The sequence below is a fragment of the Limimaricola variabilis genome (assembly GCF_014195545.1).
Lineage (GTDB): Bacteria > Pseudomonadota > Alphaproteobacteria > Rhodobacterales > Rhodobacteraceae > Limimaricola > Limimaricola variabilis.
Genome location: NZ_JACIBX010000005.1, coordinates 111174 through 164392, shown reverse-complemented (window position 1 = coordinate 164392; position 53219 = coordinate 111174). Strand labels below are relative to the sequence as shown.

Sequence of the window (53219 nt, the reverse complement as noted above, 5' to 3'; positions counted from 1 at the left end):
GCGCCGGCTCGGCGTCGCCGTCTACGCCTCGCTGTTGTTCGGCCATCACGCCTCGGCCCATCCGCTGGTCCATCACGTTCGGGTGGCGACCCGCGAGGACCCCGCCACCGCCAGGCGCGGTGAGGGGTTCTGGCGCTACGCGCTGAGGGCCTGGCGCGGCGGTTTTCGCGAGGGTTTCATGGCCGAGCGCGTGCGGCGGAAGGGACAAGGCCTCCATCCCTACGCCGCCTATGCAGGTGGCACCGCGCTGGCGCTGGCAGTATCGGCGTTGATCGGGGGTGGGCGCGGGATCGCCGCGCATCTGGCCCTGGCGAGCTTCGCGCAGGTCCAGCTTCTGCTGTCCGATTACGTGCAGCATTACGGGCTGGAGCGCGTCCGGCGCCCCGACGGTAGACTCGAACCGGTGGGCGCGCGCCATAGCTGGAACAGTCCGCATCCGGTTTCGTCCTGGATGATGCTGAACGCGCCGCGCCACTCGGACCACCACGCGCGGCCGATGCGGCCCTACCCGGCGCTCGAACTGCCCGAGGCGGCGCCCATGCTGCCGCGGTCGCTGCCGGTAATGGCCTGCCTGGCACTCTGGCCACGGATGTGGCGACGCGTCATGGACCCGCGCGTGGCGGAATGGCGCGCAGGGCGCATGGAAGGGCTGGCGGGACAGGCTGCGGAATGAAAGGCTGGGACATGGTTTTGCTCCGCCTCGCCCTCACGCTGCTGATCGCCCTGCCCGCCGCCGCGCAGGAGCGCGTGCCGCTCGACGCCGAGGCATTCGCGGAGCGGGTGACCGGCCGCACGCTCACCTACCGCAGCGGCGGCGCCCCCTATGGCATGGAGCATTACGGTCCAGACCGGCAGGTGACTTGGTCGTTCCTCGACGGGCGTTGTCTCGACGGCGAATGGTATCCCAATGCCGGGGCGATCTGCTTTGCCTACGAGGATGGCACCGGCCCGGAATGCTGGCGCTTCTACGACGAGGCAGGGCGGATCGTGGCCGAGTTCCTCAACGATCCCGCGCAGCCGCAGATCTACGAGACCGGCGACAGCGAGACGCCGCTTTCCTGCCAGCCCGAGGTCGGCGTCTAGAGCAACGTCCCCTGTTCGGGTGGGGTGGTCACCGTGGCGCGGCGCGGCTTGGCAGAGGCCGGGCCGACCTGCATCCGCCCGTCTCTGAACTCGATCTCCAGCGAGGTCGCGGCCTGCGCCGAAGCGCGGTCGGTCACGACATGGCCGTCGCCGCGCACCACCGCATATCCACGCGCCAGCGTCGCCTCGTAGCCCAGCGTGCCGCGCAGCCGCTCCAGCGCGGCGAGCCGCTCGCGCAGCCGGCCCACCCGGTCGAGCACCAGCTCCGGGCGCAGCCGCGCCGCCAACCGGTCGAAATCGCGCCGCTCCCGCTTCAATGCTGCGTCGAGTGCGCCCGGATTGAGCCGCAGCCCGGTCAGCCGCAGCCGTTTCTGCGCGAGGCCCGATTGATGCGCGCCGGGCAGCCGCGCTGCCACAGCGGCCAGACGGTCGCGGCTCCGCTCCAAGGGCCGCATGACGAGACCGGGGCGCAGCGGGTGCTCGGAGAGTTCGATCCGCTTGGCCGAGATCGCGCCGCGAAGCGCGCCCGGCAACCGGGTTTCGACCGCGTCGAACCGCTGCTGATACGGCGCGAGCAGCGCATCCATGCGCGGCAGCCCGCGGGCAAGATCGCGCAGCCGTTCCGCGCGCCGGTCGAGCCCCGCACGCGAGCACTGGCCCAGCCGCGCGCCGAACTGGGCGACCGTGGCCTGAAGCTCGGAACGCACCGGAACCGCCATCTCGGCGGCGGCGGTGGGGGTCGGCGCGCGCCGGTCGCTCGCATGGTCGATCAGCGTGGTATCGGTTTCGTGCCCCACCGCCGAGATCAGAGGGATCGCGCTTTCGGCGGCGGCGCGGACCACGATCTCCTCGTTGAAGCCCCACAGATCCTCGATCGAACCGCCGCCACGCGCGACGATCAGCAGGTCGGGGCGCGGCAGCGCGCCGCCCGGGGTCATCGCGTTGAAGCCGCGGATGGCGGCGGCCACCTCGGCCGCCGAGGATTTGCCCTGCACCGCCACCGGCCAGACCAGCACCTTGCGCGGAAAGCGGTCGCGCAGCCGGTGCAGGATATCGCGGATCACCGCGCCGGTGGGCGAGGTCACGACACCGATGATCTCCGGCAGGTAGGGAATGGGCTGCTTGCGCCCCGCGTCGAAGAGCCCCTCGGCGGCGAGCGCCTGCCGCCGCTTTTCCAGCATCGCCATCAACGCGCCGGCCCCCGCCGGCACCACGTCCTCAACATTGAGCTGATATCGTGACTGCGGTCCGAAGGTCGTCATCCGGCCGGTGGCGATGACCTCCATGCCCTCCTCGGGGCGGTGGGTGAGCTTGGCGACCTGGCCCTTCCAGCTCACGCTGGCGAGCACCGAACGGTCATCCTTGAGGTCGAAATACATGTGGCCGGTGCGTGCCACGGTGACGCGACCGACCTCACCGCGCACGCGGACATGGCCGAACTCGCCCTCGATGGTCTTCTTCACCGCCCCCGAGATCTCGGAGACGGTGAACTCATGCGCGTTGCCGCCCCGCTCGGGCGCGTCGTCTTCGAAGAGGTCCATGCCCCCTAACTGCACCACGCCGCGCGACGGGGCAACGGGGTCAGAGGCCGGTGTCGTTCTCCTCGCCCTCACCATAGAGCCAGGCGGAATACTCCTTGCGGGCCAGGCCGGTCATGAAGCGCTGCGCCCCGGCGACGCTGCTCAGATCGGGCTGGATGCGGCCGCGCGAATTCTGCGGCAGGAACTGCGCGGCCTCGATCGCGCCGCGGCGCGTGCCCGGCCCCCAGGCGGCGTCGAGCGCCCCCTCGTAGAAGCCACCCCAGCTCAGCTCCTCCTGCAGGTCGCGGCGGATCTGGGCGGGCAGCTGCATGAAGATCGCACCGAGCGGGTCGTCCTGCGCCAGCGCGCCCTTGGCACCGAAGCCCAGGGCGAACGGAATTGCGGCGAGAAAATGACGTCGTTGCATAATGTTAACTCCAATTAAACCTCGGGTTGCATGACATGTGAGATCTCACCCGGCCAGTGGGTTCGGGGCAATCGGGCCAAGGAGACGCCGCCGGCCATGGCAGATGGGCCACATCATTGCCCCCCGGGGCGCGCCCGCTTAGAAGCGGCCGCAACGGCAAGCTCTGCGGGAGACGCGACATGAACATCCTCATCCTCGGGTCCGGCGGACGCGAACATGCCATCGCCTGGGCGGTGATGCAGAACCCGAAATGCGACCGACTGATCGTGGCCCCGGGCAATGCCGGCATCGCGTCCATCGCGGAATGCGCCGATCTCGACATTCTCGACGGCGACGCCGTGGCGGGTTTCGCGGCCGAGCAAGCGATCGACCTGATCATCATCGGCCCCGAGGCGCCGCTGGCCGCCGGTGTCGCCGATACCTGCCGCGCCGCCGGGCTGACCGTGTTCGGCCCCTCCGCCGAGGCCGCCCGGCTCGAAAGCTCCAAAAGCTTCACCAAGGCGATCTGCGACGCCGCCGGAGCGCCCACTGCCGGCTACGCCCATTTCACCGATCTGGAGGCGGCGCGGGCCTATCTCGCCCGCCAGCCGATGCCGATCGTGATCAAGGCCGACGGCTTGGCCGCGGGCAAGGGCGTTGTGGTGGCGACCGAGCGCGACGAGGCGGTGCGCGCGCTCGAGCACATGTTCGGCGGCGAGTTCGGGGCCGCCGGCTCCGAGGTGGTGATCGAGGAGTTCATGGAGGGCGAGGAAGCCAGCTACTTCGTGCTCGTGGATGGCGAGGAAGTGCTGCCGATCGGCACCGCGCAAGACCACAAGCGCGTCGGCGACGGCGACACCGGCCCCAATACCGGCGGCATGGGCGCCTACTCCCCGGCGCCGATCCTCGATTCGCAGGTGGCGCGGAAGGCGCTCGACGAGATCATCCGCCCCACCATGCGCGAGATGGCGAAGCGCGGCACTCCCTATCGCGGCGTGCTCTATGCCGGGCTGATGATCCATCACGGCCAGCCGCGCCTCGTGGAATACAACGTCCGCTTCGGCGATCCGGAGTGCCAGGTGCTGATGATGCGGCTTGGCGGCCAGGCGCTCGACCTGATCCAGGCCTGCGCCGAGGGGCGACTTGGCGCGGTCGAGGCGCAATGGGCCGATGACCACGCGCTGACCGTGGTGATGGCGGCCAAGGGCTATCCGGGCAGCTACGAGAAGGGGTCGGAGATTCGCGGGCTCGACGCGCTCGAGGCAAGCTCTTCGGCGATGGTGTTCCATGCTGGCACGAAGGCCAGGGAAGGCGGCATCGTCGCCAATGGCGGCCGGGTTCTCAACTTCACCACGCGCGGCGCGACATTGGCCGAGGCCCGCGATGCCGCCTACGCGATGGTCGAGGCGATCGATTGGCCGGAAGGGTTCTGCCGCAGCGACATCGGCTGGCGAGCCCTGCCTCAGAAGGGCTGAACACGGCGTCTGTGGTGGCGTCAGCAAGGGAATGGCGACGGCGGACCCTCGGCGTCGCCATTTCGAAGAACCGGAGGCCGCATCGACGAGCGCAAACAGCAAGGGCCGCGCCTTTCGGCGCGGCCCTTCTACATTCGCTGTAGCGCGATCAGGCGGCGGCGGCGCGGCCGACCAGAACGCCGTCGATCTCGCGCGCGGCGGCGGCTTCGTCATTGCCGGACACGGCGGCGATCTCGCGGATCAGCCGCTCGAGCGCGGCCTCGTAGAGCTGACGCTCGGAATAGGACTGCTCGCGCTGGTCGTCGGCACGGTGCAGGTCGCGCACCACCTCGGCGATGGCGATCAGGTCGCCGGAATTGATCTTCTGCTCGTATTCCTGAGCCCGGCGTGACCACATCGCCTTCTTGACCTTGGCCTTGCCCTTCAGGGTCTTGAGGGCATGTGCCACCACGTCGGGCGAGGACAGCGAGCGCAGCCCGGCCTCGGTCGCCTTGTGGGTCGGCACCCGCAGGGTCATCTTGTCCTTCTCGAAGGAGATCACGAAGAGTTCGAGCGACATGCCCGCCACTTCCTGCTCCTCGATCGAGACGATCTTGCCGACGCCATGCGCCGGGTAGACGACGAAATCATCGGGACGGAATTCGTTCTTCTTCTTGCTCATGATGTCCTTCCTGGAGATCGAGTCCGGTGGGGATGACACGAAAAGAACCCGGCGAACCGCATGGTTCGTCAGGTGCAATAACGACCGGACAGGATCAGGTTTTCAGCAGCATTACCGAGACAGCATACCACAAAAACGCCCCCGACGGAAGCGGGGACGCGAAATCTGCCTACGAATGCCGCGCAGCGGCGTCAGCCGCCCTCGCCGGGCTTCTCCGAGAACAGTTCCATCTTGCCCGGCTTGCCGTCCATTTCGGCGGCCCCCGGCAGCGGATCCTTCTTGGTGACGATCACCGGCCAGATCTCGGAATATTTCCGGTTGAACTCGACCCATTTCTCGACATCCGGCTCGGTGTCGGGACGGATCGCGTCGGCCGGGCATTCGGGCTCGCACACGCCGCAATCGATGCATTCGTCCGGATGGATGACGAGCATGTTCTCGCCCTCGTAGAAGCAGTCGACGGGGCAGACCTCGACGCAATCCGTGTACTTGCAGGCGATGCAGTTGTCCTTGACGACATAGGTCATTGGCGGGCCCTCGATGCTTGTTGCGGCCTAGCTAGAGCAGAGCGCGAGGTCATTCAAGCGTCGGCGACCCCTCGCCGGACCCGGCCTGCGCCGGCGGATCAAGATCGTCATAGAGGCCGTGCGCTTCGGGCGCCGGGCCCCGCCGATCCCCCAAGGCCACGATCCGGACCACGCGAATCGCATTGCCCTGCGGAAAGGTCAGCACGTCCCCGGCCCCTACCCCGCGCGAGGCGCGCGCGGCGGGCTGGCCGTTGACCCGGACCCGGCCCTTGGTGACCAGCGCGGCGGCGAGGCCGCGGGTCTTGAAGAACCTGGCCTGCCAGAGCCACTTGTCGAGGCGCAGCGTCTCGCGCGGCGCCTCGGCAGGGTTCGTCCCGCCCCGGCTCAATCGCGCTTGAAGCCCGCGAGCGCGGCGGCGAAGGGGTTGTCGGGGTCGATCTTCTTCTCGCGCGGCGGCTGCGAGGAGAAGTTGCGCGGCCGATCGTCCCGCTCGGGCTTGGGACCGCGGCGCTTGTCGCCCCGGCCCTCGCCCTTGCCGCCCGGCTTGCCCTTGGCACCGCGCGGCGCGTCGCCACGGGCATTATCGGGCTTGCCGCCCTGACGCCGGCCCTTCGCACCCTCACCGCCCCGGCGCTGACCGCGCCCGGCCCAGGTGAAGGTATAGTAGGTCTCCATCTCGGCGCCGGCATCCTCATGCGCGGCCTGCGGCGCGGTCTCGCCCACGGCGATGGTGCCCGGCGGGATCTCGGTCGGATTGCCGGCCGGAATGCCGACCGGCGGATCGCTGTCGGGCATCTCGTCGGGCTGCGGCGCGGGGCCACGATCGGGCGACTCGCCCGGAAGCTCCGAGGGCGGCAGATCCGGCTCGGTGCCCGGCACGTCGGTGGGGCTGGCGGGCGCGTTGTCGGGACGCTCCGGCGCATCCGGGGTCTCGTTCGGCAGGTCCGGCTGCTCGGGCGCGTCGGGCGGGGTGATGCCCGGCGCGTTGGGCTGGTCGGGGGCCTCCTGCGGCGTGTTGCCCGGGACGTCCGGCCCTTCGGGGGCCGGCGGCGTGGTATCGGGGGTTTCGCCGGGCACTTCCTGCGGACCGGCGGCCTTCACAGGCTTGGCCTTGGGCCGCTCGCCCTTCTCCGCCTTGTAACCCAGACCGGTCATCAGCTCGGCGAACTGCTCGAGCGTCAGGCCGGTGATCGACAGCATGTCGGGCACCGCCTCGAAGCCGCGCTTGCTGTCGCGATCGCGCAGCATGTCGGCCAGCCGCTCGAGCATGTCGATGCGGATCGCCCGCTCGCCGGCGGCCCGGTAGCCTGCCATGGCATAGTAGCCCGGCGCGGCACCGCGCGTCGCGGGCACGGTCACGAGGCCCGGAGGCGGCGTCTCGGGGAATTCCTGCAAACCCTTGGACAGGGCCCAGAGCACGAGGCGGATGCGAGTCGGCGCGGGCTTCAGCAGCGCCGGCATGAAGACCGTGAACTGCCCGAAGCGGATGCCGTGCTTGCGCAGCGCGCCGCGCGCTTCCTGATCCAGACCGCGCACCTCGTCGGCGATCTCGCCGCGCGGGATGATGCCGAAATTCTCGACCATGCGATAGGCGAAGCCCTTGGCCTGACCGGTCAGCGTCTCGTCATTGCCCAGCGCCAGCAGCGGCTCCTGGGTGGCGGCGATCTTGCGGTCGATGAAATGCTGCAGCCGCCGCTTCACCTTCTCGGCGATCTCGAGACCGGCTTCGTCATCGACATAGGCCACGACTTGCGGCTTGAACGGGTCGGCGCCGGAGACCAGCTTGCCCACCGCCGAGGAGCCCCACATCAGGCCGCCCTGCTCGGTCACGTCGATTTCGGTATCGGGCGCGTTGTAGAACCGGTCGGCGCGCAGATGGAACTGGGGCGCGAGCGCCTTGTCCGCCGCCTGGCGCAGCGTTCTCGCCTCGTCGGGGCTGCCCGACTTGTCGGCGCGGAACCGGAACCCTTCCAGCCGCCCGACGAATTCACCCTCGACCGTCACGTCGCCGCTGTCTTTCACTTCGGCCACCATGACCTCCTTCTGCTTGAGCCGCCGGGCCAGAACACTGGTCCGCCGGTCCACGAATCTTTGAGTCAGCGCGCCATGCAGCGCATCCGACAGGCGATCTTCTACAGCGCGCGTCACCCCGCGCCAATGGCTTTCGTCCCCGACCCAGCCGCTGCGCTGGGCCACGTAGGTCCAGGTGCGGATATAGGCCAACCGCTTGGACAATGCATCGATGTCCCCCTCGGGCCGGTCGATCCGTTCGATGCGCTTGGCGAACCAGTCGTCGGGGATGCGGCCGCGGTCCTGCAGATGGGCGAAAATCTGCCCGACCATCTCGGCATGCTCGCCTCGGCCGATGCCGCGGAAATCCGGCAGGCGGCAAACCTCCCACAGCAGCCTCACCGCCGTGCCGTCGCGGGTCCGGGCCTGGATCAGCGGGTCGGCGGCGAGGGATTTCAGCGCAGCGAGGTCGTCGCTCTCGCGCACCCGACCGAGCCATGGGTTGTTGGTGCGGCTCTCCAGCGTCTGGATCAACCGCTTGAGCGAGCCGAACTGCAGGTCCGAGTTGCGCCAGAACAGCCGCGTGACGGGCCGGAACTGGTGGTTTTCGATGGCCTCGACCACATCGTCGTCCAATGGCGGCGCCTCGCCGGTGACGCCGAAGCTGCCATTGGTGCGGTGCCGCCCGGCACGTCCGGCGATCTGCGCCAGCTCGTCGGGGGCGAGGTGGCGCATCTTATGGCCGTCGAACTTGATCAACGACGAGAAGGCGACATGGCCGATATCGAGGTTGAGCCCCATGCCGATCGCATCGGTGGCGACGAGGTAGTCGACATCGCCGTTCTGGTACATCTCGACCTGCGCATTGCGGGTGCGCGGCGACAGCGCCCCCATCACCACCGCCGCCCCGCCCTTCTGGCGGCGGATCAGTTCGGCGATGGCATAGACGCTGTCGACCGAGAAGCCGACGATGGCCGACCTCTCGGGCATGCGGCTGAGCTTCTTGGAGCCCGAATAGCTCAGCGTCGAGAGCCGGTCGCGCCGCATCATGTCGGCCTCGGGCACCAGCGCCCGGATCGCCGGCGCCATGGTCTCGGAGCCGAGGAACAGCGTCTCGTGCCGGCCGCGTGCGCGCAGCAGCCGGTCGGTGAAGACATGGCCGCGTTCGGGATCGGCACAGAGCTGGATCTCGTCCACCGCGAGGAAATCGGCATCCAGTTCGGGCATCGCCTCGACGGTGCAGACCCAGTAGGCGGCACGCGGCGGCACGATCCGTTCCTCGCCGGTGACCAGCGCCACCACCGAGGGGCCGCGCGCCTTGACGATGCGGTCATAGACCTCGCGCGCGAGCAGCCTGAGCGGCAGGCCGATCACGCCCGTCCGGTAGGCCAGCATCCGCTCGATCGCGTAATGCGTCTTGCCGGTGTTTGTAGGGCCGAGCACGGCCGCGATGCGGGAGGGGGTCATGGAAGGTCCTGTGGTCGCGCCGAGGCGGCGGAAAGATCAGAGCGTGCGGCCGCCGAGCATGATGTCGAGGCGATGGGCGGCCTCGCCGGCCTGCGCATCCTGCGGCTTGAGCGCGAGCACCCGACCCCAGACCTCGCGCGCGGCTTCGGGGCGGCCCATCTCCTCGAGCAGCGCGGCGAAGCCTTCAAGCGCGCCGAAATGGCGCGGCTCGATCGCCAGCGCCACGCGCAAATCGTCGATCGCCGGGCCGGTCAGCCCGTCGAGGTAATAGGCGTTGGCGCGCAGCACATGCGCCTCGGCGAGGCCGGGCGTATGATCGATCGCGGCGGTCAGATGCTCGACCGCCGCCTCGACATCGCCCATGCCCAGCGCCTCGCGACCGCGAGTCAGCAGCAGGTCGATCGCCGGCGAGCCACTGCGCGACCAGGCCTCGCGGATCTCCGCCGAAAGACCGTCGGTCTGCGCCGGCCCCGCCGCCTGCAGCTCCTCGAACAGGCGCGCAACCCGCTCGTCGTCCTGCGCGATGGCCGGGGTGGCCGCGAGCCCGAGCAGCAATGCCGCGAGGACAGGTTTGATGGAAGGAAATCTTGCGCCCATAGTCCCCAGTGTAGGTGCGCGGCATGGCCGAGACCAGAGGCGCCCCATCACAAGGACCAGATCGGTGGCCATCCCGGCTTCCGCGAACGCGAAGGACGACATGATGAGTGAACTGGTGAGCCACGCGGTGACCGCGCTCAACGCCAAGATGAACGGGCAAGGCCTCGAGGGTGGCCCGGCCAAGTTCGTGATCGCGGATGAGGGCGCGGTGATGATCGACGAGACCGGCGCGCGCGCCGGCGACGAGCCGGCCGAGGTCACGCTCAGCGCCGATGCCGACACGTTCCAGGCGATCCTCGAGGGCGATCTCGATCCGACCGCCGCCTTCATGCAGGGAAAGCTGTCGGTCGATGGCGACATGGGGCTCGCCATGAAGCTGGCGGCGGTTCTTGGCTGACGGCACCGGGGCACCGGCCGCGCCGTTCTTCGCGGAGGTGGCGGACGGCCCGGCATGCGCGCATTGGATCAGCGCGCGTGACGGCGTCAGGCTCAGGGCCGTGCATTGGCCCGGCCCGGCGCCACGCGGCACGGTGCTGATCCTTACCGGTCGCACCGAATACGCCGAGAAGTACGGCCGCGTCGCGACCGAGCTGGCGGCGCGCGGCTTCGGCTGCGCGACGCTCGACTGGCGCGGCCAGGGGCTGTCGGCGCGCGGGCATCGCGATGCGGCCCGGGGCCATGTCGACAGCTTCGCCGAATACCAGACCGATCTCGACGCGCTGCGCGAGCACATCGCAGCGTCGGATCTACCAGGCCCCTACTTCATGCTGGCGCATTCGATGGGTGGCTGCATCGGGCTGCGGGCGCTGACGCGCGGCGTGCCGTTCGCGCGGGTCTGCTTCACCGCGCCGATGTGGGGGGTCCTGATGCGCCCGACGCTGCGGTTCGCGGCCTGGGGGCTGAGCAGCGCCTCGCGCCTGGTCGGTCTGAGCCACCTGCCCTCGCCCGGCCGCTCGGCAACGCTCGAGGACGCGGCCGAAGCCGCGGAGGCCAACATGCTGACCCGCGATCAGGAGAGCTTCGACTGGGTTCGGGCGCAGGTCACCGCGCATCCCGAGCTGGGCCTCGCCGCGCCGTCGCTGCACTGGCTCAACGAGGCGCTGCGCGAGACCCGGGCGCTGGCCCGCCTGCCCTCACCCGACGCGCCCTGCTTGACGCTTCTGGGGGACGAGGAATGGGTCGTGGATTCGGCCCGGATCCATGACCGGATGGCGCGTTGGCCGGATGCCGATTTCGAGGTGATCAAAGGCGGCCGCCACGAGCTGCTGATTGAGGATGCGGCCACGCGCGGCGCACGCATCGACCGGATCGCCGCGCATTTCGCGGGCTGATCACTCCGCCGCGCCGAGATGACCGATCCGGGGCGGCGTCTCGCCCGGGGCGGGCAGCCGCGCCCGCGCCGGATGCCCCCCCGCCACGGTCTCGTGCAGCCGCTCCGACGGGTCGCGGCCGACGATGCGGCGGCTGCGTGACAGGAACAGCTTGTTCCAGCCGCGCCATGTGCTGACCGAAGGGGCCTCGGGGTCGCAGTCGAACTTGGCGCGCCAGCCATCGGGCAGCGCGAGCCCGCGCCCTTCCAGCTGCTCCAGCATCCAGACCAGAGGAATATTGGCCAGTGGGCGGCTTTCCAGCGCGCCGCCGAGCTGACCGCCTATGTCGCCATGGGTGCCCCGGAACCAGACCTGCTCCACCCGTCCCTGAAACCCCTCGGGCGTCACCCACAACACCGGCGCATAGGCGTTGCGGGTCTCATCCAGTGCCAGAGCATGATAGCCGTGCCGCACATGCGCGCCGAGCCGGTGATCGTGGAACATGTGGTTCGGCGCCGACCAGCGCCGGGCGACCGGCAGCCGCAAGCCGAGCGAGGCCACCGTGTCCCAGACGGCGACCGCCTCGATCTCCACATGGTCGTGGCAATGCAGCCGCGAAAAAGCCTGCGCCGCCGGGCTCGGTCCGGCCCCGCGATGACGGTAGTGGCGATAGGCGTCGCGCACGTTGCGCTCGGTCGCCTCGTCGGCGCGCAGCAGGCCGACCCGGCTGATCACCCCCGCCAGCGAACGCACCGCGTAGGCGCCGCGCGAATAGCCGACGAGGATGATCGTGTCGCCGGGCCGAAACCGCGAGGCGAGCACCCCATAGGCGCGCTGAATGAGCCGGTTGATGCCGCGCCCCATGAGCACGTCGAGCGTCTCGCGCCACGAGGTCCACTGGATCCCGGCTTCGTAATGCACGGTCAGGTTGGCGTGCCGACCGCTTTCGCGCAGCAGCTTGTAGGTCAGCCCGGCATTGGTCTCGAAGCCGCGCTTCAGGGTCGACATCGTGCCGTCGAGGATGATGACATGGGTGGCCGGACCACGGGCCCGGGGCTGGCCTTCCGCCTGACGCGGTCGCCGCCCGACGAGACCCAGCAGCCAGTCACGGACGCTCATCGGGGCCCCTGTTTCCTGCCTGCGCTGTGACCGCCCGCCGCATCCCGCTCCTTCCGCAGTTAACCTTTACCCTAGAGGCCGGGACGGGTCTGTCCAGAGCCGAGCCAACTCAGCCCGTTCATATGTGCCATATCCGTTAAAACAGGTCGTTACCCCGACGAGATAGGCGCCCATCGAGCGGAAGAGCAGCCAGTCGCCCTCGCTGGCGCAGCCCGGCAGCGCGGTCTCTCCGGGCAGCCGATCGAGGCTGTCGCAGGTGGGCCCCCACAGCGCGAAGGGGAGCGTTGGCGCCGGCGCCCTGCCATCGCCCGGCAGCAGTTCGACGCGGGACACACCGATCGAGGGGCATTCAGACAATCCGCCATAAATTCCATCGGCGAGGTAGAGCGCGTCGCCGCGCCGGGCCTTGATCGGGACCGCATAGGCCATCGCGTCCGCGATCAGACCGCGCCCCGGCTCGCAGACCAGCGGCGGCGGCGTGTCGAAGGCGGCGCAGGCCTCGACGATGGCCGCGAAGATCGGCTCCAGCGGGGGGTCGATGCCATCGCGGCCCGAGGGGAACCCGCCACCGACATTGAGCCGGGCGAGCGTCACGCCCGCCTCGCGCGCCAGTTCGGCGCAGGCGGTGATGTAGCGCGTCCAAGCGCGCGGGTCGGCGCATTGCGTGCCGACATGGAAGGTCATCGACACCAGATAGCCCTGCTCGGCCGCGCGCCGCAGCAGCGCCAGCGCTAGTTCGGGCGAGGCGCCGAACTTGGCCCCGAAATCATAGGCGGCGCCCTGCACCGGAAGCTTGATCCGCACCGCGATCTCGGCGCCGCGCCCCACCCCCTCGGCGGCCAGCTTGTCGAGTTCGCCCATCTCGTCCACCGACCAGGACACCACCCCGGCCTCGATCCCGGCGCGGATCTCCGCGCGCGAGCGCACCGGGTTGTGGTAATGCAGCCGTGCCTCGGGGCAGACGCCGCGCACCAGCGCCATCTCGGCCGGCGAGGCGACGTCGAAGCCGCGCATCCCACCCGCTACGAGTCGTGCGATCACGCCGGGGTCGGGATTGGCCTTCACCGCATAGGTGACCTCGCCCGCGAATCCCGCCCGGAACCGCGCATGCCGCGCGTCGAGCGCCGCCGGGCAATGGAACAATACCGGCGCCTCGCCGGCATGACGGGCGAGCCAGGTCGCAGGCGTGTCGGCGGTATCGGCCACTATCGGGGTTTGCAGCATTCGGGGCCCTCCTGCTGCGATGTTGCGGCCATGCGCCGCCGGATCGAAGCGGCATTCCGCGCGAAATGCCTCGACGGATCGGCGAATCGCCGACAGGATCGCCGATATGACCGATGCCACCGATGCCCGCCTGCTCGCCCTGTTGACCGAAAACGCCCGCGCGCCAGTGGCACAGCTGGCGCAGCAGCTCGGCCTCGCGCGTTCCACGGTGCAGGCCCGGCTCGACCGGCTCGAACGCGCGGGCCTGATCGCCGGCTACACCGTCCGGCTGGCGGAGCGGGCGCGCGGCGGGATCTGCGCCACGGTGCTTGTGCAGATGGTGCCGGTGCGGCAGGCCGCCGTGCTGGCCGGGCTCAAGCGCCTGCCCGAGGTCGAGACCGTGCACACCACCTCCGGGCGCTTCGACCTCGCCTGTCGGCTGCGCGCGGCGACGACGGAGGCGCTCGACGCGGCGCTCGACCGGATCGGCGCCCTGGACGGGGTGAAGGCGACCGAGGCGCTGATCCATCTTTCCACCCGGATCGACCGGGGCTGATCCCTTTTCCTCCCCTCCCCCGCGCGCTACAGACAAGGCCGATCTGCACGAGGAGCCCGGGACATGGCGATGGAAAAGACATTCGACGCGGCCGAGGCCGAGGCCCGGCTCTACGCGGCGTGGGAAAAGGCGGGCGCGTTCCGCGCCGGCGCCGGCGCGCGCCGCAGCGAGACCTTCTCGATGATGATCCCGCCGCCGAACGTCACCGGCTCTCTGCACATGGGCCATGCCTTCAACAACACGCTGCAGGACATCCTCGCGCGCTGGCACCGGATGCGCGGCTTCGACACGCTCTGGCAGCCCGGGCAGGACCATGCGGGCATCGCCACGCAGATGGTCGTGGAGCGCGAGATGGCCAAGGCGGGCAATGAGAGCCGCCGCGAGATGGGCCGCGAGAAGTTCCTCGAAAAGGTCTGGGAGTGGAAGGCGCAGTCCGGCGGCACCATCATCGACCAGCTCAAGCGTCTCGGCGCCTCCTGCGACTGGGAGCGCAACGCCTTCACCATGTCCGGCGCGCCCGGCGCGCCCGAGGGCGAGCAGGGCAACTTCCACGACGCGGTGATCAAGGTCTTCGTCGACATGTACGACAAGGGGCTGATCTATCGCGGCAAGCGGCTGGTGAACTGGGACCCGCATTTCGAGACGGCGATCTCGGATCTTGAGGTCGAGAACATCGAGCAGCCCGGCAACATGTGGCACTTCAAGTACCCGTTGGCCGGCGGCGAAACCTACACCTATGTGGAGCGCGACGAGGACGGCAACGTCGTCTTCGAGGAGGAGCGCGACTACATCGCCATCGCCACCACGCGTCCCGAGACGATGCTCGGCGACGGCGCGGTGGCCGTTCACCCCGATGACGCGCGCTACGCCCCGATCGTCGGCAAGCTCTGCGAGATCCCGGTCGGGCCCAAGGAACATCGCCGCCTGATCCCGATCATCACCGACGAATATCCGGAGATGGATTTCGGCTCGGGCGCGGTGAAGATCACCGGTGCACACGACTTCAACGACTACGAGGTCGCAAAGCGCGGCGGCATCCCGATGTACCGCCTGATGGACACCAAGGGCGCGATGCGCTCCGACGGCGCCCCCTATGCCGAGGCCGCCGCCCGGGCGCAGGAAGTGGCCCGCGGCGCCGAGATTTCCGTGATGGAGGTCGACGCCCTCAACCTCGTGCCGGACGAGTATCGCGGCCTCGACCGCTTGGAGGCGCGCGAGCGGGTGATCGCCGACATCACCGAGCAGGGCCTCGCCGTGATGGTGCCCGAATGGGACCCGCGCCTCGGGCCCAAGGCCGCCAAGCGCGAAGCCGCGGAGGAAGGCGGCACCCCGCCCGAGACCCGGCTGGTGCCGCTGGTCGAGCACAAGCCGATCATGCAGCCCTTCGGCGACCGCTCCAAGGTGGTGATCGAGCCGATGCTGACCGACCAGTGGTTCGTCGATACCTCGAAGATCGTCGGCCCGGCGCTCGACGCGGTGCGGTCGGGCGAGACGAAGATCCTGCCCGAGCGCGACGCCAAGGTCTATTTCCACTGGCTTGAGAACATCGAACCCTGGTGCATCTCGCGCCAGCTTTGGTGGGGCCACCAGATCCCGGTCTGGTACGGGCCGACCCTGACCGACGGCCATGTCGATCTCGAGGCCGAGTGGACGCCGTTCTGCGCCGCCACCCGCGAGGAGGCGCTCGCCAAGATGGCCGCCTATTACGGCCATGACGAGATCCGCTTCGTCGAGGATCGCCAAGAGGCGATGGCGCTGTTCGAGGCGGCGGTGGGCAACACCACCGACGAGGGCGCGATCCGCAGCCCCCAAGCCCCGACCGCGATCCCGGTCTGGCGCGATCCCGACGTCCTCGACACCTGGTTCTCCTCCGGCCTCTGGCCGATCGGCACGCTGGGCTGGCCCGAGCAAACGCCGGAGTTGGAGAAGTACTTCCCGACCAACACGCTGGTGACCGGCTTCGACATCATCTTCTTCTGGGTCGCCCGGATGATGATGATGCAATACGCCGTGGTCGGCCAGAAGCCCTTCGACACCGTCTATGTCCACGCCCTCGTCCGCGACGAGAAGGGCAAGAAGATGTCGAAGTCGCTGGGCAACGTCATGGACCCGCTCGACCTGATCGACGAGTTCGGCGCCGACGCGGTGCGCTTCACCCTCACCGCGATGGCGGCGATGGGCCGCGACCTGAAGCTCTCGACGCAGCGCATCCAGGGCTACCGCAACTTCACCACCAAGCTGTGGAACGCCTGCCGCTTCGCGGAGATGAACGGCGCGCTGGCGCCCGAGCGCCACGCCGCGCCGGCGGTACCGCCCAAGGCGACCGCAACCGTCAACCGCTGGATCGTCGCCGAAACCGCGAAGATCCGCGAAGAGACCGACGCGGCGCTCGCGGCCTATCGCTTCAACGACGCCGCGAACGGGCTCTATGCCTTCGTCTGGGGCAAGGTCTGCGACTGGTATGTCGAGTTCTCCAAGCCGCTGCTGCAGGGCGATGACAACGCGGCCAAGGCCGAGACGCAGGCGGTGATGGCTTGGGTGCTGGACCAGTGCATGATCCTGCTGCACCCGATCATGCCCTTCATCACCGAAGAGCTGTGGGGCAACACCGCCAAGCGCGACACCATGCTGGTCCATGCCGAATGGCCCGAATACGGCACCGCCGAGCTCGCGGACCCCGAGGCCGAGGCCGAAATGAGCATCGCCATCGCCATGGTCGAGGGCGTGCGCTCGGCCCGGGCGCAGATGAACGTGCCGGCCGGGCTGCAGGTGCCGGTGGTGCTGGTGAACGCCGACGAGGCCGTTCGCAAGGCGTGGGACCGCAACGCCGCGATGATCTCGCGGCTTGCGCGAATCGACAGCCTGACCGAGGCGACCGAGGCCCCCAAGGGCGCGATCAGCGTTCCCCTGAGCGGCGCGACGCTGGCACTGCCGCTGGCCGACATCATCGACGTCGCGGCCGAGAAGGCACGGCTCGAGAAGGTGGCGGGCAAGCTGGCCAAGGAGATCGGCGGGCTGAAGGGCCGTCTGAACAACCCGAAATTCGCCGCCAGTGCCCCGGAGGACGTGGTCGAGGAGACCCGCGACAACCTCGCCGCGCGCGAGGCCGAGGCGGCGCAGCTCGCCGCCGCGCTGGAGCGGTTGGCCGAAATCGCGTGAATAAGGAGCGGCGGTCCGGTAGCCGGGCCGCCGCCCGTCAGAACGAGTCCATGAACAGGATACGGAACAGCAGGGCGACGACGACGAAGCTGCCCGTCCCCAAAAGGATCAGCCAGACATAGTCGAAGGCTGAGCGTTCGTCGCTCCCCGGGGCATCGAGCCCGGCGCGAAAGGCTTTAAGCATTCGTCTCATAAAAAATAAAAATCGCCTTAAAGTTGTCACTGCACGCTAGGCGAGCCGAACCCACCATGCAAGTGTTTGATGCTTGTGATGGTTATCGCCGCGCGGCATGCTTCCCGACATGACCGATCCACGCCTCACCCCGCTCGCCGCAGCCCTTCCCGACGTCGTTCCCTTCGTCGGCCCGGAAACGCAGGAACGCCGCCGCGGCCGTGCCTTCCGCGCCCGTCTCGGCGCCAACGAGAACGTCTTCGGCCCCAGCCCGCGCGTGCTCGAAGCGATCCGCAAGGCGGCGCCGGACGTCTGGATGTATGGCGACCCCGAGGCGCATGAGCTGCGGCAGGCGATCGCCGCGCATCATGGCGTCGACCCGAAACATGTCCGCGTCGGCGAGGGCATCGATGGCCTTCTCGGGCTGCTGGTGCGGTTGACCGTCGGCCCCGGCGACTGGGTCGTGACCTCCGAGGGCGGCTACCCGACCTTCGACTTCCACGTCGAAGGCTTCGGCGGTCGGATCGAACGGGTGCCCTATGCCGATGACCGGGTCGACGCGCGCGGCCTGATCGATCGGGCCGACTGGACCGGCGCGAAGCTGGTCTACATCGCTAACCCGGACAACCCGATGGGCGGGATGCACGGCGCGGAGGCGATCCGCCAGATGATCGAGGCCCTGCCTGCCGACGCGTTGCTGGTGCTCGACGAGGCTTATGCCGAGTTCGCGCCAGCGGAGGAGTTGCCCGAGATCGCCCCCGCCGATTCTCGGGTGATCCGGCTGCGCACCTTTTCCAAGGCCTATGGCCTTGCGGGCGCGCGGGTGGGGTACGCGATCGGCCCCGCGCCGCTGATCGCGGCCTTCGACCGGGTGCGCAACCATTTCGGCTTGGGCCGCCTGTCGCAGGTTGCGGCGGTCGCGGCCTTGGGCGATGGCGATCACCTGACGCATGTGGTGACCCAGGTCGCCGCCGCGCGGGCCCGGATCGCCGCCATCGCGCATGATGCCGGTCTGGTACCGCTGCCCTCCTCGACCAATTTCGTGGCGATCGATTGCGGCGGCGACGGCGCGTTGGCGCGCCGGGTCATGCAGGAGCTGGCGGCCCGCGACGTCTTCGTACGGATGCCTGGCGTCGCACCGCTTGACCGCTGCATCCGCATCAGCGCCGGCAGCGAGGCCGATCTCGACGCCCTCGCGCAGGCGTTACCGGCCGCGCTGGAAGCGGCACGCGCCGCGAACTAGGTCTCGCCGGGCAAAGGAGGTCGCCATGCGCCCACCCGCCCCGGACTACACCTCTGCCTTTCTCGCCACCCTGGGCGTGCTGCTGTTCATGGGCTTGCTGACCGTGGCCGCGCTCTGGGGCTGGGTCGGCGTGCTGTTGGGCGCGCTGGGCTTCGACAAGCTCGCCCGCCCCATCGCCCGCCGCGCCCGCCACGTGCGGCGTTAGGGCCGGGCCGACACCTCCGCGACGCTGGTTTCGATCAGCTTGAGGCAATCGGGCGTCGAGAAACGGTGATCGGCCCCGTCGACCAGCGTCAGCCGCATGTCCGGCCCTTCCGCATGTTCCAAAAGCCGCAGCGCAGTGGAAACCGACACGTCCTCATCCGCCGTGCCCTGCAGGAAGCGCACCGGGAAGGGCAGTTTCAGCGGCGTGCGCAGTACCAGCTGCTTGCGCCCCTCCTCGATCAGACGACGGGTGATCCGCAGCGGCTCGCCATAATCGGACGGGTAATCGAGATGGCCCTCGGCCGCGAGAGCAGCGCGCATCTCCTCCGTCATCTCCACCCAGAACCCGTCCTCGGTGAAATCGGGGGCGGCGGCGATGGTCACGAGACCCGCCACCTTGGCGGGCATGGCGCGCGCCAGCAGCAGCGAGATCCAGCCCCCCATCGACGAGCCGACGAGGATCTGCGGCCCGTCGGTCAGCTCCAGCGCCGCCGCCGCGTCCTCCGCCCAGTCGCCGATCGCGCCCTCCTCGAAGCGGCCGCCGCTGCTGCCATGGCCGGAATAGTCGAAACGCAGGAAGGCGCGGCCTTCCCGCTTTGCCCAGTCCTCGAGATGCAGCGCCTTGGTCCCCTCCCTATCGGAGCGAAAGCCCCCCAGGAATACCACGCCCGGCCCCGTCCCTGGGGTGAGATCATAGGCGATGCGGCGGCCCTGCGGGCTGGTGAAATCGGGCATGATCCTCTCCGTTCTTGGTCGGCGCGCAGCATCGAAGCGCTGGGCCGCGATGGCAAGCCCCGCGCTTGACAGCCCGGCCCCACCCGATCATCAAGCCCCGACACACATAACCCGCAACCGGGCGTTCCGTGGGCGCCAAACCGACGAGGAGGCCGACATGGCCCAGATCTCCCTCACCTTTCCCGATGGCAACAGCCGCGAGTATCCCGCCGGGGTGACCGCCGCCGAAGTGGCGCAGTCGATCTCGCCGAGCCTCGCCAAGAAGGCCATCTCCGCCGACGTGAACGGCAACCACTGGGATCTCAGCTGGCCGATCCAGCATGACAGCAAGATCGCGATCCACTCGACCAAGGACGCCGAGCCGTCGCTGGAGCTGATCCGCCACGCCTTTGCCCATGTGATGGCCCGCGCGGTGCAGGAAATCTGGCCCGACGTGAAGGTCACCATCGGCCCGGTGACCGAGAACGGCTGGTTCTACGACTTCGACCGCTCGGAGCCCTTCACCCCCGAGGATCTCGGCGCGATCGAGAAGAAGATGAAGGAAATCATCGCCAAGTCCGAGCCGATCCGCAACGAGGTGTGGGACCGGGCGCAGGCGCGCGCCTATTACCAGGAGCGCGGCGAGACCTTCAAGATCGAGCTTCTCGACCGCATCCCCGAGGACGCGCCGATCCGCATGTACTGGCACGGCGACTGGCAGGATCTCTGCCGCGGCCCGCATCTGCAGCATCTGGGCCAGCTCCCGGCCGACGCCTTCAAGCTGATGGGCGTCTCCGGCGCCTACTGGTTCGGCGACGTGAGCCGCCCGCAGCTGCAGCGGATCTCGGGCGTGGGCTTCCGCAACCGCGACGAGCTCAAGGCGCATCTGACCATGCTGGAGGAGGCCGCCAAGCGCGACCACCGCAAGCTTGGCCGCGAGATGGACCTGTATCACCTGCAGGAGGAAGCGCCGGGCATGGTGTTCTGGCACCCCAATGGCTGGACCGTCTACCGCGCGCTCGAAGACTACATGCGCCGCCGCCAGAACGCTGCCGGCTACCGCGAGATCCGCACCCCGCAGGTCGTCGACCGCGTGCTGTGGGAGCGTTCGGGCCACTGGGAGGCCTATCGCGAGAACATGTTCATCGTCGAGGTGGACGAGGAAGGCGCCAAGGAAAAGCGCACGAACGCGCTCAAGCCGATGAACTGCCCCTGCCACGTGCAGGTGTATAACCAGGGCCTCAAATCATACCGCGACCTGCCGCTGCGGCTCGCGGAGTTCGGCTCCTGCCATCGCTACGAATCCTCGGGCTCCATGCATGGTCTGATGCGGGTGCGCGGCTTCGTGCAGGACGACGCGCATATCTTCTGCACCGAGGACCAGCTCGAGCAGGAATGCGCGGACTTCATCGCGCTGCTCGCCTCGGTCTACCACGACCTCGGCTTCGAGAAGTTCGACATCAAGCTCTCGACCCGGCCCGAGACCCGCGTCGGATCGGACGAGATCTGGGACAAGGCCGAAACCGCTCTGGAAAAGGCGATCCAGAAGGCCGGGGCCGACTACACCATCGATCCGGGCGAAGGCGCGTTCTACGGGCCCAAGCTCGACTTCAAACTGACGGACGCGATCGGACGCGAGTGGCAGTGCGGCACCTTCCAGGCCGACTTCAACCTGCCCGACCGGCTCGATGCGGAGTTCGTCAACGAGAAGGGCGACAAGGCCCGCCCCGTGATGCTGCACCGCGCGATCCTCGGCTCGTTCGAGCGGTTCCTGGGCATTCTCATCGAGAACCACGCCGGCCGCCTGCCGCTCTGGCTGGCGCCGCGTCAGGTCGTGGTGGCCTCGATCGTCTCGGATGCCGACGACTACGTCCACGAGGTGGTCGCCGCGCTGAAGAAGGCGGGCATCCGCGCCGAGGCCGACACCCGCAACGAGAAGATTAACTACAAGGTGCGCGAGCACTCGGTCGGCAAGGTGCCGGTGATCCTCGCCATCGGCGGCCGCGAGGTCGAGGAGCGCACCGTGAGCCTGCGCCGCCTCGGCGAGAACCGCTCCGAGGTGCTCAGCTTGGACGAGGTGCTGGCGCGGCTCAAGGACGAGGCGACGCCCCCGGACCTGCGCCGCGACGCCTGAGGCTAGAGCCCCTGGCGGTAGCTGCCGCCCACTTCGATCACCGGGCGCTTCAACAGCGCCGGGTGATCCTGCAGAAGCCCGGCCACTGGCCGGGCTTTTTCGTCATCCGAGAGCCCGCGCCACGTGGTCGAGGACCGGTTGACCGCCTTGTCGCCAAAGGCCGCGAGGATCGCCGCGCGCTCGTCGGCGCCCAGCGGCTCGGCCCGGATATCGACCAGAACGGGGTCGTGCCCCCGCTCTTTCAGCGCCTTCATCGCGGCGCGCGTCTTGTCGCAATTCTTCAGCCCCAAAACCCGCATCTTTGCCTCCAGTTGTGATTTGCCTTTCAGTGGCGCGCCCTAATGTCCTTGGCAACCGCAAGGCGTGCGGTGTGTGATCAAGATACGGGAGAGCGTGCCATGCCGAAGGGCACCGTGAAATGGTTCAACACCACCAAGGGATACGGCTTCATCGCGCCGGAGGATGGCGGCAAGGACATCTTCGTCCACATCTCGGCGGTGGAGCGCTCCGGCCTCACCGGCCTCGCCGATGACGAGCCGGTGGAGTTCGAGCTGATCGAAGGCCGGGATGGACGCGAGATGGCGGGGAATTTGCGGAAGGTTTGATTGTCTGCCGCTAACAGATGCAAGGCATCGAACCTATCAGACAGCTATTGCCAATGCTGGCTGACGAAAGGTGCTTTGCGATAACCTTTGTAGCTCTTTTTCGCCACATCCTCAGGGTCCGGCTTTCCGTGAAAGACCACCACGGACACCTCTTTCGGAAGAACGGTTTCCATAGCTGGCAGGGGCGCAATGCGCGGCAATCCGCGCCTTATCTTCTCAGGAAGCGCTGTGCCCCAGAATGTAGACCCCAGATCGAATTTGTAAGAAACCACCTTATCACTCTGAAACCAGTCAATCTCTTTAACAAGATCCGAGATATAATCCTGATCCCCGGGATATCTTTCGACGATGCTTCCGTCGACTTTCAATCCATCATACAGATATCTATAGGGCCCGGAGGGAAAGCACAGGATCGAGCTGTTGCAGCGAACATTCTGCTTTCCAGAAAAAGGCCTACAGGCGGAAAACGACAGCTCCTCATCGAGTAGAAAATCGATGCTCCCTGTAATGACGACATCAAGGTCCAAGTATAGTATCCGCGCGCCCTCAGGGAACAAATCAGGATTGAACAAACAAATTTTGTTCCACCAGCCGGTCCAGTTTTCCGTAAGCGGCACGACGTGGACGTCATCGGGCAAATTCGTTCCATCATCGGTCAGGCAAAAAAATTCATGCGGAACGTTTAGGTTCCGCCTGACCATATTCCGCAACCTTGTTACATAGGACGAAGGGTACTTGTTGCCCCATTTAACGCAAGCAACGACAACCTTAGACACGGCGCTTCCTCAATTTCAACGGCATTACTCCCTGAATGGCCTAGGCTCATCAGCGTGGAGCTCCGTGACCCTATTTTCGGACAATGTCCGAGAACTCCCGCCACTCGCGCGCACTCATCCCCGACGTCGCTTGGGTCACTTCCTCCCCAGCGAGCATTCGACGCAGGCACTCTACACCCGAGGCTGAAAGCGTCACCCCCCCGAGGCGATACTCCTCGAAGGCGCGGTAGGCGGCAGGCACCCAGTCCCTGACCATCTCGCAGATCGCGTCCGCATAGACCCGGATCTCGTATTGCGCGTGGCTGTCGGCGCGTAGCCGCAGGAAGTGGAACAGGTTGTGCAGGTCCACCTTCCAGTACCACTGCGTGTAGATGTTGGCGGGCAGGTTCATCCGCGCCAGTTCGCGGGCGAGGCCCTGCTGGCCGTCATCCGAGATCATCTGCTCGTAATGGTCATAGGCGCGGTGCGCGTCCTCGCGCAGCCAGTCGAGCACGCGGGCCGATTCCTCCGGTCCCAGTACGTCGCCCCGGCCCTGGTTGTTCTGCGCCGACTGCGCGGCGAGGTCTTCGGCGCGGGGTATGTAGAACTCCCGGTCGAGGATCGAGTAGCGGGCGGAGTATTCGTTGACGTTGGCGGTGCGGTGGCGGATCCACTGGCGCGCGACGAAGACCGGCAGCTTCACGTGCAGCTTCAGCTCGCACATCTCGAACGGCGTCGAGTGCCAGTGCCGCATCAGGTAGCGGATCAGCCCCTCGTCGTTCTGCACCGACTTGGTGCCGCGCCCGTAGCTCACCCTAGCGGCCTGGCAGATCGCCGCGTCGTCGCCCATGTAGTCGATCATCCGCACGAAGCCGTGGTCGAGCACCGGGTGGGCCTTGTAGAGATGCTTCTCGGCGCCTTCGGAGACGGCGCGCAGCGTCTGTCGGGGGGTGGCGCGAAGATCCTCGATCTCGGCTTCCTGCTCGGGCGTCAGCGGCATGGGTTGGTCTCCTTGATCCGGGTCTGGGGCCTGCATAGCCGCGTGGCCGGATTGGAACAATCGCCCGGTGCCGTTCCACCCCGCGTTGACACCCGCCACCCCGCCCGGGAATGGTCGCGTCATCCCCCGAGGCCGAGGCCCCCGATGTTCCTACCCCTTTCCGCCGCAGCCCTGCTCCTTCTGGCCGCCTGTGGCGACGGCCAGCCCTTCGTGTTCCCCGAAGAGGAGGAGACGACGGAAGAGGACAGCGGGGAAGGCCCGGGCGACTCGATCCGGCGCAGCGAGGAGCGCGACGCGGATGAGGGCGGCTTTGTCACGGCCGTGCAATACGACGCCGCCAGCGACAGCTTCAGCGTCGACAACATCCCCTTCGATGGGGACCGCCCCTATGAGCGGCAAGCGCGCTTCGACAGCCTGAACGGCTTTGCGCTCTATGACAGCGTCGGCAGCTTCGGCGACGATTCGGTGGTGCTCGACCCCGAGACCGGGGCCCGGATCCGGCAGTTCGACTACCGCGCCATCTATGGCGAGAGCCGCGACACCACCCGTGTCGACGGTCAACTGCAGCCGCGCTCGCGCTTTGCCATCATCCGCACCGGCGATTATCGCAGCTACGGCTTCGGCGGGTTCCTCTACGAGCGCAACGGCGGCGTCGAGATCCCCAAGGACGGCCAGGCCGTGTTCAGCGGCGACTATGCCGGGATCCGGGTCTTCGACGGCGGGACCGGGCTGGAATACAGCTCCGGCGACGTGGAGATCGCCGTGGATTTCGAGGATTTCACCGAGGATGACGGGCTGCGCGGGGTGGTCTACAACCGCCGGATCTTTAGTTCCGGCGGCCGCGAGCTTGCGGTGCTCGGGCCGAACGACCCGCTCAACGACGAGGCGCTGGTCGCGCCGCCGCTGACCTTCGACGTCGGCCCCGGCGTGGTGCAGAGCAATGGCGAGATCTCCGGCACGGCATCGAGCACGCGTGAACTCGAGGATGGCGGGACCGAGGTCTTCGAGGAAGGCACGTTCATGGGGATCATCGGCGGCGAGGCGCAGGAGATCGTCGGCATCGTCGTGATCGACAGCACCGATCCGCGCTACGAGGGCCGGATCAAGGTGCGCGAGACCGGCGGCTTCATCGTCTACCGATGATCCGACGCCTGGCTTTCGGGCTTGCCCTTGCGCTTGGCCTGGCCATGGGCGCGGCGGCCGCGCCGGTCGAGATCGGCCCCGACGCGATGCGCCGCCTCGCGGCCGGCGCGCTGGCCGCCGAAAATGCACCGGCCGCGCTCGAGCTGAGCCGCGCTTTGCTGCTGCGCGATCCGAACGATCCGACCGCATTGATGCTGGCGGCCGAGGCCGCGACGCTGACCGGCGACTGGCCGGGGGTCGCCGATTATGCCGGGCGGGCGCATCGGCTGGTCGAGGGACCGGCCCGGTTCCGCGCGGCCCGGCTCGCCGCCCATGCGCGGATGCGCCAAGGCCGCTTCACCCAGGCGCAGTTCTGGCTGCGCCGCGCCAGCCCCGACGCGCCGGACGCGGCCGCCCTGGAGGGCCTTGCCCGCGACTACCGCGCCGTTGCGGCGCGCAACCCGCTGGCGTTCCGGCTGGGTTTCGGCGTCGCGCCTTCCTCCAACGTCAATGGCGGCAGCCGCGCCGAGGAGCTGCGCCTGCCCGGCCTGCCCTTCGTGTTCGAACTGACCGGCGACGCGAAGGCGCTCTCCGGCACCGTGTTCGACGCCCGCTTCGGCGTCCGTCGGTCGATCGCGAACCCCGCCCTGCCCGGCCCGGCCTGGATCGACCTTGCCGCCGAGGCGCGCCTGCCCCGGCTGAGCGCCTCGGCACGGCGACAGGCACCGGAGGCGAAGGGCGCGGATTACGCGCGGGCTACGGTAAGAGCGGCGGCCAATCAACGGATCGCCGCCGAGGCGCCGATCGACCTCTCGGCCGAGGTTGCGCGGCACTGGTATGGCGGCGATCCCCTGGTCGACACCCTGCGCCTCGGCGTCGCCCGGCCGCTTGCGCAGACGCAAAGGGCCATCGTGGAGGTCAGCCTTGCGGGGGAATACAGCTATCGCCACGACCTCGACGCGGGCTGGTGGGCGCCGGTGGGGCAACTCGGCTTTTCGAGGGAGCTGGCCGGGGGCGACCGGCTCCGGATGTTGCTCGGGCTGCGGCACGTGTCGGGGGAGCGTCCGGATCTGTCGCATGATGCCGTGACACTGAACCTCGACCATGATCTGGCGCGCCCGGTGGGACCGGCACGGATCGGCATGGGAATCGAGGCGCAATGGCGTGACTATGCCGCCACGCGCTACGATATGGGTGGCCGTCAGGATCGGGAGTTGCAGGCCGAGCTTCGCGTCGGCCTGCCCCAGACCGCGCGCTGGAGCTTCTACCCCGAGCTTGGGCTTACTGCCCGGCGCAGCTGGTCGAGCGTGCCGCTTTTCGAGGAGCAGGCACTGACGCTCGAGCTGGGCCTGCGCTCCTCCTTCTGATCCGGGCACTGGCCCCCGGCTCCCAGCCTGCTAGGTTCAGCCGCGCAACCAGACAGCGGAGAGCCGGAATGGCGTTGAAATACCTGCACACCATGGTCCGGGTGAAGGATCTCGAGAAGAGCATGGCCTTCTATGAACTGCTCGGCCTGCGCGAAACCCGCCGCAAGGAGAGCGAGGGCGGGCGCTTCACGCTGGTCTTCATGGCCCCCCCGGGGCAGGAGGACTGCCCGGTCGAGCTGACCTGGAACTGGGATGGCGACGAGGGCCTGCCCTCGGACAGCCGGCATTTCGGCCATCTCGCCTACGAGGTCGACGACATCTACGCGACCTGCGCGCATCTGCAGGCCAACGGCGTCACCATCAACCGGCCGCCGCGCGATGGGCACATGGCCTTCGTCCGCTCGCCCGACAATATCTCGATCGAGCTGCTGCAAGCGGGCCAGGCTCTGCCCGCCAAGGAGCCTTGGGCCAGCATGGAAAACACCGGCCACTGGTGAGGCCCCGCCCCCGTGGGGGTCAGTAGATGTAGCGGATCTGATCGCTCCAGTAGCGCTCGATCCGCCGCAGCGACATGGTGATGTCATCGATGCCCGACTGGTCGAGCACGCCGCGTGACAGCATGCCCGCCGCGTGGCTCGCGAACAGCTTGTCGACGATATCGCGGATGCGGCTGCCCTTTTCGGTCAGGCGCACCCGGACCGAGCGGCGATCGACGTGGCAGCGCTGGTGGTGCATGTAGCCCGCCTCGACCAATTTCTTGAGATTGTAGCTGACGTTGCTGCCCTGGTAGTAGCCGCGCGACTTCAGTTCGCCGGCCGTCACCTCGTTGTCGCCCACATTGAACAGCAGGAGCGCCTGAACCGCGTTGATCTCGATCACGCCGACGCGCTCGAACTCGTCCTTGATGACGTCGAGCAGCAGCCGGTGCAGCCGTTCCACCAAGGTCAGGCTGTCGAGATAGCTCGCCATGAAAGCCGTGTCGCGGGCACCGCGCAGCGTCGGCTCGAGGGTGGAATGCACGCTCATCGTCACTTCTCCATTCTGCCCGCCCGTAGGCAGAAATGCAGAAGAATGACGAATAAACGGTTAAACGGCGGGACGCTTCATCGCGGCCGGGTCACGCCGCGCGCGCCCTGGGCGATCTCGGCAACCAATGCCGCGTAGGTCTCGGGCACCGGCTGCGTGCCGGCGATCCAAGCATAGATGTCGTGGTCGTTCTCGGACAGAAGCCGGTCGTAGAGGGCCAGTTCCGCGTCGCTCATCGCCGCCAGCCGACGCGTGGCAAAGTCCTGCAGGATCAGGTCCATCTCCTTGATCCCCCGCCGCATCGAACGCATCGCGAGCCGCCGCTCGCGCGTGTCGCGCGGCTCGTCGATGGGCGCCGCGGGCTCGATCGGCAGCCCACTCACGAGGCCGCCTCCGCGGTCCGCTTCAGCCGCTTCTCCAGGGTCGCCATGCGTTCGGCCGCCTGCAGCATCTCGGCGCGCAGCACCCGCATCTCGGACAGGATCTCGCCCAGCGCCGGGGGTGTGCCTTCGGCCGGTGCCTCCGGGCCGTCGCCACGCCCGGTAAGCAGCCAGCTCAGCGACACGTTGAGCATCCCCGCCAGCATCTGCAGCCGGTTGGCGCGCGGCTCGTCCATGTCGTCTTCCCAGGCCTGAAGTGTCGCGGTCTCGACGCCGATCCGCGTCGCCAGCGCCGTCTGGCTCAGCCCCGCCGCTTCGCGCGCACCCGCGAGCCTGTCACCGAAGGTGGCGGCCGCCTCGCTGTAATAGCCTTCGTCCTGCATCGCATCCCTCCTGCCCGGCGGCCGCTTGATGGCGGCCCGTCCCAGCCATATGACATGGGCGGGGCGCCGTTGAAAGAACGGGCGCGACCCGTCCCGCGCAGCCAGCGACATCCCGGAGACCGTCATGCCGTTTCTTTCCGACACCCTCTCGCGGGTGAAGCCCTCGCCCACCATCGCCATGACCAACAAGGCGGCCGAACTGAAGGCGCAGGGCCGCGACATCATCGGTCTCTCGGCGGGCGAGCCGGATTTCGACACCCCGGCCAACATCGCCGAGGCCGGGCGCCGCGCCATCGCGGCGGGCAAGACCCGCTACACCGCGGTCGACGGCATCCCCGAATTGAAGCGCGCGATCTGCGCCAAGTTCGAGCGCGACAACGGTCTCGCCTACAGCCCCGCACAGGTCAGCGTCGGGACGGGCGGCAAGCAGGTACTCTACAATGCGCTGATGGCGACGCTGAATCCGGGCGATGAGGTGATCATCCCCGCCCCCTACTGGGTGAGCTATCCGGACATGGTGCTGCTCGCGGGCGGCACGCCCGTCACCGTGGCCTGCGGCATCGAGGACGGCTTCAAGCTGACGCCTGAGGCGCTGGAGGCCGCGATCACCCCTGCCACCAAGTGGCTGATGTTCAACTCGCCCTCGAACCCCACCGGGGCGGGCTATTCGCGCGACGAACTGAAGGCCCTCACCGAGGTGCTGATGCGCCACGACCATGTCTGGGTGATGACCGATGACATGTACGAGCACCTCGCCTTCGGCGATTTCCGCTTCTGCACGCCCGCCCAGGTCGAGCCGGGCCTCAAGGACCGGACGCTCACGGTCAACGGCGTTTCCAAGGCCTATGCGATGACCGGCTGGCGCATCGGCTATGCGGCAGGGCCCGAGCCGCTGATCCGCGCCATGGCCAAGCTGCAGTCGCAATCGACCTCGAACCCCTGTGCGATCAGCCAGTGGGCCGCGGTCGAGGCGCTGGAAGGCCCTCAGGACTTCATCGCCGCCAACAATGCCGTGTTCGAACGCCGCCGCGATCTCGTCGTGACGGCGCTGAACGCCTGCCCGGGCGTGACCTGCCCGGTGCCGGACGGTGCCTTCTACGTCTATCCCGACATCGCGGGCTGCATCGGCAAGACCAGCGCCGGCGGCACCGTGATCGCCGATGACGAGGCCTTTGCCACGGCACTGCTCGAGGAAGAGGGCGTGGCCGTCGTCTTCGGCGCGGCCTTCGGACTGTCGCCCAACTTCCGCGTCAGCTATGCCACGTCGGATGCGGCGCTGGAGGAGGCCTGCGCCCGCATCCGTCGCTTTTGCGACAGGCTGCGCTAGGAGGAGAGACGCGATGACCGACCTGTCGGGCTATTATTTCAGGGTGCGCGAGACCGGCGGCACCATGTACCGCATCGGCGATGAGACCCGGCACCGCCGGGTCGACCTTGAGCAGATCGCGGTGATCAACACCCGCAACGGCGAGATCCGCGCCCCCGGCAACCGCGAGATGGCTCCCGAGGACCGGGCCGCGGCCGAAGCTTGGCTGGAACAGCGTCGTGCGATCCTCGCGGCCCGGCAGATCGACGATATCCATCGCGCCATCGACCACATGAACCTCACCGCGCAATGGGTGCAGAGCCAGGCCAGCGAGGCCGATCTGGAGGCCGTGACCGAGCCGCTGCTGCTGGCCATGCACGACCTGCGGACGATCCTAGTGCGCAAGAAGGCCGATCGGGTCGAGGCGGCGCGGCGGCAGGACTAGCAGTCGCGCCGACCCTTGCCGCGGATCACCCGCCACAGATAGAGCGCGACGATCACCATGATGATGCCGTTGGTCACCGGATTGAGCCAGCCCTGCACCCGCTCGTACTGGCTCTCGAGCAGGTAGCCCGCGCCGAACAGGGCGCCGACCCAGACCAGCGATCCGGCGGTCGTGTAGAGTAGGAATCGGATCCGCCCCATGCGCTGCAGCCCGGCCGGCACCGAGATCAACGTCCGCACAGTGGGGATCATCCGGCCGAAGAAGATCGCGGCCGTCCCGTGCCGGTCGAACCAACCCAGCGCCCGCTCCACGTCTTCGCGCGTCAGGGTCAGCCAGCGCCCGTGCCGATCGATCCAGCGCATCAGCCGCTCGCGGCCGAGCCTGCGGCCCAGCTCGTACCAGAGCCACGCTCCCGCAACCGTCCCGATCAGGCCACCCAGAAGCGTCAGGATCGGGTTCGTCTCGCCGGTGGCGGCGTTGTAGCCGGCGAGCGGCATCACCAGCTCCGAGGGGATCGGAGGAAAGACGTTCTCGAGGAACATCAGGAACGCGACGGCGAAAGCGCCGCCGGCGGCGATCCAACTGGTGATGAAATCGAACATGGCCGGTCAACCAGCGGGCGGCGTCAGGGTTCCTGATCCGTGATCCGCGCCGAGCGAGACCAGAACCGCCACAGCAGCAGCGCCGCCGCCAGCCCCAGCCCGGTCACCAGCCCGAGCCAGACCCCCGCCGCGCCGAGACCGAGCGGAAAGCCCAGCAGATAGCCCACCGGCATGCCGATCACCCAGTAGCTGATCGCCGCCATCACCATCGGCACGCCGGTATCCTGCACGCCCCTCAGCAGCCCTAGCGCCATCACCTGCAGTGCATCGACCACTTGGAAAAGCGCCGCCAGCATCAACAGCGTCACACCGGTCGCGACCACCGCGTCGCGCGCCGGGTCGCCCGGATCGACGAAAGCCGCGACGAAGATTTCGGGGATCAGGACGAAGACCAGGCCGACCAGCCCCGCCGAGACGGTCGACAGCACCATGCCGGACTGGCCGATTAGCCGCAGCGCCGTTTCGTCGCGCCGGCCCAGCGCCCGGCCCGCGCGCACGGTGGCGGACTGGCTCAGGCCGACCTGGACCATGAAGGCGACCGAAGTGATCTGCAGCGCGATGCCATGCGCCGCGAGCGGCACCGCTCCGATCCAGCCGATCATGATGCCGGTGGCGACGAAGAGTCCGCCCTCGGCGAGGCTGGTCAGGCCGATCGGCACGCCGAGCCGGACCACCCGGCCCAGCACCTCGAGATCGGGCCGCCAGATCCGCCGCATTAGGTCGTATTGCGGCAGCCGCCGCAGCGCGTAGACCACGAGGATGACCGCCTGCAGGATCGCCATCGACAGCGAGGCGATCGCCGCGCCCTGGATGCCCAGCTCAGGCGCGCCCCAATTGCCGAAGATCAGGGCGTAGTTCAGCACCGCGTTGCAGACCGCCATCAAGAGCGTCGACCACAGCAGCACCGAGGTGTGTTCGAGCGCCGACAGGAAGGACCGCATGACCATCGCCACTAGGCCCGGCACCATCGCCCAGGCCGCGATCCGCAGATAGGCCTCGCCAGCCCGTGCCACCTCGGGCTCCTGGCCCAGCGCAAGCAGCATCGTCTCGGCCCACATTAACGGCGGCACCAAGATCGCGGCATAGATCAGGCCGATCCAGATCCCCATGCGGGTCACACGCCGCACCAGCACGCTGTCGCCGGCCTCGGCCGCCGCGGCGACCACCGGCATCACCGCCCAGGCGAAGCCGGAGCCGACGATATAGAGCAGGAAATAGAGCGAGGTCGCGATCGTCGCCGCCGCCAGGGCCGTCACGTCGTACCAGCCCAGCATCACCGTGTCGGTGACGTTCATCGCCATCTGCGCGAGGTTCGAGCCGATCAGCGGCAGCGCCAGCGTGAACAGCTTGCGCGCATGCTGGCCGCGGGTCCGCGCCTCGAAGGGCTGCTCGGGAGAAATAACTGCCTGCGTCATGCAAATTTCCTACGCCGCCCGTCGCGCCCGCGTCCAGTTCGCGATTGTACCCCTGACGTCGGGGCGGGCTCAGCCCCCGAGCGTCCCGCGCCAGCCATGCACGGGTGCAAAACCCAGCATCCGCTTGGCCTTCTCGTTGGAATAGAAGCTCTCCTGCAGCCCCATCTCGCGCCGCAGCTCGACCCCTTCGTAGAATTGCGCGCGGACCTCCGCGTTGCTCAACCCGACCGACAGATCGTCATTCGCGACGTTGAACACCTCGTAGCCGAGCCCGTCGGTGGCGAGGCAGCGATCCACCATCTGCCCGAGATCGCGCGCGTCGATATAGGCGAAGATGTTGCGTCGCCTGAGCGCGGGGTTGGCCATGTAGGCCGGGAACTGCTCTGCGTATTCATGCGGCTCGATCACGTTGTTGATCCGCAGCCCGTAGATGTCGAAGCCGGTGCGCGCCTGGAAGCTCTTCGCCGTCGCCTCGTTGACGACCTTGGACATGGCGTAGCTGTCCTGCGGCACGGTCGGGTGCTCCTCGTCGACCGGCAGGTAGGCGGGCTTGACCTCGCCATCGTGGAAACAGACGCCGTAGGTCGTCTCGGAGGAGGCGAAGATCACCTTGCGGATGCCGAGCTTCGCCGCCGCGTCCAGCACGTTGTAGGTGCTCATCACGTTGACGCGGTAGGTCTCGTTGTCGGGTTTGAGCAAGATCCGCGGCACGGCGGCGAAATGCACGATCGCGTCGTAGCGCGGCACGCCCGTCCCCGGCTCGAGCTCGTCGAAGCCGGCATAGGCATGGGCCGCGTTGAAGACCTGCCCGGCATCGGTGAGGTCGCAGATCAGGTTGTCGACGCCCGGATGATCGAGCGGCACGAGATCCAGATTAGTGACGCGGTGGCCGCGCTCCAGCAGATAGGGGATCGCATGGCGGCCGGCCTTGCCCGCGCCGCCGGTGAACAGGATGCGCATGGTGTCCTCCCTCGCGTCTTGTACCGCTTGTCATAGTGTGGCCCCATCCCGGCGCAACCCGGAGGAGAGAGAATGACCAAGTTCCTGCTGGCCGCTTCGGCGGCGCTGCTGGCCGCGCCTGCGATGGCGGAAAACCGGATCGACCGCATCCGCCCCGACGCGCCCGAGTTGGCCGCGCATGGCGCGCATGTTGTCGGCGTCACCACCATGACCTTTACCCGCGAAAGCGTGCCGGACGTGGCCCGTGCCACCGAGGATGGCGTCGAAGACTACGACCGCGAGATCACCGTCGAGGTCTGGTACCCGGCCGCCGAGGGCACCGAGCCGGTCGGCAGCTACACGGCGCTGCTGCGCGACGGCGTGACGGAGGTACAGCTTGCGGGCCGTGCTGCGCGCGACGCCGCCCCCGCCGCCGAGGGCGAATATCCGCTCGTCCTCGTCTCGCACGGCTATCCCGGCAACCGGTTCCTGATGAGCCATCTTGCCGAGAACATCGCCACCAAGGGCTATGTCGTGGCCTCGGTCGACCACCCGGATTCGACCTATGACGACATGGGGGCCTTCGGCTCGACGCTGGTTAACCGCCCCCGCGATCAGGCCTTCGTGCTGGAGCGCATGGCCGAGCTGGAGGACGGCATCGGCGCGATCACCGACGGCGACACGGCGGCGGTCATCGGCTACTCGATGGGCGGCTACGGCGCGCTGATCTTCTCCGGCGCCGGGCTGACCGAAGATTTCCGCACCTCGCGCTACGCGCCGCCGCAGGATCTTCTGGAGATCAACGCGCATGGCGCCGAGACCATGGCCGATCTGCCCGACGCGCGGGTCAAGGCGGTGGTGGCGATCGGGCCCTGGGGCCGCAACCGCGACGCCTGGGATGCCGAAGGGCTGTCGGCCATCGACAAGCCCCTGATGCTGATCGCAGGCGGGGTGGATGACGTGTCCGGTTACGACGCGATCCGTTCGATCTTCGAGGAGACCACCGGCACCGAGCGGCACCTGCTGACCTTCGACGACGCCAACCACAACGCCGCCGCGCCGATGCCCGCGCCGGAGGAAAGCTGGACCGTTTCCGAGAGCCTGGGCTACGCCCCCTTCGACCATTACGCCGATCCGGTCTGGGATACGGTGCGGATGAACAACGTCACCCAGCACTTCGTCACCGCCTTCCTCGACCTGCACCTCAAAGGCGACGCGGCCAAGGCCGACTATCTCGACCTCGTGCCGGACAGCGCCGATGCGGTCTGGGACCGGGCCGAGGACGGCACGCCGAACTCGGCGGACAACTACTGGGCCGGCTTCCCGAACCGCACCGCCAAGGGCCTGCGCTTCGAGACCCGCGTGGCGGGCGAGTGACCCGCGCCGGGGCCGCCCGCGCGGCCCCGGACCCCGCACCCGGCACAAAATAAGAACGTCCGCATCAAGCATGGCGTTGCCCCTGCCCCCACCTCCGGGTTATATGGCCGGCACCCCAGAACAAGAGCAGTGCCCATGCCCGACGATCTTCTCTCCGGCGCCGAGCCCGCCTACGACGCCTCCTCCATCGAAGTCCTCGAGGGGCTGGAGCCGGTCCGCAAGCGGCCCGGCATGTATATCGGCGGCACGGATGAGCGCGCGCTGCACCACCTCGTCGCCGAGGTGCTCGACAACTCCATGGACGAGGCCGTCGCGGGCCACGCCAACCGGATCGAGGTCGAGCTTCTGGCCGACTACTCCGTGGTGATCCGCGACAACGGCCGCGGAATCCCGATCGACCCGCACCCCAAGTTTCCCGGCAAATCCGCGCTGGAGGTCATCCTCTGCACGCTGCACGCGGGCGGCAAGTTCTCGGGCAAGGCCTACCAGACCTCCGGCGGTCTGCATGGCGTCGGCGCGTCGGTCGTGAACGCGCTGTCGGATTCGATGGTCGTGCAGGTCGCGCGCAACCGCGAGCTCTACGAGCAGAGCTTCTCGCGTGGCGTGCCGCAGGGGCCGGTCGCCAAGATCGGCGCCGCCCCGAACCGGCGCGGCACCACCGTCACCTTCCATGCCGACGAGGAGATCTTCGGCCACCACCGTTTCAAGCCGGCGCGGCTGCTGAAGATGGTGCGGTCCAAGGCCTATCTCTTTTCGGGTGTCGAGATCCGCTGGAAGACCGAGATCGACGACGGCGAGACGCCGCGCGAGGCGACCTTCCACTTCCCCGGCGGCCTTGCCGACTACCTCGCCGAGACGCTCGGCAAATCCTCGACCTATGCCGACAAGCCCTTCGCCGGCACGGTCGAGTTCCGCGAGAAGTTCAACGTGCCCGGCAAGGTCGAATGGGCGGTGAACTGGACGCCCTCGCGAGACGGCTTCACCCAGTCCTACTGCAACACGGTGCCCACGCCCGAGGGCGGCACGCATGAGGCGGGCTTCTGGGCCGCGATCCTCAAGGGCATCCGGGCCTATGGCGAGCTGGTCAACAACAAGAAAGCCAGCCAGATCACCCGCGAGGACCTGACGACGGGCGGCTGCGCGCTGGTCTCTTGCTTCATCCGCGAGCCGGAATTCGTGGGCCAGACTAAGGACCGCCTCGCCACCACCGAGGCGCAGCGCCTCGTCGAGAACTCGGTGCGCGACCACTTCGACAACTGGCTGGCCTCCGACACCAAATCGGCGGGCGCGATCCTCGATTTCCTCGTGCTGCGCGCCGAGGAACGGCTCCGGCGCAAGCAGGAGAAGGAGACGGCCCGCAAATCCGCCACCAAGAAGCTGCGGCTTCCCGGCAAGCTGGTCGACTGCTCGACCAACGCGCGCGAGGGGACCGAGCTCTTCATCGTCGAGGGCGACTCGGCGGGCGGTTCGGCCAAGATGGCGCGCGATCGCAAGACGCAGGCGCTGTTGCCGCTGCGAGGCAAGATCCTCAACGTGCTGGGCGCGGCCTCGTCGAAGCTCGGCTCGAACCAGGAAATCAACGATCTGACGCAGGCGCTTGGCGTGGGCCTGGGCACCAAGTTCAACGTCGACGATCTGCGTTACGAGAAGGTCATCATCATGACCGACGCCGACGTCGACGGCGCGCATATCGCGGCGCTGCTGATGACCTTCTTCTTCAGCCAGATGCGGCCGATGATCGACCACGGCCACCTCTACCTCGCCTGCCCGCCGCTCTACCGGCTGACCCAAGGCGCCAGGCGTCTCTACGTCTCCGACGACGCGGAGAAGGAGCGGATGATGGCCAAGGGCCTCGGCGGCAAAGGCAAGATCGACGTGCAGCGCTTCAAGGGTCTGGGCGAGATGGACGCCAAGGACCTCAAGGAGACGACCATGGATCCCGCCTCGCGCAAGCTGATCCGGGTATCGATCAACGACGAGGAGCCGGGCGAGACGGCGGATCTGGTCGAGCGGCTGATGGGCAAGAAGCCGGAGCTGCGGTTTCAGTACATTCAGGAGAATGCACGTTTTGTTGAGGAATTGGATGTCTGATCGGAGGCTATGGCCGATGATCCTGATGATTTCATAGACGAAACAGGTGCCTATCCGTTCCACGACCTGACGCGGGACGGGTATTTTCGAGCAAGCGAGCCCTGGAGCAAGGCCGAGGAGCAGGTGCTTTTGCAACTGCACCGCGAACAGCGCCTATCGGACGAGGGCATCTCACGGCATCTTGCCCGTCCCCCCGGTTCGATCCGCTACCGTCTAAGGCAGTTGCTTGACCCCGACGGTCATGGGCGGGCGGCCGAACGGTCGAGAACCGAGCACCCGCTACGCCGTGTGCTGATGGGCCGACATCCGGTTACCGGCAAACCGCTATCTCCGGATTCCGCCTGGCGTCACCCGGCGATCCTGAACGATCTCCCTGTCATCCTCAGGGCGTGCGACCTCGCCGATACCGCTCCGCGCGTTCAAACCCCACCAAGGGATTCGATTGACCGCAATCCGCCCCGGCGTCGACGACCTCGGAGCTCCTTTACCAAACCCAGCGGCACCGCCTCGGACGATGACGTCATAGAAAGGGACTGATCCAGCCGTTCAGGCCACCACCCCGTGATCCATCCGCACGACCCGATCCATCCGGCTCGCCAGCTCAAGGTTGTGCGTTGCGATCAGCGCCGACAAACCCGTTCCCCGCACCAGCGCCATCAGCGCGTCGAACACCCTGTCGGACGTGTCGGGATCGAGGTTGCCGGTGGGCTCGTCGGCCAGCAGGAGCCGCGGTGCGTTGGCCAGCGCCCGGCAGAAGGCCACGCGCTGCTGCTCGCCGCCAGACAGCGCCGCCGGGCGGTGATCGGCGCGCTGCTCGACCCCGACCTGTGCCAGCAACCCACGCGCCCGCTCCTCGGCCTCTCGGCGGGAGACCCCGGCAGCCAGCTGCGGCAGCACGACGTTCTCGAGCGCCGTGAACTCGGGCAGCAAGTGGTGGAACTGGTAAATGAAGCCGACATCGGCGCGGCGGGCCTGGGTGCGGCGGCGATCTGAGAGCGCGGTCATCTCCTGGCCTGCAATCTCGACATGACCCGCATCGGGCGTGTCCAGCAGCCCGGCGATATGCAGCAGCGTCGACTTGCCCGCGCCCGAGGGCGCGACGAGGGCCACGACCTCGCCGGGATGCAGCGACAGCTCCGCGCCGCGCAGCACCTGCACCTCCGAGGGCTTGCCCTTGTTGTAGGTCTTGGTCAGGCCGGTGAGTTTCAGGATCGGGTCATTCATAGCGCAGCGCCTCGACCGGGTTCATCCGCGCCGCGCGGCGGGCGGGAAAGAGGGTGACAACCCAGGACAGGGTCAGCGACAGGGCCACGGCCGACAGCACGTCGCCCAGCTCAAGTTTGGCGGGCAGCGCGTAGATGCCGCGGATCGACGGGTCCCAGACGCCGCCGCCGGAGAAGTAGTTCACCGCCGAGAAGATCGGGTCGATCCAAATCGCGAAGGCGCAGCCGAGGACCACGCCGAGGATCGTGCCCAACGTGCCGATCCCGGCACCGCAGATGAAGAACACCCGCAGCACCGAGCCCTCGGTGAGCCCCATCGTGCGCAGGATGCCGATGTCGCGGCCCTTGTTCTTCACCAGCATGATCAGCCCCGAGATGATGTTCATGCTCGCGATCAGCACCAGGATCGAGAGGATCACGAACATCACGTTGTCCTCGACGGTGAGCGCGCGCAGGAAGGCGCCCGCGCTGTCGCGCCAGGTCCACAGGAAAGCTGTCGGCCCCGCCGCCTCGAGGATCTCGGGCAGCAACTCCTGCACGTTGTCGGGGTCCTCGACCATTACCTCGATCTCGTCGACCACGTTGTCGCGGTTGAAGAACAGCTGGGCCTCGGCCAGCGGCAGATAGGCCCGGGTGCGATCGATGTCGTAGCGCCCGGCGGTGAAGATGTAGGTGACCTCATAGGCCGAAACGCGCGGGCTCTGCCCCATCGGGGTCTGCGCGCCGTTAGGCGAGATCAGCCGGACCTTGTCGCCGATCCCGACCCCCAGCTCGCGCGCCACGCCCGAGCCCAGCGCGATCCCCTCCCCGTAGCGGGCGATGTCGCCAACGCCGGTTTCGGGATCGGCGATGCGCGGCAGGCTCGACAGGTCCTCCGCCGAGAGGCCGTAGACCTCGACACCGGCATTGCCGTTGCCGAAGCTCGCCATCACCTGCCCGCGCACCACCGGCGCGGCGCGGGTGACGCCGTCGATCTGCATCAGCCGCTCGGACAGGCCGTCGTAATCCTCGATCACCCGGCGGGTGATGTCGGTATTGGGGATGACGCTGTCCTGGTAGACGGTGACATGGGCATTGGCGCCGAGGATCGTGTCGATGAACTCCTCGCGGAAGCCCGCCCGCACCGCCAGTGTCGCGATCAGCGCGAAGACGGCGAGCGTCACCCCGACCAGGCTGATCCAGGTCATGACGCTGACCCCGCCCTCGGCGCGGCGGGCGCGGATGTAGCGCCAGGCGATCATCCACTCGAAGGCGGAAAACGGTGCGGTGCGGTTGGCCATGCGAAGTCCTGTCAAATGCGCGCGGACCTTGGGGGGGCGCGCGGTCATGGTCAAGCCGCAGCCACGCCCGCTCACGCCACGGTGTCGGCGCTTGACGCAGGCGTCGCGCGCGGGCCAGCTAGTTGCGGGGATGTCATGCGCGCCGGGCGCGCCCATGGCCGCAGTTGGAGGAGAAGCGCCGATGCGCGCCGTGATCTGCCGCGCCTATGGCGGGACCGAGCATCTCGAGATCGTCGAACGCCCCCTGCCCGAGCCGGGGCCGGGCGAGATCCGCGTCGGGCTTTGCGCCAGCACGGTGAGCGCCGGCGACTGGCGCATCCGCTCGCTGACCGTGCCGGCGGGCTACGGGCTGGTTCTGCGCGCCGCGATGGGCTGGACCGGGCCGCGCCAGCCGGTGCTGGGCTCCGCCTTCTCCGGGGTCGTGGAGGCGGTGGGCGAGGACGTCACCCGTTTCGGGCCGGGCGACGAGGTGTTCGGCTCGACCGGGATGAAGCTGGGTGCCCATGCCGAGGCGGTGGTGATCGCCGCGGAGGGTGCGGTGGTCCACAAGCCACATGTGCTGATCCACAGCCAGGCCGCCGCGCTGCCCTTCGGCGCGACCACGGCGCTGCAGTTCCTGCGCGACAAGGGGCGGCTCAAGGCCAAGCACCGCCTCTGCGTGGTCGGCGCTTCGGGCGAGGTCGGCGCGGCGGCGGTACAGATCGGCCGGGCCATGGGCGCGCATGTGACCGCGGTCTGTTCGGCCGCCAATTCGGATCTGGTGCGCGATCTGGGGGCGCGCGAGGTGATCGCGCATGACGAGGAGGACCCCTTCGCCGATGAGAACCGCTTCGACGTGATCTTCGACACGGTCGGCGCCGCGCCGCTCAAGCGGCGGATGCGGGCCCTGCGGCGGCGTGGGCGGCTGCTGCTGGTCTATGCCGGTCTCGGCACCGAGATCGCCGCCCGTTTCGCGGGTCGGGGCGGCCGCCGCGCCCGGAGCGGCATGGCGAATGAAAGCCGCGCCGACATGGAAGAGATCGCCCGTCTCGTCGAGGCGGGCGACCTGCGCGCGGTGATCGACAGCCGCTACCGGCTGTCGGAGATCGCCGCCGCCTATGATCGGGTCGCCACGCGCCGCAAGCGCGGCGCCGTGGTGCTGCTGCCCGACGAGGCCTAGGCCTCAGAGATAGGCGTAGATCCGGGCGATCTTCTCGACCGCCTGCTCGGGCGGCAGCTCCTCGCTCTCACCGGTACGGCGCGAAACCAGCTCCACAACCCCGTTCTTGAGCCCCTTGGGTCCGACGGTGATCCGCCAGGGCAGGCCGATCAGGTCCATGGTGGCGAACTTCGCGCCCGCCCGCTCGTCGCGGTCGTCGTAGAGCGGATCGAGACCCAGCGTCCGCAGGCCCGCATAGATGCCGGCACAGGCGGCGTCGGTCTCGGCGTCGCCCTGACGCAGGTTGACGATGCCGACATGGAACGGCGTCACGCCCTCGGGCCAGATGATGCCCTTCTCGTCGTGGCTCGCCTCGATGATCGCGCCAACGAGACGGCTGACGCCGATGCCGTGGCTGCCCATCTCCACCGGCACGCGCTTGCCCTCGGCATTGGTCACGGTCGCGCCCATCGCCTCGGAATACTTGGTGCCGAAATAGAAGATCTGACCAACCTCGATGCCGCGCGAGGAACGGCGACGCTCCTCGGGGACCTCGTTGAACAGCGCCGGGTCGTGGGTCTCGTCGGTCCGCGCATAGGGCGTGGTCCACTCGGAGACGATCTCCTTGAGCTGGGCGGGATCTTCGTAATTGACCATGCGGTCGGCCAGCTCGAGATCAAGAATCGCGCTGTCGTAGAACACCTCGCTCTCGCCGGTCTCGGCCAGCACGAGGAACTCGTGGGTGTTCTCGCCGCCGATCGGGCCGGAATCGGCGCGCATCGGGATCGCCTTGAGACCCATCCGCTCATAGGTGCGCAGGTAGCTCACCATGTGGCGGTCATAGGCTTCAAGCGCGCTCTCGCGGTCGACGTCGAAATTGTAGCCGTCCTTCATCAGGAACTCGCGGCCGCGCATCACGCCGAAACGGGGACGCATCTCGTCGCGGAATTTCCACTGGATGTGGTAGAGCGTCTTGGGCAGGTCGCGGTAGGACGAGACATAGCTGCGGAAGATGTCGGTGATCATCTCCTCGTTGGTCGGGCCGTAGAGCATCTCGCGGCCTTGACGGTCCTTGATGCGCAGCATCTCCTCGCCATAGGCCTCGTAGCGCCCGCTTTCGCGCCACAGATCGGCCTGCTGCAGCGTCGGCATCAAGAGCGGGATGTGCCCGGCCTTCTGCTGCTCCTCGTCGACGATCCGCTCGATGTTGCGCAGCACCCGCAGCCCCAGCGGCAGCCAGGAATAGATGCCGGCGCCAGCCTGCTTGATCAGCCCCGCGCGCAGCATGTAGCGGTGACTGACGATCTGCGCCTCGGCCGGGGTTTCCTTGAGCACGGGCAGGAAATAGCGGGTCAGGCGCATCGAGGAATTCCTATGTCTAGAGAGCCGGGCGGACGAATCCCCCTCTAGGGCAGAGCCGGGCACCTGACAAGCGCAGTCCCGCCCCTGCCCCGGCGTTCCGGCACGGTCCAAAAGGCTTGCGCGCCCGCCCCCCGGCGGCGAGATAGGTGGGACACTACCCCAAGGAGCCCCCACCGTGGCACTTCCGATCCAGCAACAGGCACGCATCTGGGCGGTGATCGCCGCCGTCACCTTCGTGCTGCTGTGGCTCTTGGGCGACGTGATCCTACCCTTCCTCTTGGGCGGGGCGCTGGCCTATCTGCTCGATCCGGTGGCCGATAGGCTGGAACGGCTGGGGCTGAGCCGGAGCTGGGCGGTGGCCGTGATCGCGCTGGGCGCAGTGTTGGTCTTCGCCGCGGCCGTGCTGTTGCTGATACCCACGTTGATCCGCCAGACCAGCCAGCTGGTGCAGACCGCGCCCGAGCTGTTCTCGGGGCTGCGCGATTGGCTGGCGCTGCGCTTTCCCGACCTGATGGACGAAAGCTCGACCATCCGCGGCCAGCTCGACGCGATCGGTGCGGCGGTGCAGGCACGCGGCGGCGAGATCATCAACGGCCTGCTCTCCTCTGCCATGGGGGTCATCAACCTGCTGGTGCTGTTCGTGGTGGTGCCAGTGGTGGCGGTCTACCTGCTGGTCGACTGGGACCGGATGGTGGCGCGGATCGACGAGCTGCTGCCGCGCGAGCACGCGCCGACCATCCGCCAGCTCGCGCGCGAGGTCGATCGCACGCTGGCCTCCTTCGTGCGCGGCCAGGGCCTCGTCTGCCTGATCCTCGGCACCTACTACGCGGTGGCGCTGGCGCTGGTGGGGCTGAATTTCGGCCTCGTCATCGGCGCGCTGGCAGGTCTCGTCACCTTCATCCCCTATGTCGGCGCGCTGGTTGGCGGTGTGCTGGCGATCGGACTCGCGCTGTTCCAGTTCTGGGGCGACTGGATCTGGATCGGCGCGGTGGCGGGGATCTTCGTCACCGGCCAGATGATCGAGGGCAACATCCTGACGCCGCGGCTCGTCGGTTCCTCGGTAGGCCTGCACCCGGTCTGGCTGCTGTTCGCGCTGGCAGTGTTCGGAGCCTTGTTCGGCTTCGTCGGCATGCTGGCGGCGGTGCCGATCGCGGCGAGCCTCGGCGTGTTCGCCCGCTTCGCGATCGATCGCTACCAGCACAGTGCGCTCTATCGTGGCAGCGACCCGACGCCGCCGCTGGAGGCGTCTGAAACTATCGCGTCCGGCGCGGCGCAGGACGCTGGCACGGCCTCGCCGGAGGGCGCATGGCGTGGCAACTGAGCCTCGATCTGCCGCATGCGGTATCGCTGGGGCCCGAGGACTTCATCCTCTCTGAGGCCAACCGCGCCGCGCATGACATGGTCACCGCCATGGTCTGGCCCGAGGGCAAGCTGGCGCTGATCGGCCCGCGCGGATCGGGCAAGAGCCACCTCGCCCGGCTCTGGCAGGCGGAGACGGACGCGATGATCCTGCCGGCGCGGGATCTCGGGCCGAGCCTGCCGCCGCCCGGCCCCGGCGCCGCCATCGTTGTCGAGGATGTCCAGCGCCTCGCGCCCGCTGCCGAGGCAACGCTGTTCCACCTGCACAACCGCCTCGCGGCATCGGGCGGACGGCTGCTGCTGACCGCCGACCGGCCGCCGGCGCGGCTCGAAATCCGGCTCCCCGATCTGGCCTCCCGGCTGCAGGCCACGGCGGTGGCCCGGATCGCCGATCCCGACGACCGGCTGCTGGGCGCGGTGCTCGCCAAGCATTTCGCCGACCGGCAGCTGGTGCCGATGGTCGGGGTCATCCCCTATCTCGCCACCCGGATCGAGCGCAGCTTCGCCGCCGCCGCCGCCGTCGTCGCCCGGCTCGACCGGATGGCGCTGGCCGAAGGGCGGCCGGTGAGCCGGGCGCTTGCCCGCCGGGCGCTGGACGCCGGCTGAGGCCCCGCTGGACAATCCCGACATGCGGGCGCGATACTGAGGCTCCGTCACACCAATGTTGCCGAGATGCGCCAGACAGCTCCCATGACACAGGCCGACTTCCTCGCCGCCGGTTTCGCCGAGCCGGTTTCGCTCGACGCCGACCTCACCGGCCCGGCGCGCTTCGTCAACCGTGAGCTCAGCTGGCTCGGCTTCAACTTCCGGGTGTTGGAGGAGGCCGAGAACCCGCGCGTGCCCCTGCTGGAGCGGCTGCGCTTCCTGTCGATTTCGGCCACCAATCTCGATGAATTCTACACCGTCCGCGTCGCCGGCCTGCGAGAGCTGGCGCAGACGGGCAATGCCACGCCGGCGATGGACGGGCTGACCCCGGCCGAACAGCTGCGGCAGATCGACAGCGAGGCGCGGGCGCTGATGGCGCGCCAGCAGGAGATCTTCAAGGCGCTGTGTGACGAGATGGCGCGCGAGGGGATCGCCATCCTGACCCGCGAGGACATCACCAAGGCCGATCGCGCCTTTCTCGCCGACGCCTTCCTCAACCGGGTCTTCCCGGTGCTGTCGCCGTTGGCGATCGATCCGGCGCATCCCTTTCCCTTCATCCCCAACGAGGGTCTGGCGCTCGCGCTCGCTCTGGAGCGGGTGTCGGACAAGAAGTCGCTGCGCGCGCTGCTGCCGGTTCCGGCGCAGATCGACCGCTTCGTGCCGCTGCCTTCCGAGGAGGGGCAACGCTACCTGCCGCTCGAAGAGCTGCTGCTGCTGAACCTCGACCAGCTTTTTCCCGGCTACAAGATGAAGGGGCACTGCACCTTCCGGGTGCTGCGCGACAGCGACCTCGAGGTCGAGGAGGAGGCCGAGGATCTCGTGCGCGAGTTCGAGGTCGCGCTCAAGCGCCGGCGCCGCGGCGAAGTGGTGCGGATGAAGCTCTCGGCGGGGGCGCCGTCGGCGCTCAAGGCCACCATCATGGAAGAGCTGCACATCCGCGACGCCGAGGTGGTCGAGGTCGAGGGGCTGATCGGCATCGGCAATCTCAAGGAGCTGGTCACCGATAGCCGCCCGGACCTGCTCTGGCCGCCCTTCACGCCGCGCGTGCCCGAACGGGTGCAGGATCACGACGGCGACATGTTCGCGGCGATCCGCCAGAAGGACATGCTGCTGCACCACCCCTACGAGACCTTCGACATGGTCAACCGCTTCCTGCAGCAGGCGGCGACCGATCCCGACGTGGTGGCGATCAAGCAGACGCTCTACCGGACCTCACGCAATTCGCCGATCGTCGAGGCGCTTTGCGAGGCGGCCGAGGAGGGCAAGTCGGTGACCGCGCTGGTCGAGTTGAAGGCCCGCTTCGACGAGGCCGCCAACATACGCCAGAGCCGTAGGCTGGAGCGCGCCGGCGCGCATGTCGTCTACGGCTTCACGCAGTACAAGACCCACGCCAAGATCAGCACGGTGGTCCGGCGCGAAGGCGACAGCCTCGTCACCTACACGCATTTCGGGACCGGCAACTACCACCCGATCACCGCACGGATCTATACCGACCTGTCCTTCTTCACCTGCGACGCGGCGCTGGGCCGCGACGCCACCAAGGTGTTCAACTACATCGGCGGCTCGGCCGAACCGCTCGGCCTCGAGAACCTCGCCATTTCGCCGATCTCGCTGAAGACGCGACTCCTGGAGATGATCGAGGCCGAGGCCGAGCATGCCCGTGCCGGCCGCCCGGCCGAGATCTGGGCCAAGATGAACTCGCTCGTCGAGGCCGAAGTGATCGACGCGCTCTACGAGGCCAGCCGGGCGGGGGTGAAGATTTCGCTGGTGATCCGCGGCATCTGCGGGCTGCGGCCCGGCGTTGCGGGCCTGTCCGAGAACATCCGGGTGAAGTCGATCGTCGGCCGCTTCCTCGAGCACAGCCGGATCGTCTGCTTCGGCAATGGGCGCGGCCTGCCCTCCAAGAAGGCGCGGGTGTTCATCTCCTCGGCCGACTGGATGGGTCGCAACCTGAGCCGCCGGGTCGAGACGCTGGTCGAGATCACCAACGCGACCGTCAAGGCGCAGATCACGGACCAGATCATGGCCGCCAACCTCGCCGACGTGGCGCAGAGCTGGGTCATGGGGCCAGATGGCCGCTTCGGCCGCGCCGACTGGCCCGAGGATGGGCGCGCCTTTTCCTGCCACCGCTTCTTCATGGAAAACCCCTCGTTGTCGGGACGCGGCACGGCGGGCGCGGGCGACGTGCCGCAACTCACCCATGCGCATGACTGATCCCGCATGAGCCTGCTCTCGGACTGGAACCGCCGCCGGCTCGACCGCAGGCGGGCCGCGCAATTCGCCGCGGTGCGTGACGACGCGTCGCTGCGGCTCGACATGGCGGCGCTGCGCCGCGCGCGGGTGGTGGTGATCGGCCCCGCCGACACCGCGGCCGGCGAGCTCGGCGCGCTCGATCCGGATGGCCATGACCTCGTGGTGCGGATCAACAACGGGCTGGCCATGGCGCAGGCGGCGCAGGGTGCGCTGGGACGGCGCACCGACATGCTGGTGCACAATCTCAAGGAAAGCGGCACCCGCTCCGCCGGGCGCCTCGATCCGGAGATCATGCGCGCCCAAGGGCTGTCGACCGTTCTCTTCCCGCATGCTGGCCCCGGCCGGATCACCAGCGACCTGCCCCGGGCGCGCCGCCGGCTCGACAGCCTCGGCATCGCGTTGCGGATGCCCGATCCCGATCTCTATGCCCAATGGTGCGCCGCGCTCGCCCCGGCCTTTCCGACCAGCGGCGCGGTGGCGATCCTGACCATGCTCGCCGCCCGCCCCGCCGCGCTGTCGCTGACGGGCTTCACCTTCTTTCGCACCGGCTATGCGCCCGGATACAACGCCGCCGGTGCCGGGGCGCAGGGGGCGCGAGACTGGGTGGCGCGGACCGGCGTGCACGATCCCGAGGCCGAAAGGCAGCTCGTCACCCGAGAGTTGGATCTCGCTCGCGCGGAAGGTGTGGAGATCGCCTTGGGAGAGGGCGTTGCCGCAGCGCTGGAGGCCTGAAACGGGCTTTTTCCCAATCCGATCAAGGCGCGGGTCATTTCCTGTTTGCCCTGCGCGCTCCAGCCGCTAAGACCGCCACCGAGGCGGAGCGTTGACTCCGTGAAGGGCCGGGCCACATGCTGCGGCAGGATCATGGGGGCTTCATGAACGATCAAGGCGACGCGCATCGCGGCGACTGGGGGCCTTTCGGCCGGCCGCTTTTCAACGATCCCGAGAGCCGTGCACTGAGCCGCGTGGGCGTGGTCGATATCGGCTCGAACTCGGTCCGGCTCGTTGTGTTCGACGGTGCCGCCCGTTCCCCGGCCTATTTCTACAACGAAAAGATCATGTGCGCGCTGGGCGAGGGCTTGTCCGAGACCGGCCGCCTCTCGCCCAAGGGGCGCGAGCGGGCGCTCAAGGCGCTCAAGCGCTTTGCCACCCTCGCCGAGGGGATGAACATCACGCCGCTCACCGCCGTGGCCACCGCTGCCGTTCGCGAGGCCGAGGACGGGCCCGAGTTCCGCGAGGAGGTGCTGCGCGAAACCGGGATCGAGATGCATGTCATCACCGGCGAGGAAGAGGCCCGGCTTTCGGCGCAGGGCGTGCTCCTGGGCTGGCCCGGCTCCTACGGCATGGTTTGCGACATCGGCGGCTCCTCGATGGAGTTGGCGGACATCGCCGAGGGCAAGGTCGGCCGACGCCTCACCTCGGCGCTGGGCCCGCTGAAGCTCAAGGAGGTCAAGGGCGGCGAGAAGGGTCTCGACGCCTACATCAAGTCCACGATCGAGCAGATCCACGAGCAGATGGACGGCGAGACGGGCATGCGGCTGTTCCTCGTCGGCGGTTCCTGGCGGGCGATCGCGCGCTGCGACATGACCCGGCGCGACTACCCGCTCACAGTTCTGCACGAATATCGGATGACCACCGAGGCCGTTGCCGAGACGCGCAAGTATATCGAGCAGGAGGACCCCTCCGATCTGCGCGGCCGAGCCGGCATATCCTCCGACCGGATGGCACTGGTGCCGCTGGCGATCCGGGTGCTCGACCAACTGGTGCAGGTGTTCCAGCCCAAGGACATCACCATTTCGTCCTATGGTATCCGTGAGGGCATGCTCTACGAGCAGATGCCCCCTGCCCTGCGCGACCGCGACCCGCTGATCGAGGCCTGCCGCTTCGCCGAGGCCAAGGATGCGCGGATGCCGGGCTTCGGGCCGATCCTGTTCGACTTCGTCCGGCCGCTGTTTCCGCATGCCGACTGGCAGCGCAAGCGGATCATCAAGGCCGCCTGCTTGCTGCATGATGTCAGCTGGCGCGCGCATCCCGACTACCGCCCGCAGGTCTGCTTCGACAACGCGACGCGCGCCAATCTCGGCGGGCTCAAGCACTCCGAGCGGGTCTTCCTCGGCCTGGCGCTGATGCACCGCTATTCCAACAAGCGCGAGGGAGTGCGCTACGAGCAGATGTTCACGCTGGTCTCCGACGAGGACCAGCGCGAGGCCGAGGTGCTGGGCCGCGCGATGCGGCTGGGGGCGATGATGTGGCTCGGGGCCGAGACGGTGCCCGGCAACCTCGCCTGGAACGCCGTCGACCGCACGCTGACGCTCGATCTGGACCCGCGCGCGAAGTCGCTCTTCGGAGAGGTGGCCGAGCAGCGGTTCAAGTCGCTGGTCGCCGCGCTCGACGCTACCGGCGAGGTGCGGATCAGGGATTGAGCAGGTCGGAAAGCCGGGCGAGCCGCGTCGACTCGGCCACCGAAAGCCGCCCCGGCGCGGCCCAGGCCACCCCCCGAAACGGCATACCCACCGCGAGCGCCGTCGCCTCATCGACCTCGGTATCGCCGACATAGATCGCCCGGTCGACGCCCAGCGCCTCGATAACCGCCCGCAGATGGCCGGGATCGGGCTTGCGGGCGGGCACGGCATCGGCGCCGCGCACCGCGTCGAAGAAGGGCGCCATCCCCAGCCCCTCCAGCACCGCCAACGTCAGCGCCTGCGGCTTGTTGGTACACAGCCCCAGCCGCCAGCCCGCCCGCTTCAGCTCGGCAAGATCCTCGGCCACATGCGGGTAGATGGTGGTCCGTGCCACCGGTCGCTCGGCATAGGAGGCCACATAGGCCTCGGTCAGGATGGCAATGTCGGAGGGCGCTGCGGGAATGCACTGACGGGTCAGCAGATCCGCGACCAGCTGCCGCGCGCCATTGCCGATCAGACCGGTCACGACGGCTTCGTCGGTCGCGTCGAGCCCGTGTGCAACGAAGGTCCGGTTCACTGCGTCGGCGATGTCGGGCGCGCTGTCGATCAGCGTGCCGTCGAGGTCGAATACCGCGGCGCACGCGCCGCCTCCGGTCTGCGTCATGCGTCGGTCCCGTTGGTCATGAAATCAGGTTACGCGCCGGACCTCCGGGGCGGCAATGGCTCATATGTCGATTTCCGGAGCCTCGGGGTCAGGCGCGAAATCGGGGGCCTCTGGCTTGCGCCGGATGATGATGTCGCCGTTGTCGAGGATCTCGGGTGCCTCGTAATTGGCAATGTCGTCGATCCGGTCGAGCACCTGCATCAGCGCCGGCCCCATTTCGCTCAGCAGCGCGCGCAGATGCGGCTCCGCCATCTCGGCGAAGGCGCGGAAATCCTCGATCGCGGGCTCCATCTCTCCGAGAATGCCCTCGAAAAACAGTTCGGCACCCCGCTGCATGAGGCTGAAGCCCTCATCCTCGGCAGGGGGCTCGGGTGTCTGCGCCTGAAGCGGGGCGGCGAGAAGAGCGGCGACGGTGATCGGAATGATACGTTTCATGCTCCGCGATCTAGCTGTCGGCGGCGGTGTTTCCAGAGAGATCGAGGTCGAGCGTCACGGGGAAATGATCCGAGGCTGCGAGCAGCGCCGCGCGCAGATCGGCATCGGCGTAGATCGCGGGATCGTCGAACGGGTGCCAGATCCGCCAGCACGGAGAGAAGGCGCGCAGGTCGGGCGAGATCATCGCGTAGTCGAGAAGCGCCGAGAGGATGCGCCAGTCGGGCGGCACGGCAAATCGCGCGGTGGCCGGCTGCGCCGCCAAGGGGTGCGCCAGCGCCAGCCGGGCATGCGGGTCGAACAGGCGCCGCTCCGGCGGTCCGTCCTCGCCCAGCGCGATCTCGATGCCCGAGCGGCCGAACAGCGCCTCCTGCGCGTCGAGGCCCGGGCCATCGTTGAAATCGCCCATCACCACGAGAGCCTCGCCCGCGTCGAGATGATCCTCGATCCGGCCACGCAGCCAGCTGCATTGCGCGATCTGCTTGCGCCGGTTCTCGACCGCGACGCGGCGCTGCGCCTGCGGAGTCTCGGCACCATGCGGTGCCTTGGACTTGGCATGCACGCCGATCAGTCGAAACGCCTGTCCACCCGCCTCGATGGCAAGCTCCAAGGGGGGCTTCGACCAGACGATCCGGCTTTCGCCATGGCCCGCATGGGTGTCGAAGCACGGCGCCCGCAAGCTTTCGCGCGGATCGTGCCGGGCCGTCAGCCGATCGGGATCGTACAGGAAGGCGATCTCCTGCTGGGTGTGGCTGGGAAAGCCGATCAGCGCGCTGCGGGCGCGCAGGCCGATTTCGCCGGCCAAGGTCTCGAGGGCCCGGACCCCGTTGCGCCGCCCGCCGGTATCGGGCGCCTCCACCACCACGATGCCATCGGCATCGAGGGCGCGTAGCACCTTTGATATCCCGTCGAGTTGCCGGGCGCGGGTGACGCCGTGCCGCGCGCTGTCGGCGCCGTCACGCTGCGGACGGCCCGCATCGTCGAACAGCCGGTCGAACCAGGCGACGTTCCACGTCGCCAGCCGCATCAGCCCCGGCTCCCCTCACCGCCTGCCATGGCCGCCTGCCCGGTCTCGATCCGCTCCCAGGCGTGGTTCGCGGCGATCAACCGGCTCTCGGCCAGCTTCATCGCCTCCTCCGGCAGGCCGCGCGCGGCAAGCCGGTCGGGATGGGTTTCGCGCACGATGGCGCGCCAGGCGGCGCGGGCGGCATCGCGCCCGGCCTCGGGCGCCACGCCTAGCACGTCCCACGGATCCGGCTCGCAATCGGGCACGAAGCGGGCGCGCAGCCGGGCGAAGGCGCGTTCGTCGATCTCGAAGATCTCGGCGACCCGCCGCAGGAAGGCGTTCTCGGCCGGGTGGTAGTCGCCATCGGCGAGCGCGATGTGGAACAGCCCTTCCATCAGGTCGCAAAGCGGCCCCTTCTCGCCGCGGAACATCGCGGCGATCTTGCGGGCGTAATCCTCGAAGCCTGCTACGTCGGTGCGCGCCATGTCGAAGACCCGCGCGGCGTTGGCCTCCTCCTCTGGGGGGATGGTGAACACCTCCCGGAAGGCCGCGACCTCGTTGCGGGTCACGAGACCGTCGGCCTTGGCCATCTTGGCGCCCAGCGCGATCACCGCGATCGCGAAGGCGACGCTGCGCTCCGGCGGGGTGCGCATGCGTTCGAAGATGGAAGCGAGGCTTTCGCCCTGCCTGAGGGCGGCGATGATCTCGGCGATACGGGTCCAAATCGACATGGGGCCACCTTAGCGCCGCAGCGCGGCAATGTCAGAGAGGTTTCTGCAGGATCGCGAGGTCGAGCCAGCGGCCGAACTTGCGCCCGACCTCGGGCATGGTGCCGGTCCGGGCGAAGCCCAGGCGTTCGTGAAAGGCGATGCCGGCCGTGTTCTCGGCGGTGACGCAGGCGACCATCACATGCTTGTCGGCGGCGCGGGCGGTGTCGAACAACCGCCCCATCAGCATCCGCCCGGCACCGCGCCCCTGCAGGTCGGGCGCGAGCAGGATCGTATGCTCCACCGTGTGGCGATAACCGTCGGTACCGCGGAAGGGAAACCAGCGGGCGAACCCGCGCACCCCGCCCTCGTCCCAGACGAAGAAGGGATCGCCCGAGCAGGTGATCTCGGCAATTTCGGCCTCGCTGCGCTCGGTCGCGTTGAAGATCGAGGTGGTCTCACGGATCACCCGGTTCCAGATCGCTCCCAGCGCGGGGGCGTCCTCGGGCGTGGCGGGGCGGATCATGACGGGTCTCCGGCAGCGGGTCTCGGCAACCGTGATGTCGCGTCGCGCGCGCCGCTGCAAGACCGATCCGAAGATCGCCGCGGCCCATCGCGGCAGAGCCATCGCAAGGCGCGCGTGTGGCGCAGCCCCCCGATCCGCTGGGAATATTCCGTCCCGACACCCTCCTGCGGCCTCGGGAGAGTGGGGTCGTGCCCCGAGACGTTGCGCCTGCCCAGCGTCGATTGTCGCAGCACCCTTCGCGCGGAGCACATTCGCGCCTATGTTGAAGACATGACACAGCTTCGCCCCATGCTCGCGCTTCTCGTCGCCCTGCTCTGGGCCGCTCCGCTCGCCGCCGCGCAGGAGGCGCCGGGGCCGTTGGAGCGATGGCTGGAGGAGCCGCGCGCGGCCTATCCGGTGGCCGAGGCGGAGCTGGCCGAATTCCTCCATGTCGCGCGGCCGATCATCGTCTTCGCCGACAACGCCAACGACCCGCAGTTCCAGCGACAGATGAGCTTTCTGGCCGAGCGAATCGACGACCTCGTGGCCCGTGACGCGATCGTGCTGATCGATACCGATCCCGCCGCCCGCAGCCCGATCCGGCGCGTGCTCAGGCCACGGGGCTTCGCTGTGATCCTGATCGGCAAGGACGGGCGCATCGCCCAGCGCAAACCTGCGCCCTTCACCGCGCGCGAGCTGATCCGGGCAATCGACAAGCTGCCCCTGCGCCAGCAGGAGATCCGAGACGCCAACCGCCCCGTGGGCGGCGCTGGGGCGCAAGCGCTGGAGACGCGCTGACCGTTTTGGCGCGAGCACTCCGCGTCCCGATCGGACCGGAACCGCCTTGCACGCTTCGGCTATCGCGTGCGGACACCCTTCCTCAGTCGACACAAAGCCTTGCGACGATTGACGATTGGCCCGCCCACCATCGGCAAAACGAAATGGACCGCCGGGATCACTCCCGGCGGTCCATCATGTCAACCGCTCCCGGCCAAGGCCGGGTGCGCGAAGGGCTCAGTAGCAGCCGTTCGCGTTCGGGTTGGTGACGCAGGGCGCGATGCCGCCGATGGCGCCACCGACCAGCGCGCCGGTGATCGCGTCTTCGCCGGTCAGTTCGGCAGCGGCAGCACCCGCGAGGGCGCCGGTCGCGGCACGCTCACCGGGGGTCGCGCCACAGGCAGCGAGGATGGCGGCGACGCCGAGCGCGCCGAAGAGTTTGAACTTGGATGCCATTCTTGGTCTCCGAAAATGAATGGTGGTGCCCCAGATGAGACCGTCACTGCCACTTCGCGCAAGCTCGTGCAAGAGAGCAACACGCACGGTTTCGCGCCTTGGGCACGCAGGCCATGGCATGGGCGACATCCCGCCACCCGCGCCCGGTTTGGACCGGGTCACCAGCCCTTGTCTTCCTCGTCCTCACCTTCACCCGGGACGTCGCCGAACACGTCCGGGAAGGAGCGGCGCGCCTGGGCCAGGTCGATCCTGAGCAGCGCGTCGTAGTCCTGCGGATCGAACGGCTCCTCGGCAGGCACCACCTCGCGGCCGAACAGCCAGCTCAGCCGCCCGGCATCGAGATTGCCGCGCACGAAGGGCTCCTCGCCGAAATGCGCCCAGAGCGCGGCCATGAAGCCCTCGTCGGCGCGGCGGTCGGGCGGGCGCCGGTCGCGGAATCGCTCGCGACGGATGATCTTCGTCGGCCCCTCCTTGGAGGCGCGGCGAATGGTGAACTGGAAATCGGTACCGGGCAGCCGGCCGGGAAATCCGCGATGCTTTTCCATGTCAAACTCGTCCTCGGGCAGCGCCGCGACGGGTGCGGCAGCCCGCCGGATACCGCGCCACGTCGGCTTTCGCCATTCCCAAATGGGTCTGG

General features: G+C 68.3%; 56 protein-coding genes (1 of these 56 only partly in view). 26 read left to right on the top strand and 30 right to left on the bottom strand.

The annotated features are described in order from the left end of the window. Both FHS00_RS08805 and FHS00_RS08800 read left to right on the top strand, forming a co-directional pair. On the top strand, positions 1–673 hold the 3' portion of the coding sequence (locus FHS00_RS08805) for an alkane 1-monooxygenase (protein ID WP_183471932.1). The gene continues 374 nt to the left of window position 1, outside the view; the window shows 673 of its 1047 coding nt (coding positions 375–1047); the start codon falls outside the window, past its left edge; the stop codon is at positions 671–673. 11 nt (positions 674–684) lie between these two features. After that, the gene (locus tag FHS00_RS08800) at positions 685–1083 is read left to right on the top strand and encodes a hypothetical protein (RefSeq protein ID WP_183471930.1); all 399 of its coding nucleotides are present in this window, start codon (positions 685–687) and stop codon (positions 1081–1083) included. Here the strand turns inward: FHS00_RS08800 and xseA are convergent. Both xseA and FHS00_RS08790 read right to left on the bottom strand, forming a co-directional pair. Further along, entirely contained in the window at positions 1080–2624 is a 1545-nt protein-coding gene (xseA, locus tag FHS00_RS08795; protein ID WP_183471928.1) for an exodeoxyribonuclease VII large subunit, read from the bottom strand. The two genes, FHS00_RS08800 and xseA, sit on opposite strands and share 4 nt — an antisense overlap. A 40-nt stretch (positions 2625–2664) precedes the next feature. Further along, on the bottom strand, positions 2665–3030 hold the full coding sequence (locus tag FHS00_RS08790; RefSeq protein WP_183471926.1) for a hypothetical protein: 366 nt from the start codon (positions 3028–3030) through the stop codon (positions 2665–2667). A 179-nt stretch (positions 3031–3209) separates the two neighbouring features. On the opposite strand from FHS00_RS08790, the gene purD reads away from it, so the two are divergent. Next, on the top strand, positions 3210–4484 hold the full coding sequence (gene purD / locus FHS00_RS08785; RefSeq protein ID WP_183471924.1) for a phosphoribosylamine--glycine ligase: 1275 nt from the start codon (positions 3210–3212) through the stop codon (positions 4482–4484). 148 nt (positions 4485–4632) lie between these two features. Here the strand turns inward: purD and FHS00_RS08780 are convergent, their stop codons facing one another. The 5 genes from FHS00_RS08780 to FHS00_RS08760 form a co-directional block, all read right to left on the bottom strand. Beyond that, positions 4633–5145: a CarD family transcriptional regulator gene (locus FHS00_RS08780; protein WP_183471922.1), complete on the bottom strand. Its 513-nt coding sequence runs from the start codon at positions 5143–5145 to the stop codon at positions 4633–4635. A gap of 191 nt (positions 5146–5336) precedes the next feature. Next, on the bottom strand, positions 5337–5672 hold the full coding sequence (fdxA, locus tag FHS00_RS08775; protein ID WP_183471920.1) for a ferredoxin FdxA: 336 nt from the start codon (positions 5670–5672) through the stop codon (positions 5337–5339). A 49-nt stretch (positions 5673–5721) separates the two neighbouring features. Next, on the bottom strand, positions 5722–6060 hold the full coding sequence (locus FHS00_RS08770) for an RNA-binding S4 domain-containing protein (protein WP_183471918.1): 339 nt from the start codon (positions 6058–6060) through the stop codon (positions 5722–5724). Continuing rightward, entirely contained in the window at positions 6057–9149 is a 3093-nt protein-coding gene (locus FHS00_RS08765) for a helicase-related protein (RefSeq protein WP_183471916.1), read from the bottom strand. The genes FHS00_RS08770 and FHS00_RS08765 overlap by 4 nt, the downstream gene beginning before the upstream one ends. Positions 9150–9185: 36 nt before the next feature. Next, entirely contained in the window at positions 9186–9746 is a 561-nt protein-coding gene (locus tag FHS00_RS08760) for a tetratricopeptide repeat protein (protein ID WP_246391210.1), read from the bottom strand. A gap of 103 nt (positions 9747–9849) precedes the next feature. Between FHS00_RS08760 and FHS00_RS08755 the strand changes: the two genes are divergently transcribed. Both FHS00_RS08755 and FHS00_RS08750 read left to right on the top strand, forming a co-directional pair. Continuing rightward, a complete protein-coding gene (locus FHS00_RS08755; protein ID WP_183471914.1) occupies positions 9850–10143 on the top strand; it encodes an SCP2 sterol-binding domain-containing protein in 294 nt (97 codons plus the stop codon). After that, positions 10136–11077: an alpha/beta fold hydrolase gene (locus tag FHS00_RS08750; protein ID WP_183471912.1), complete on the top strand. Its 942-nt coding sequence runs from the start codon at positions 10136–10138 to the stop codon at positions 11075–11077. Before FHS00_RS08755 ends, FHS00_RS08750 begins: the two co-directional genes overlap by 8 nt. Here the strand turns inward: FHS00_RS08750 and FHS00_RS08745 are convergent, their stop codons facing one another. Together FHS00_RS08745 and FHS00_RS08740 are read right to left on the bottom strand one after the other, a co-directional pair. Next, a complete protein-coding gene (locus FHS00_RS08745) occupies positions 11078–12175 on the bottom strand; it encodes a DUF2235 domain-containing protein (protein WP_183471910.1) in 1098 nt (365 codons plus the stop codon). A 66-nt stretch (positions 12176–12241) separates the two neighbouring features. Further along, a complete protein-coding gene (locus FHS00_RS08740; protein WP_183471908.1) occupies positions 12242–13399 on the bottom strand; it encodes an alanine racemase in 1158 nt (385 codons plus the stop codon). A 106-nt stretch (positions 13400–13505) separates the two neighbouring features. Between FHS00_RS08740 and FHS00_RS08735 the strand changes: the two genes are divergently transcribed. Both FHS00_RS08735 and FHS00_RS08730 read left to right on the top strand, forming a co-directional pair. Then, the gene (locus tag FHS00_RS08735; protein ID WP_246391209.1) at positions 13506–13934 is read left to right on the top strand and encodes an Lrp/AsnC family transcriptional regulator; all 429 of its coding nucleotides are present in this window, start codon (positions 13506–13508) and stop codon (positions 13932–13934) included. A 63-nt stretch (positions 13935–13997) separates the two neighbouring features. Continuing rightward, positions 13998–17093 carry a valine--tRNA ligase gene (locus tag FHS00_RS08730; protein ID WP_183471904.1) on the top strand — a complete coding sequence of 1032 codons (3096 nt, stop codon included), beginning with the start codon at positions 13998–14000 and terminating at the stop codon, positions 17091–17093. Between the two features lie 37 nt (positions 17094–17130). Here FHS00_RS08730 and FHS00_RS08725 read toward each other — a convergent pair whose 3' ends face one another. Further along, complete coding sequence (locus FHS00_RS08725; protein ID WP_183471902.1) at positions 17131–17277, bottom strand: hypothetical protein; 147 nt, start codon at positions 17275–17277, stop codon at positions 17131–17133. A 118-nt stretch (positions 17278–17395) separates the two neighbouring features. Here FHS00_RS08725 and FHS00_RS08720 point away from each other — a divergent pair, with 118 nt between their 5' ends. Both FHS00_RS08720 and FHS00_RS08715 read left to right on the top strand, forming a co-directional pair. Then, positions 17396–18508 carry a pyridoxal phosphate-dependent aminotransferase gene (locus FHS00_RS08720; RefSeq protein ID WP_183471900.1) on the top strand — a complete coding sequence of 371 codons (1113 nt, stop codon included), beginning with the start codon at positions 17396–17398 and terminating at the stop codon, positions 18506–18508. A gap of 25 nt (positions 18509–18533) precedes the next feature. Then, positions 18534–18713, top strand: a complete 180-nt coding sequence (locus tag FHS00_RS08715; RefSeq protein ID WP_183471898.1) for a hypothetical protein — start codon at positions 18534–18536, stop codon at positions 18711–18713. Here the strand turns inward: FHS00_RS08715 and FHS00_RS08710 are convergent. Continuing rightward, positions 18710–19447 (bottom strand): alpha/beta hydrolase, encoded by a 738-nt coding sequence (locus tag FHS00_RS08710; protein ID WP_183471896.1) that lies wholly within the window; start codon positions 19445–19447, stop codon positions 18710–18712. The genes FHS00_RS08715 and FHS00_RS08710 overlap by 4 nt on opposite strands. Before the next feature lie 157 nt (positions 19448–19604). On the opposite strand from FHS00_RS08710, the gene thrS reads away from it, so the two are divergent. After that, positions 19605–21560 (top strand): threonine--tRNA ligase, encoded by a 1956-nt coding sequence (gene thrS / locus FHS00_RS08705; protein WP_183471894.1) that lies wholly within the window; start codon positions 19605–19607, stop codon positions 21558–21560. 2 nt (positions 21561–21562) lie between these two features. On the opposite strand, the gene FHS00_RS08700 is transcribed toward thrS, so the two are convergent. Next, positions 21563–21859, bottom strand: a complete 297-nt coding sequence (locus tag FHS00_RS08700; protein ID WP_183471892.1) for an arsenate reductase family protein — start codon at positions 21857–21859, stop codon at positions 21563–21565. A 99-nt stretch (positions 21860–21958) separates the two neighbouring features. Between FHS00_RS08700 and FHS00_RS08695 the strand changes: the two genes are divergently transcribed. Continuing rightward, positions 21959–22165: a cold-shock protein gene (locus FHS00_RS08695; RefSeq protein WP_021692131.1), complete on the top strand. Its 207-nt coding sequence runs from the start codon at positions 21959–21961 to the stop codon at positions 22163–22165. 44 nt (positions 22166–22209) lie between these two features. Here FHS00_RS08695 and FHS00_RS08690 read toward each other — a convergent pair whose 3' ends face one another. Together FHS00_RS08690 and thyX are read right to left on the bottom strand one after the other, a co-directional pair. Further along, positions 22210–22941, bottom strand: a complete 732-nt coding sequence (locus FHS00_RS08690; RefSeq protein WP_183471890.1) for a glycosyltransferase family protein — start codon at positions 22939–22941, stop codon at positions 22210–22212. Positions 22942–23011: 70 nt separating this feature from the next. Then, positions 23012–23920, bottom strand: coding sequence for an FAD-dependent thymidylate synthase (thyX, locus tag FHS00_RS08685; RefSeq protein ID WP_183471888.1), 909 nt, complete (start codon positions 23918–23920; stop codon positions 23012–23014). Between the two features lie 144 nt (positions 23921–24064). Between thyX and FHS00_RS08680 the strand changes: the two genes are divergently transcribed. From FHS00_RS08680 to FHS00_RS08670, 3 genes are all read left to right on the top strand, one after another. Continuing rightward, positions 24065–25063 carry a hypothetical protein gene (locus FHS00_RS08680; protein ID WP_183471886.1) on the top strand — a complete coding sequence of 333 codons (999 nt, stop codon included), beginning with the start codon at positions 24065–24067 and terminating at the stop codon, positions 25061–25063. Continuing rightward, complete coding sequence (locus tag FHS00_RS08675) at positions 25060–26409, top strand: hypothetical protein (protein ID WP_183471884.1); 1350 nt, start codon at positions 25060–25062, stop codon at positions 26407–26409. Before FHS00_RS08680 ends, FHS00_RS08675 begins: the two co-directional genes overlap by 4 nt. Positions 26410–26477: 68 nt before the next feature. Then, positions 26478–26906 (top strand): VOC family protein, encoded by a 429-nt coding sequence (locus FHS00_RS08670; protein ID WP_183471882.1) that lies wholly within the window; start codon positions 26478–26480, stop codon positions 26904–26906. Positions 26907–26925: 19 nt separating this feature from the next. Here the strand turns inward: FHS00_RS08670 and FHS00_RS08665 are convergent, their stop codons facing one another. The 3 genes from FHS00_RS08665 to FHS00_RS08655 all read right to left on the bottom strand — a co-directional run bounded on the left by FHS00_RS08665 (position 26926) and on the right by FHS00_RS08655 (position 28198). Beyond that, positions 26926–27435 carry a MarR family winged helix-turn-helix transcriptional regulator gene (locus FHS00_RS08665; RefSeq protein WP_183471880.1) on the bottom strand — a complete coding sequence of 170 codons (510 nt, stop codon included), beginning with the start codon at positions 27433–27435 and terminating at the stop codon, positions 26926–26928. 77 nt (positions 27436–27512) lie between these two features. Further along, entirely contained in the window at positions 27513–27785 is a 273-nt protein-coding gene (locus tag FHS00_RS08660) for a succinate dehydrogenase assembly factor 2 (RefSeq protein WP_183472029.1), read from the bottom strand. A 29-nt stretch (positions 27786–27814) separates the two neighbouring features. Then, positions 27815–28198, bottom strand: a complete 384-nt coding sequence (locus FHS00_RS08655) for a helix-turn-helix domain-containing protein (protein ID WP_183471878.1) — start codon at positions 28196–28198, stop codon at positions 27815–27817. Positions 28199–28322: 124 nt separating this feature from the next. Here FHS00_RS08655 and FHS00_RS08650 point away from each other — a divergent pair, with 124 nt between their 5' ends. Both FHS00_RS08650 and FHS00_RS08645 read left to right on the top strand, forming a co-directional pair. Then, positions 28323–29525 (top strand): pyridoxal phosphate-dependent aminotransferase, encoded by a 1203-nt coding sequence (locus FHS00_RS08650; RefSeq protein ID WP_183471877.1) that lies wholly within the window; start codon positions 28323–28325, stop codon positions 29523–29525. A gap of 13 nt (positions 29526–29538) precedes the next feature. Next, positions 29539–29949, top strand: a complete 411-nt coding sequence (locus FHS00_RS08645; RefSeq protein WP_183471875.1) for a hypothetical protein — start codon at positions 29539–29541, stop codon at positions 29947–29949. Here the strand turns inward: FHS00_RS08645 and FHS00_RS08640 are convergent. The 3 genes from FHS00_RS08640 to FHS00_RS08630 form a co-directional block, all read right to left on the bottom strand. Further along, positions 29946–30551, bottom strand: a complete 606-nt coding sequence (locus FHS00_RS08640; protein WP_183471874.1) for a DedA family protein — start codon at positions 30549–30551, stop codon at positions 29946–29948. The two genes, FHS00_RS08645 and FHS00_RS08640, sit on opposite strands and share 4 nt — an antisense overlap. A gap of 23 nt (positions 30552–30574) precedes the next feature. After that, positions 30575–31966 carry an MATE family efflux transporter gene (locus tag FHS00_RS08635; protein ID WP_183471872.1) on the bottom strand — a complete coding sequence of 464 codons (1392 nt, stop codon included), beginning with the start codon at positions 31964–31966 and terminating at the stop codon, positions 30575–30577. A gap of 69 nt (positions 31967–32035) precedes the next feature. Continuing rightward, positions 32036–32926 (bottom strand): NAD-dependent epimerase/dehydratase family protein, encoded by an 891-nt coding sequence (locus FHS00_RS08630; protein ID WP_183471870.1) that lies wholly within the window; start codon positions 32924–32926, stop codon positions 32036–32038. Positions 32927–32998: 72 nt separating this feature from the next. Between FHS00_RS08630 and FHS00_RS08625 the strand changes: the two genes are divergently transcribed. From FHS00_RS08625 to FHS00_RS08615, 3 genes are all read left to right on the top strand, one after another. Next, positions 32999–34282: an alpha/beta hydrolase family protein gene (locus tag FHS00_RS08625; protein WP_183471868.1), complete on the top strand. Its 1284-nt coding sequence runs from the start codon at positions 32999–33001 to the stop codon at positions 34280–34282. 135 nt (positions 34283–34417) lie between these two features. After that, positions 34418–36373, top strand: a complete 1956-nt coding sequence (gene parE, locus FHS00_RS08620; protein WP_183471866.1) for a DNA topoisomerase IV subunit B — start codon at positions 34418–34420, stop codon at positions 36371–36373. A gap of 9 nt (positions 36374–36382) precedes the next feature. Next, the gene (locus FHS00_RS08615) at positions 36383–36910 is read left to right on the top strand and encodes an SANT/Myb-like DNA-binding domain-containing protein (RefSeq protein WP_183471864.1); all 528 of its coding nucleotides are present in this window, start codon (positions 36383–36385) and stop codon (positions 36908–36910) included. A 9-nt stretch (positions 36911–36919) separates the two neighbouring features. On the opposite strand, the gene FHS00_RS08610 is transcribed toward FHS00_RS08615, so the two are convergent. Both FHS00_RS08610 and FHS00_RS08605 read right to left on the bottom strand, forming a co-directional pair. After that, the gene (locus tag FHS00_RS08610; RefSeq protein WP_183471862.1) at positions 36920–37597 is read right to left on the bottom strand and encodes an ABC transporter ATP-binding protein; all 678 of its coding nucleotides are present in this window, start codon (positions 37595–37597) and stop codon (positions 36920–36922) included. Continuing rightward, the gene (locus FHS00_RS08605; RefSeq protein WP_183471860.1) at positions 37590–38876 is read right to left on the bottom strand and encodes a lipoprotein-releasing ABC transporter permease subunit; all 1287 of its coding nucleotides are present in this window, start codon (positions 38874–38876) and stop codon (positions 37590–37592) included. The genes FHS00_RS08610 and FHS00_RS08605 overlap by 8 nt, the downstream gene beginning before the upstream one ends. A 181-nt stretch (positions 38877–39057) precedes the next feature. On the opposite strand from FHS00_RS08605, the gene FHS00_RS08600 reads away from it, so the two are divergent. Beyond that, positions 39058–40035: an NAD(P)-dependent alcohol dehydrogenase gene (locus FHS00_RS08600; RefSeq protein ID WP_183471858.1), complete on the top strand. Its 978-nt coding sequence runs from the start codon at positions 39058–39060 to the stop codon at positions 40033–40035. A 3-nt stretch (positions 40036–40038) separates the two neighbouring features. Here the strand turns inward: FHS00_RS08600 and proS are convergent, their stop codons facing one another. Further along, positions 40039–41376, bottom strand: a complete 1338-nt coding sequence (gene proS / locus FHS00_RS08595) for a proline--tRNA ligase (RefSeq protein ID WP_183471856.1) — start codon at positions 41374–41376, stop codon at positions 40039–40041. Between the two features lie 175 nt (positions 41377–41551). On the opposite strand from proS, the gene FHS00_RS08590 reads away from it, so the two are divergent. The 5 genes from FHS00_RS08590 (at position 41552) to FHS00_RS08570 (ending at position 48056) form a co-directional block, all read left to right on the top strand. After that, complete coding sequence (locus FHS00_RS08590) at positions 41552–42697, top strand: AI-2E family transporter (protein WP_343064594.1); 1146 nt, start codon at positions 41552–41554, stop codon at positions 42695–42697. Next, positions 42682–43341 carry a P-loop NTPase family protein gene (locus FHS00_RS08585; RefSeq protein WP_183471854.1) on the top strand — a complete coding sequence of 220 codons (660 nt, stop codon included), beginning with the start codon at positions 42682–42684 and terminating at the stop codon, positions 43339–43341. The genes FHS00_RS08590 and FHS00_RS08585 overlap by 16 nt, the downstream gene beginning before the upstream one ends. Before the next feature lie 84 nt (positions 43342–43425). Further along, complete coding sequence (locus tag FHS00_RS08580; RefSeq protein ID WP_183471852.1) at positions 43426–45594, top strand: RNA degradosome polyphosphate kinase; 2169 nt, start codon at positions 43426–43428, stop codon at positions 45592–45594. Between the two features lie 6 nt (positions 45595–45600). Further along, positions 45601–46365, top strand: a complete 765-nt coding sequence (locus FHS00_RS08575) for a glycosyltransferase family 29 protein (RefSeq protein WP_183471850.1) — start codon at positions 45601–45603, stop codon at positions 46363–46365. Between the two features lie 143 nt (positions 46366–46508). After that, positions 46509–48056 (top strand): Ppx/GppA family phosphatase, encoded by a 1548-nt coding sequence (locus FHS00_RS08570; RefSeq protein WP_246391208.1) that lies wholly within the window; start codon positions 46509–46511, stop codon positions 48054–48056. Here the strand turns inward: FHS00_RS08570 and FHS00_RS08565 are convergent. Genes FHS00_RS08565 through FHS00_RS08545 form a run of 5 tightly spaced genes read right to left on the bottom strand, consistent with a single transcriptional unit; the run spans position 48046 to position 51370 of the window. Further along, entirely contained in the window at positions 48046–48699 is a 654-nt protein-coding gene (locus tag FHS00_RS08565) for an HAD-IA family hydrolase (RefSeq protein WP_183471846.1), read from the bottom strand. The genes FHS00_RS08570 and FHS00_RS08565 overlap by 11 nt on opposite strands. Before the next feature lie 60 nt (positions 48700–48759). After that, complete coding sequence (locus tag FHS00_RS08560; protein ID WP_183471844.1) at positions 48760–49134, bottom strand: hypothetical protein; 375 nt, start codon at positions 49132–49134, stop codon at positions 48760–48762. A gap of 10 nt (positions 49135–49144) precedes the next feature. Further along, positions 49145–50158 (bottom strand): endonuclease/exonuclease/phosphatase family protein, encoded by a 1014-nt coding sequence (locus tag FHS00_RS08555; protein ID WP_183471842.1) that lies wholly within the window; start codon positions 50156–50158, stop codon positions 49145–49147. After that, entirely contained in the window at positions 50158–50868 is a 711-nt protein-coding gene (locus tag FHS00_RS08550; protein WP_183471840.1) for a tellurite resistance TerB family protein, read from the bottom strand. Before FHS00_RS08550 ends, FHS00_RS08555 begins: the two co-directional genes overlap by 1 nt. A 31-nt stretch (positions 50869–50899) precedes the next feature. Beyond that, positions 50900–51370: a GNAT family N-acetyltransferase gene (locus FHS00_RS08545; protein WP_183471838.1), complete on the bottom strand. Its 471-nt coding sequence runs from the start codon at positions 51368–51370 to the stop codon at positions 50900–50902. A gap of 270 nt (positions 51371–51640) precedes the next feature. On the opposite strand from FHS00_RS08545, the gene FHS00_RS08540 reads away from it, so the two are divergent. After that, positions 51641–52147 carry a DUF4174 domain-containing protein gene (locus tag FHS00_RS08540; RefSeq protein ID WP_183471836.1) on the top strand — a complete coding sequence of 169 codons (507 nt, stop codon included), beginning with the start codon at positions 51641–51643 and terminating at the stop codon, positions 52145–52147. 216 nt (positions 52148–52363) lie between these two features. Here FHS00_RS08540 and FHS00_RS08535 read toward each other — a convergent pair whose 3' ends face one another. Both FHS00_RS08535 and FHS00_RS08530 read right to left on the bottom strand, forming a co-directional pair. Further along, positions 52364–52582 carry a hypothetical protein gene (locus FHS00_RS08535; protein ID WP_183471834.1) on the bottom strand — a complete coding sequence of 73 codons (219 nt, stop codon included), beginning with the start codon at positions 52580–52582 and terminating at the stop codon, positions 52364–52366. Positions 52583–52740: 158 nt separating this feature from the next. Continuing rightward, positions 52741–53127, bottom strand: coding sequence for a hypothetical protein (locus FHS00_RS08530; protein WP_183471832.1), 387 nt, complete (start codon positions 53125–53127; stop codon positions 52741–52743). Positions 53128–53219: the final 92 nt, after the last annotated feature.

What these genes read in the sequence shown, in the direction of transcription:
- FHS00_RS08800 (WP_183471930.1), top strand. Translation starts at nt 685, where the DNA reads ATGGTTTTGCTCCGCCTCGCCCTCACGCTGCTGATCGCCCTGCCCGCC.
- xseA (WP_183471928.1), bottom strand. Translation starts at nt 2,624, where the DNA reads ATGGACCTCTTCGAAGACGACGCGCCCGAGCGGGGCGGCAACGCGCAT.
- FHS00_RS08790 (WP_183471926.1), bottom strand. Translation starts at nt 3,030, where the DNA reads ATGCAACGACGTCATTTTCTCGCCGCAATTCCGTTCGCCCTGGGCTTC.
- purD (WP_183471924.1), top strand. Translation starts at nt 3,210, where the DNA reads ATGAACATCCTCATCCTCGGGTCCGGCGGACGCGAACATGCCATCGCC.
- FHS00_RS08780 (WP_183471922.1), bottom strand. Translation starts at nt 5,145, where the DNA reads ATGAGCAAGAAGAAGAACGAATTCCGTCCCGATGATTTCGTCGTCTAC.
- fdxA (WP_183471920.1), bottom strand. Translation starts at nt 5,672, where the DNA reads ATGACCTATGTCGTCAAGGACAACTGCATCGCCTGCAAGTACACGGAT.
- FHS00_RS08765 (WP_183471916.1), bottom strand. Translation starts at nt 9,149, where the DNA reads ATGACCCCCTCCCGCATCGCGGCCGTGCTCGGCCCTACAAACACCGGC.
- FHS00_RS08760 (WP_246391210.1), bottom strand. Translation starts at nt 9,746, where the DNA reads ATGGGCGCAAGATTTCCTTCCATCAAACCTGTCCTCGCGGCATTGCTG.
- FHS00_RS08755 (WP_183471914.1), top strand. Translation starts at nt 9,850, where the DNA reads ATGAGTGAACTGGTGAGCCACGCGGTGACCGCGCTCAACGCCAAGATG.
- FHS00_RS08745 (WP_183471910.1), bottom strand. Translation starts at nt 12,175, where the DNA reads ATGAGCGTCCGTGACTGGCTGCTGGGTCTCGTCGGGCGGCGACCGCGT.
- FHS00_RS08740 (WP_183471908.1), bottom strand. Translation starts at nt 13,399, where the DNA reads ATGCTGCAAACCCCGATAGTGGCCGATACCGCCGACACGCCTGCGACC.
- FHS00_RS08735 (WP_246391209.1), top strand. Translation starts at nt 13,506, where the DNA reads ATGACCGATGCCACCGATGCCCGCCTGCTCGCCCTGTTGACCGAAAAC.
- FHS00_RS08730 (WP_183471904.1), top strand. Translation starts at nt 13,998, where the DNA reads ATGGCGATGGAAAAGACATTCGACGCGGCCGAGGCCGAGGCCCGGCTC.
- FHS00_RS08725 (WP_183471902.1), bottom strand. Translation starts at nt 17,277, where the DNA reads ATGCTTAAAGCCTTTCGCGCCGGGCTCGATGCCCCGGGGAGCGACGAA.
- FHS00_RS08720 (WP_183471900.1), top strand. Translation starts at nt 17,396, where the DNA reads ATGACCGATCCACGCCTCACCCCGCTCGCCGCAGCCCTTCCCGACGTC.
- FHS00_RS08715 (WP_183471898.1), top strand. Translation starts at nt 18,534, where the DNA reads ATGCGCCCACCCGCCCCGGACTACACCTCTGCCTTTCTCGCCACCCTG.
- FHS00_RS08710 (WP_183471896.1), bottom strand. Translation starts at nt 19,447, where the DNA reads ATGCCCGATTTCACCAGCCCGCAGGGCCGCCGCATCGCCTATGATCTC.
- thrS (WP_183471894.1), top strand. Translation starts at nt 19,605, where the DNA reads ATGGCCCAGATCTCCCTCACCTTTCCCGATGGCAACAGCCGCGAGTAT.
- FHS00_RS08700 (WP_183471892.1), bottom strand. Translation starts at nt 21,859, where the DNA reads ATGCGGGTTTTGGGGCTGAAGAATTGCGACAAGACGCGCGCCGCGATG.
- FHS00_RS08695 (WP_021692131.1), top strand. Translation starts at nt 21,959, where the DNA reads ATGCCGAAGGGCACCGTGAAATGGTTCAACACCACCAAGGGATACGGC.
- thyX (WP_183471888.1), bottom strand. Translation starts at nt 23,920, where the DNA reads ATGCCGCTGACGCCCGAGCAGGAAGCCGAGATCGAGGATCTTCGCGCC.
- FHS00_RS08680 (WP_183471886.1), top strand. Translation starts at nt 24,065, where the DNA reads ATGTTCCTACCCCTTTCCGCCGCAGCCCTGCTCCTTCTGGCCGCCTGT.
- FHS00_RS08675 (WP_183471884.1), top strand. Translation starts at nt 25,060, where the DNA reads ATGATCCGACGCCTGGCTTTCGGGCTTGCCCTTGCGCTTGGCCTGGCC.
- FHS00_RS08670 (WP_183471882.1), top strand. Translation starts at nt 26,478, where the DNA reads ATGGCGTTGAAATACCTGCACACCATGGTCCGGGTGAAGGATCTCGAG.
- FHS00_RS08665 (WP_183471880.1), bottom strand. Translation starts at nt 27,435, where the DNA reads ATGAGCGTGCATTCCACCCTCGAGCCGACGCTGCGCGGTGCCCGCGAC.
- FHS00_RS08655 (WP_183471878.1), bottom strand. Translation starts at nt 28,198, where the DNA reads ATGCAGGACGAAGGCTATTACAGCGAGGCGGCCGCCACCTTCGGTGAC.
- FHS00_RS08650 (WP_183471877.1), top strand. Translation starts at nt 28,323, where the DNA reads ATGCCGTTTCTTTCCGACACCCTCTCGCGGGTGAAGCCCTCGCCCACC.
- FHS00_RS08645 (WP_183471875.1), top strand. Translation starts at nt 29,539, where the DNA reads ATGACCGACCTGTCGGGCTATTATTTCAGGGTGCGCGAGACCGGCGGC.
- FHS00_RS08640 (WP_183471874.1), bottom strand. Translation starts at nt 30,551, where the DNA reads ATGTTCGATTTCATCACCAGTTGGATCGCCGCCGGCGGCGCTTTCGCC.
- FHS00_RS08635 (WP_183471872.1), bottom strand. Translation starts at nt 31,966, where the DNA reads ATGACGCAGGCAGTTATTTCTCCCGAGCAGCCCTTCGAGGCGCGGACC.
- FHS00_RS08630 (WP_183471870.1), bottom strand. Translation starts at nt 32,926, where the DNA reads ATGCGCATCCTGTTCACCGGCGGCGCGGGCAAGGCCGGCCGCCATGCG.
- FHS00_RS08625 (WP_183471868.1), top strand. Translation starts at nt 32,999, where the DNA reads ATGACCAAGTTCCTGCTGGCCGCTTCGGCGGCGCTGCTGGCCGCGCCT.
- parE (WP_183471866.1), top strand. Translation starts at nt 34,418, where the DNA reads ATGCCCGACGATCTTCTCTCCGGCGCCGAGCCCGCCTACGACGCCTCC.
- FHS00_RS08615 (WP_183471864.1), top strand. Translation starts at nt 36,383, where the DNA reads ATGGCCGATGATCCTGATGATTTCATAGACGAAACAGGTGCCTATCCG.
- FHS00_RS08610 (WP_183471862.1), bottom strand. Translation starts at nt 37,597, where the DNA reads ATGAATGACCCGATCCTGAAACTCACCGGCCTGACCAAGACCTACAAC.
- FHS00_RS08605 (WP_183471860.1), bottom strand. Translation starts at nt 38,876, where the DNA reads ATGGCCAACCGCACCGCACCGTTTTCCGCCTTCGAGTGGATGATCGCC.
- FHS00_RS08600 (WP_183471858.1), top strand. Translation starts at nt 39,058, where the DNA reads ATGCGCGCCGTGATCTGCCGCGCCTATGGCGGGACCGAGCATCTCGAG.
- proS (WP_183471856.1), bottom strand. Translation starts at nt 41,376, where the DNA reads ATGCGCCTGACCCGCTATTTCCTGCCCGTGCTCAAGGAAACCCCGGCC.
- FHS00_RS08585 (WP_183471854.1), top strand. Translation starts at nt 42,682, where the DNA reads ATGGCGTGGCAACTGAGCCTCGATCTGCCGCATGCGGTATCGCTGGGG.
- FHS00_RS08580 (WP_183471852.1), top strand. Translation starts at nt 43,426, where the DNA reads ATGACACAGGCCGACTTCCTCGCCGCCGGTTTCGCCGAGCCGGTTTCG.
- FHS00_RS08575 (WP_183471850.1), top strand. Translation starts at nt 45,601, where the DNA reads ATGAGCCTGCTCTCGGACTGGAACCGCCGCCGGCTCGACCGCAGGCGG.
- FHS00_RS08570 (WP_246391208.1), top strand. Translation starts at nt 46,509, where the DNA reads ATGAACGATCAAGGCGACGCGCATCGCGGCGACTGGGGGCCTTTCGGC.
- FHS00_RS08565 (WP_183471846.1), bottom strand. Translation starts at nt 48,699, where the DNA reads ATGACGCAGACCGGAGGCGGCGCGTGCGCCGCGGTATTCGACCTCGAC.
- FHS00_RS08560 (WP_183471844.1), bottom strand. Translation starts at nt 49,134, where the DNA reads ATGAAACGTATCATTCCGATCACCGTCGCCGCTCTTCTCGCCGCCCCG.
- FHS00_RS08555 (WP_183471842.1), bottom strand. Translation starts at nt 50,158, where the DNA reads ATGCGGCTGGCGACGTGGAACGTCGCCTGGTTCGACCGGCTGTTCGAC.
- FHS00_RS08550 (WP_183471840.1), bottom strand. Translation starts at nt 50,868, where the DNA reads ATGTCGATTTGGACCCGTATCGCCGAGATCATCGCCGCCCTCAGGCAG.
- FHS00_RS08545 (WP_183471838.1), bottom strand. Translation starts at nt 51,370, where the DNA reads ATGATCCGCCCCGCCACGCCCGAGGACGCCCCCGCGCTGGGAGCGATC.
- FHS00_RS08540 (WP_183471836.1), top strand. Translation starts at nt 51,641, where the DNA reads ATGACACAGCTTCGCCCCATGCTCGCGCTTCTCGTCGCCCTGCTCTGG.
- FHS00_RS08535 (WP_183471834.1), bottom strand. Translation starts at nt 52,582, where the DNA reads ATGGCATCCAAGTTCAAACTCTTCGGCGCGCTCGGCGTCGCCGCCATC.
- FHS00_RS08530 (WP_183471832.1), bottom strand. Translation starts at nt 53,127, where the DNA reads ATGGAAAAGCATCGCGGATTTCCCGGCCGGCTGCCCGGTACCGATTTC.